Source organism: Pseudomonas sp. P39-UII1 (genome assembly GCF_039672635.1).
Lineage (GTDB): Bacteria > Pseudomonadota > Gammaproteobacteria > Pseudomonadales > Pseudomonadaceae > Aquipseudomonas.
The window spans coordinates 1-48,329 of the sequence record NZ_JBDFPP010000032.1 but is presented as its reverse complement, the minus strand read 5'-3'; the positions used below and the strand labels follow the sequence as shown (position 1 = coordinate 48,329).

39 protein-coding genes are annotated in these 48,329 nt (G+C 62.7%); 27 read left to right on the top strand and 12 right to left on the bottom strand.

What is annotated here, in order from left to right; translation table 11 throughout:
• Window positions 1-158 precede the first annotated feature (158 nt).
• Entirely contained in the window at window positions 159-347 is a 189-nt protein-coding gene (locus ABEH27_RS24185; RefSeq protein ID WP_346615986.1) for a phosphopantetheine-binding protein, read from the bottom strand.
• A 702-nt stretch (window positions 348-1,049) separates the two neighbouring features.
• Between ABEH27_RS24185 and ABEH27_RS24180 the strand changes: the two genes are divergently transcribed.
• Genes ABEH27_RS24180 through ABEH27_RS24160 form a run of 5 tightly spaced genes read left to right on the top strand, consistent with a single transcriptional unit; the run spans window position 1,050 to window position 5,368 of the window.
• Window positions 1,050-1,913: an McbB family protein gene (locus ABEH27_RS24180; RefSeq protein ID WP_346615983.1), complete on the top strand. Its 864-nt coding sequence runs from the start codon at window positions 1,050-1,052 to the stop codon at window positions 1,911-1,913.
• Window positions 1,913-2,704 carry a SagB/ThcOx family dehydrogenase gene (locus tag ABEH27_RS24175; RefSeq protein WP_346615982.1) on the top strand — a complete coding sequence of 264 codons (792 nt, stop codon included), beginning with the start codon at window positions 1,913-1,915 and terminating at the stop codon, window positions 2,702-2,704. The genes ABEH27_RS24180 and ABEH27_RS24175 overlap by 1 nt, the downstream gene beginning before the upstream one ends.
• Before the next feature lie 4 nt (window positions 2,705-2,708).
• Window positions 2,709-3,911: a YcaO-like family protein gene (locus tag ABEH27_RS24170; protein WP_346615981.1), complete on the top strand. Its 1,203-nt coding sequence runs from the start codon at window positions 2,709-2,711 to the stop codon at window positions 3,909-3,911.
• Window positions 3,908-4,666, top strand: a complete 759-nt coding sequence (locus ABEH27_RS24165; RefSeq protein ID WP_346615980.1) for a hypothetical protein — start codon at window positions 3,908-3,910, stop codon at window positions 4,664-4,666. Before ABEH27_RS24170 ends, ABEH27_RS24165 begins: the two co-directional genes overlap by 4 nt.
• A complete protein-coding gene (locus tag ABEH27_RS24160) occupies window positions 4,667-5,368 on the top strand; it encodes an ATP-binding cassette domain-containing protein (protein WP_346615979.1) in 702 nt (233 codons plus the stop codon).
• A 43-nt stretch (window positions 5,369-5,411) separates the two neighbouring features.
• On the opposite strand, the gene ABEH27_RS24155 is transcribed toward ABEH27_RS24160, so the two are convergent.
• Window positions 5,412-18,365 (bottom strand): non-ribosomal peptide synthetase, encoded by a 12,954-nt coding sequence (locus tag ABEH27_RS24155; protein ID WP_346615978.1) that lies wholly within the window; start codon window positions 18,363-18,365, stop codon window positions 5,412-5,414.
• Window positions 18,366-18,670: 305 nt separating this feature from the next.
• Here ABEH27_RS24155 and ABEH27_RS24150 point away from each other — a divergent pair, with 305 nt between their 5' ends.
• Window positions 18,671-19,201, top strand: coding sequence for an RNA polymerase factor sigma-70 (locus ABEH27_RS24150; protein ID WP_346615977.1), 531 nt, complete (start codon window positions 18,671-18,673; stop codon window positions 19,199-19,201).
• Between the two features lie 74 nt (window positions 19,202-19,275).
• On the opposite strand, the gene ABEH27_RS24145 is transcribed toward ABEH27_RS24150, so the two are convergent.
• The gene (locus ABEH27_RS24145) at window positions 19,276-20,289 is read right to left on the bottom strand and encodes a GNAT family N-acetyltransferase (protein WP_346615976.1); all 1,014 of its coding nucleotides are present in this window, start codon (window positions 20,287-20,289) and stop codon (window positions 19,276-19,278) included.
• 64 nt (window positions 20,290-20,353) lie between these two features.
• The gene (locus ABEH27_RS24140; protein ID WP_346615985.1) at window positions 20,354-21,154 is read right to left on the bottom strand and encodes an ABC transporter substrate-binding protein; all 801 of its coding nucleotides are present in this window, start codon (window positions 21,152-21,154) and stop codon (window positions 20,354-20,356) included.
• Window positions 21,155-21,318: 164 nt separating this feature from the next.
• On the opposite strand from ABEH27_RS24140, the gene ABEH27_RS24135 reads away from it, so the two are divergent.
• Both ABEH27_RS24135 and ABEH27_RS24130 read left to right on the top strand, forming a co-directional pair.
• The gene (locus ABEH27_RS24135) at window positions 21,319-21,864 is read left to right on the top strand and encodes an exonuclease domain-containing protein (RefSeq protein WP_346615975.1); all 546 of its coding nucleotides are present in this window, start codon (window positions 21,319-21,321) and stop codon (window positions 21,862-21,864) included.
• Between the two features lie 89 nt (window positions 21,865-21,953).
• A complete protein-coding gene (locus tag ABEH27_RS24130) occupies window positions 21,954-22,238 on the top strand; it encodes a pyrimidine/purine nucleoside phosphorylase (RefSeq protein ID WP_012315400.1) in 285 nt (94 codons plus the stop codon).
• Window positions 22,239-22,350: 112 nt separating this feature from the next.
• Here the strand turns inward: ABEH27_RS24130 and ABEH27_RS24125 are convergent, their stop codons facing one another.
• Window positions 22,351-23,043 carry an alpha/beta family hydrolase gene (locus ABEH27_RS24125; RefSeq protein ID WP_346615974.1) on the bottom strand — a complete coding sequence of 231 codons (693 nt, stop codon included), beginning with the start codon at window positions 23,041-23,043 and terminating at the stop codon, window positions 22,351-22,353.
• A 49-nt stretch (window positions 23,044-23,092) separates the two neighbouring features.
• On the opposite strand from ABEH27_RS24125, the gene ccoN (ABEH27_RS24120) reads away from it, so the two are divergent.
• The 16 genes from ccoN (ABEH27_RS24120) (at window position 23,093) to ABEH27_RS24045 (ending at window position 38,834) form a co-directional block, all read left to right on the top strand.
• On the top strand, window positions 23,093-24,517 hold the full coding sequence (ccoN, locus tag ABEH27_RS24120) for a cytochrome-c oxidase, cbb3-type subunit I (RefSeq protein WP_346615973.1): 1,425 nt from the start codon (window positions 23,093-23,095) through the stop codon (window positions 24,515-24,517).
• A 13-nt stretch (window positions 24,518-24,530) separates the two neighbouring features.
• Window positions 24,531-25,139 carry a cytochrome-c oxidase, cbb3-type subunit II gene (gene ccoO, locus ABEH27_RS24115; RefSeq protein ID WP_346615972.1) on the top strand — a complete coding sequence of 203 codons (609 nt, stop codon included), beginning with the start codon at window positions 24,531-24,533 and terminating at the stop codon, window positions 25,137-25,139.
• A gap of 5 nt (window positions 25,140-25,144) precedes the next feature.
• Window positions 25,145-25,339: a CcoQ/FixQ family Cbb3-type cytochrome c oxidase assembly chaperone gene (locus ABEH27_RS24110; RefSeq protein ID WP_346615984.1), complete on the top strand. Its 195-nt coding sequence runs from the start codon at window positions 25,145-25,147 to the stop codon at window positions 25,337-25,339.
• Window positions 25,336-26,277 (top strand): cytochrome-c oxidase, cbb3-type subunit III, encoded by a 942-nt coding sequence (ccoP, locus tag ABEH27_RS24105; RefSeq protein ID WP_346615971.1) that lies wholly within the window; start codon window positions 25,336-25,338, stop codon window positions 26,275-26,277. The genes ABEH27_RS24110 and ccoP (ABEH27_RS24105) overlap by 4 nt, the downstream gene beginning before the upstream one ends.
• Before the next feature lie 459 nt (window positions 26,278-26,736).
• Entirely contained in the window at window positions 26,737-28,179 is a 1,443-nt protein-coding gene (gene ccoN, locus ABEH27_RS24100; RefSeq protein WP_346615970.1) for a cytochrome-c oxidase, cbb3-type subunit I, read from the top strand.
• On the top strand, window positions 28,179-28,787 hold the full coding sequence (gene ccoO / locus ABEH27_RS24095; protein ID WP_346615969.1) for a cytochrome-c oxidase, cbb3-type subunit II: 609 nt from the start codon (window positions 28,179-28,181) through the stop codon (window positions 28,785-28,787). Before ccoN (ABEH27_RS24100) ends, ccoO (ABEH27_RS24095) begins: the two co-directional genes overlap by 1 nt.
• Window positions 28,788-28,792: 5 nt before the next feature.
• A complete protein-coding gene (locus tag ABEH27_RS24090) occupies window positions 28,793-28,990 on the top strand; it encodes a CcoQ/FixQ family Cbb3-type cytochrome c oxidase assembly chaperone (protein WP_012315408.1) in 198 nt (65 codons plus the stop codon).
• A complete protein-coding gene (gene ccoP / locus ABEH27_RS24085; protein WP_346615968.1) occupies window positions 28,987-29,967 on the top strand; it encodes a cytochrome-c oxidase, cbb3-type subunit III in 981 nt (326 codons plus the stop codon). The genes ABEH27_RS24090 and ccoP (ABEH27_RS24085) overlap by 4 nt, the downstream gene beginning before the upstream one ends.
• A 309-nt stretch (window positions 29,968-30,276) precedes the next feature.
• Window positions 30,277-31,692 carry a cytochrome c oxidase accessory protein CcoG gene (ccoG, locus tag ABEH27_RS24080; protein ID WP_346615967.1) on the top strand — a complete coding sequence of 472 codons (1,416 nt, stop codon included), beginning with the start codon at window positions 30,277-30,279 and terminating at the stop codon, window positions 31,690-31,692.
• A 15-nt stretch (window positions 31,693-31,707) separates the two neighbouring features.
• Window positions 31,708-32,235: a FixH family protein gene (locus tag ABEH27_RS24075; RefSeq protein WP_346615966.1), complete on the top strand. Its 528-nt coding sequence runs from the start codon at window positions 31,708-31,710 to the stop codon at window positions 32,233-32,235.
• A 143-nt stretch (window positions 32,236-32,378) separates the two neighbouring features.
• Window positions 32,379-34,823, top strand: coding sequence for a heavy metal translocating P-type ATPase (locus ABEH27_RS24070; protein ID WP_346615965.1), 2,445 nt, complete (start codon window positions 32,379-32,381; stop codon window positions 34,821-34,823).
• 13 nt (window positions 34,824-34,836) lie between these two features.
• Window positions 34,837-35,049 (top strand): cbb3-type cytochrome oxidase assembly protein CcoS, encoded by a 213-nt coding sequence (gene ccoS / locus ABEH27_RS24065; protein ID WP_346615964.1) that lies wholly within the window; start codon window positions 34,837-34,839, stop codon window positions 35,047-35,049.
• Window positions 35,042-35,725, top strand: a complete 684-nt coding sequence (locus tag ABEH27_RS24060) for a sulfite exporter TauE/SafE family protein (RefSeq protein WP_346615963.1) — start codon at window positions 35,042-35,044, stop codon at window positions 35,723-35,725. Before ccoS ends, ABEH27_RS24060 begins: the two co-directional genes overlap by 8 nt.
• A gap of 200 nt (window positions 35,726-35,925) precedes the next feature.
• Window positions 35,926-37,308, top strand: a complete 1,383-nt coding sequence (gene hemN, locus ABEH27_RS24055; protein ID WP_346615962.1) for an oxygen-independent coproporphyrinogen III oxidase — start codon at window positions 35,926-35,928, stop codon at window positions 37,306-37,308.
• A gap of 186 nt (window positions 37,309-37,494) precedes the next feature.
• On the top strand, window positions 37,495-38,229 hold the full coding sequence (gene fnrA, locus ABEH27_RS24050; protein ID WP_054884113.1) for a Crp/Fnr family transcriptional regulator FnrA: 735 nt from the start codon (window positions 37,495-37,497) through the stop codon (window positions 38,227-38,229).
• Window positions 38,230-38,285: 56 nt separating this feature from the next.
• Window positions 38,286-38,834, top strand: coding sequence for an adenine phosphoribosyltransferase (locus ABEH27_RS24045; RefSeq protein WP_003254303.1), 549 nt, complete (start codon window positions 38,286-38,288; stop codon window positions 38,832-38,834).
• Between the two features lie 121 nt (window positions 38,835-38,955).
• Here ABEH27_RS24045 and recR read toward each other — a convergent pair whose 3' ends face one another.
• Together recR and ABEH27_RS24035 are read right to left on the bottom strand one after the other, a co-directional pair.
• Window positions 38,956-39,558, bottom strand: coding sequence for a recombination mediator RecR (gene recR, locus ABEH27_RS24040; protein ID WP_346615961.1), 603 nt, complete (start codon window positions 39,556-39,558; stop codon window positions 38,956-38,958).
• 193 nt (window positions 39,559-39,751) lie between these two features.
• Window positions 39,752-41,077 (bottom strand): MFS transporter, encoded by a 1,326-nt coding sequence (locus tag ABEH27_RS24035; RefSeq protein WP_346615960.1) that lies wholly within the window; start codon window positions 41,075-41,077, stop codon window positions 39,752-39,754.
• Window positions 41,078-41,424: 347 nt separating this feature from the next.
• On the opposite strand from ABEH27_RS24035, the gene proC reads away from it, so the two are divergent.
• A complete protein-coding gene (proC, locus tag ABEH27_RS24030) occupies window positions 41,425-42,219 on the top strand; it encodes a pyrroline-5-carboxylate reductase (protein WP_346615959.1) in 795 nt (264 codons plus the stop codon).
• Window positions 42,220-42,310: 91 nt separating this feature from the next.
• On the opposite strand, the gene ABEH27_RS24025 is transcribed toward proC, so the two are convergent.
• Window positions 42,311-42,646 carry a YbaB/EbfC family nucleoid-associated protein gene (locus ABEH27_RS24025; protein ID WP_008093501.1) on the bottom strand — a complete coding sequence of 112 codons (336 nt, stop codon included), beginning with the start codon at window positions 42,644-42,646 and terminating at the stop codon, window positions 42,311-42,313.
• Between the two features lie 64 nt (window positions 42,647-42,710).
• Window positions 42,711-44,753: a DNA polymerase III subunit gamma/tau gene (gene dnaX / locus ABEH27_RS24020; protein WP_346615958.1), complete on the bottom strand. Its 2,043-nt coding sequence runs from the start codon at window positions 44,751-44,753 to the stop codon at window positions 42,711-42,713.
• 125 nt (window positions 44,754-44,878) lie between these two features.
• Between dnaX and ABEH27_RS24015 the strand changes: the two genes are divergently transcribed.
• Window positions 44,879-45,646, top strand: a complete 768-nt coding sequence (locus tag ABEH27_RS24015) for a transporter substrate-binding domain-containing protein (RefSeq protein ID WP_346615957.1) — start codon at window positions 44,879-44,881, stop codon at window positions 45,644-45,646.
• A 175-nt stretch (window positions 45,647-45,821) separates the two neighbouring features.
• Here ABEH27_RS24015 and ABEH27_RS24010 read toward each other — a convergent pair whose 3' ends face one another.
• Together ABEH27_RS24010 and ABEH27_RS24005 are read right to left on the bottom strand one after the other, a co-directional pair.
• Window positions 45,822-46,718 (bottom strand): EamA family transporter, encoded by an 897-nt coding sequence (locus ABEH27_RS24010; protein ID WP_346615956.1) that lies wholly within the window; start codon window positions 46,716-46,718, stop codon window positions 45,822-45,824.
• 215 nt (window positions 46,719-46,933) lie between these two features.
• Window positions 46,934-47,422: a DUF2938 domain-containing protein gene (locus ABEH27_RS24005; protein WP_346615955.1), complete on the bottom strand. Its 489-nt coding sequence runs from the start codon at window positions 47,420-47,422 to the stop codon at window positions 46,934-46,936.
• A gap of 82 nt (window positions 47,423-47,504) precedes the next feature.
• On the opposite strand from ABEH27_RS24005, the gene ABEH27_RS24000 reads away from it, so the two are divergent.
• Window positions 47,505-47,927 carry a helix-turn-helix domain-containing protein gene (locus ABEH27_RS24000; RefSeq protein WP_346615954.1) on the top strand — a complete coding sequence of 141 codons (423 nt, stop codon included), beginning with the start codon at window positions 47,505-47,507 and terminating at the stop codon, window positions 47,925-47,927.
• A 75-nt stretch (window positions 47,928-48,002) separates the two neighbouring features.
• Here ABEH27_RS24000 and ABEH27_RS23995 read toward each other — a convergent pair whose 3' ends face one another.
• On the bottom strand, window positions 48,003-48,170 hold the full coding sequence (locus tag ABEH27_RS23995; protein WP_346615953.1) for a hypothetical protein: 168 nt from the start codon (window positions 48,168-48,170) through the stop codon (window positions 48,003-48,005).
• Window positions 48,171-48,329: the final 159 nt, after the last annotated feature.

Below are 48,329 nucleotides of genomic sequence, written 5' to 3'. Positions count from 1 at the left end.
CCATGCTGGCAGCACGTTGCTTGAACTCGCGGGTATAGGTCTTTCGTTCTTGCATGGAACCTCCTGATTGGGCGAATCATATCGCCCTTAAGAGGTGTCCGGGATCATTAAGCCAGTTCAGCTTGCCGGCGAATGGGGCGCAAAGCGCCCCCGCGTTTCTAGAGCCCTTCAAGCTCGGCCATCAGGTCACTCAACCGATCCACCTTGCCCTCATCCAGCGCACTGCCCTGCAGCCCGCGTACGTACTCAGCCAACTCTTCCACCGTGCTGCACTCGAACATCGCCCGCAGCGGCACGTTGAGCTGCAGCTGTTTCTGCTCGCTCAAGGCCATCCGCGTGGTCTGCAGCGGATTGCCCGCCTACGTTAGAAACGCCAGCCTCGCTATAGGCGAATCCAAAAAGTGATTTGCTAAATTACACATCTCGCAACACTCCTCTGACGCCCCCCGCATTTAAACACCACCTCAAGCCCGTGACGATGAAAAAATCACACTCCGCCCATATAAGAAATGCCTTTAAGCAATGAAAGCTCTGCCCGACCTGCAAAACAGAAGATTCTTACATAAATAACGGCATCGACGCACCAGAAAATCAAAGTCAGCCATTAAGCAGGAAAATTCCGAAGAACTCTCCTACAACGAATCTTTCAAATGAACAGCGAAAAACCACAACAACACCAACCCAACCTCAACCATTCATTGACACAATTAATTCACACTTCTACACCTACATATGCCCACACATCGCGGGCAACAACAAAAACAAGGAGACATTATGGAAACTCAGTTTGGTATCAACGTCATGGCACTACCGTCCGATAACAGCTGCGATATGGAGGCGGAATTCTTCGGAGGGTCAGGTGGCGCCGGTGGTTGTGGCGGCAGCGGCGGGTGTGGAGGCGGCGGTGGATGTAGTGGCGGTAGCGGGGGCTCCGGCGGCAGCGGGGGGAACGCTATTGACACCAACGATTCTGCTAGCCTTTAACTAAAACGCGGGCGTCCCAGACGATCTATTAAAAAGGACGCCCGCTCTATTGCACCTGGTGCGAAATGAAAACACTTAGAATTTATAACTACGAAATACTCAATTTCGACGCTGACCCTTTGGTCTTTTCCGCCAAAGGATTCACTAAAATCACAAACCCCCAACTAACACAAGCCCTACGACGCCTTGAAGAAAGACAAGCAAAATACATCACGCAAGACGAACTGACACGAATTCTTACAGAAGAGAATCTGGACCCCCAATCCGTCATGGCGTTTTTGGAAAAAGCGTCAATCATTGGAGACACAGCAGAAGCCCCATATTTTGAAAAAATAATTATTTGCCACGACTTCGACCTCTCAGGTGATTTGAAGAACCACTTAGAAAAAAGATTTCATGGGAAATTGGAGATTAAGAGCCTCTCACGCTATAAACCACAGTACACAGGTGCACCGACTTTGTTCGTGCTTGCCTGCCTGAAGCTTCGCCCTGTATCGATCAGATCGATGTATAACGAGGTGTTAGCACTTAACCCTGAAAGCGGGGCCAGCATAGGATTTATCAGTGCCAACCACTTCCACCTGACAGAGGCCTACCTGCCGTCGATCGGAAACCCGTGTGCCTTTTGCACGCTTGATCGGATTGCTCACTATGAAACCCTTCGAACGAGCCAGCATCACTGGAGCAAGGTATGGGCATTTTGCCGTAACAACAAGATTGACCTGCCCAAGGCAGAGATCGACGAACTCCAATTATCGTTAGTTTTCGGTTCGATTGTTAGCTTCGCAACAAAACTTCTAGGCGCCCCCATACGTAAGAGCACTCAAGACCAGATTCTCCTATCAAAGACAATTAATTTAGACACTGGGGCGATCACTGAAGACATCAGCGTCCACTGGCCGCTTTGCCAATGCCTGGAATTCAAATAATGCTCATAAGTCATGACGAGTACCTTAAATTCACATCCCCTAACGTCATTGATGAGACCTTAGCGTTTCATGCCAAGGGCAATTATACGATTCATAAAGCCACCCAGCACCTGAGCACGCTGCACCATATACCATCTCATGATCTGGAAAAACTGAGCGGAAACGAACTAATTCTCAACACACTCGCCAACGAGAGCGAGCGCTCTGCGATAAATCTGACCCCGCTTCCAGCCTCCCACCCCCTGCAACGGAACAATTCATGCGACCACTTTGGCGGACGCCCCATGCACTTCGACACTGTTCGATTGCTTCTAGCACCCCTCTTGGTGAAAAGCGACTCCACTTACAAGAGAGGCTACCCAAGTGGCGGGGCTCTTTTCCCAATAGAGGTGTTCTGTATAAACCTGGACGACACTATTGAAGCCTGGCCCGCAGAAACAAGTGCATTGCATCTACTTTCTTCATCCAGAACCCTCGAAGCTCACAGCTCCACGATCAACATCCAGACACTCTCCCGTGCAATCACCGCGCAAAACACTGCCATTGGCTCACCCGCTTTGGCATTGATTTTCTGCATCTACTTACCCAAAGCGCTTTTCAAGTACCGATACCGAGGATACCGCCTCAGCTTAATGGAGGCAGGCTCCATGTATATGCTCACGGACCTGCGCTGCAAAGAGCTGGATCTACGCAGCAGACCTTGGTCAGGTTTCACGGACCACCAAATAACAAAGAACCTTAACCTTAACCCAACACTGTTTCTCCCCGCTTGCATCCAATTGATAGGTTGAATCGATGAATACCTATAACGAAATACATCACGCCAGCCAGGCAGACTTTCAGTTAATCAGACCCAATGCGATAACCCAACTGCCCCACAGCGTAGAGTGTGGCAGCCGCTGGCGCACGTACGGCTCGAGCAGCGGGTGGTCATCAGATGTTCAACAATCCGCACTGGGTGAGCACTTTGAGCGCAAACACTTCTATCTTGATATTCCCGTGAATGATAAGAATCGATTGAGTGACAGCCTTACGCCCCAAGAATGTGGAGCATTCGAAGAGGCGCTTTCTCAAACTTCTACAGGGGGCCTCAAGACCCCATTGCATCTGCATCTTTTTGATCGCACGACTGTTTACAGGATTACCGACTTTACTCAATGCAAGGTCCCAACTGCTTGCATTTCGATATCGGAATGCAGGGATCCCATTGATAATGGATTTTACCCAATGAGGGATACTTGCGGGTGTAGCGCACACGTGTCAGTCGAAAAAGCAATGCTGGGCGCGCTCAAGGAGAATTTAGAGCGACAGTTCCTTCTCCGATGCTGGCTCACTAAGACTTGCACTGAACAAATTGGATACAACGCGGCATGTTCCATACTTGCCAATAGCGCCAGCTTGACACTATTCAAAGAGCTCAAGAAAACCGGCGAACTTTGCATTCTTGACTTGACAGATAAACGGCTCCCAGGAAATTGCATACTCCTGTGCTACGGCAATCAAACGGCGGACGCGAAAGTAAAATATTGCGCTGGCATGGCTTATGCCGCGACCGCAGGCTTAGCCTTGGAAAAATCGATTATAGAACTATGGCAGACGTTCCGCTTCATGCTCTCAGTCGATAGCAACCACGAGAGTGAAAGCGATCTGCAAGACCCCTACCTCAAACACTTTCTAGCCTGCAACCGATACGACACCTACCGCAACATCACTACCTGCAGTGAATTAGAAAATCCTAAACACAGGAAGCGCTGCACGACACCTTTAACGACTCAAAGCCTCATTCACACTATCAGAGACCTGGGATTCAATGGCTATCTATATTTATCATCCACACCTTTCAAACAATCCCACCTGCACCTCTGCAAATATTTCTCACCCAACCTATTTCTCCATATGAACAATGCCAAAAATTTCAACACTCACAACATCTACTCGAAGCCTTTCCGCAATGACATTATCCCCTCCCAGTCACTCAGTATGGTGCCTTTCCCATGAGCCCACATTCAGCCACCTTATATTTGAACACCAAAAAAATCATGTCCATCACAAAAATATTGATCACCGAGCACACCCGAGAACCCACTGCACTTTTATGGTCAGCCATCGCACCCTGTCTACTGTTCGTAATAACCACCCTGCAACACCCAACCCCCGACGTGACTACGCAGTCGTATGCCGCATCGGCCGCATGGTTTTATTCGTACATTTCCGCCAGTGTCGCTTTTTTTGGATTCAGCTTTTACTTGATCGGCAGAAGAGAAAGCGGCTTTGTTCGATCCTTCATTTATGAGCACAATTCAATCCTGCGCTTTTTGCTAGCGCACTCTTTCAGCTATTCAATAATAAGCACTGCCTATGCATCACTCTTCTACCTTATAACCAAGCCTTTTTACGGAAATTACTCGGTCGTTGAACTACTGCATTTACTGGCATGCTTTTATACCAGCTACCTGCTATTCACCTGCATCGGACTCGGCATAGCGGCACTGCCTATCAAATTCAGTACGGCCAGCACGCTGTTTTCGCTGATGTCATTTCTTATGCTGATATCGGGATACTCAGGGGCAACGCAAAGCCTCATGACCTCGCACTCGCTGATCCTGCTCAACCCCCTATACTTGAGCACGCGGCTATTTAATAACGAACTCCCCTTGATCAGCAGTTTTGTGGCAACACTGGCCGCTGCACTGAGCGCACTCTACTTCACAGGCCGATATTTCAGAATACAGCCCATTTGGAGCCGCTATTAAATGATCATCCTAGAAACACAAAATTTAAGCTTTGGCCATGACAGTAACACCTTGATTGACAGCCTGGCACTGCACGCCAAACAGGGCGAAGCGATAGGCATACTAGGCTGCAATGGCGCAGGAAAAACAACGCTCTTCGACCTCATTTGCGGAATAAAGAAACCCACGAACGGGACAATCTTCAACGCCTCCCAAAGAACGGCTTATCTCACCCAAATTATCACGCCACCACCCTTACTACGAATGCATGAAATCGGCAGACTGATCAGCAGCCTGAACGCCAACACCCCACCCAGTCACGCTGAAATTCTATCAAGATTAACTCAATGGTCGCCGTCACTGTCCAAGCGATACACTGATATCTCCCAAAAAAAAGCCTCCACTTGCAGTTATGGAGAAATTCGCAGTTTTTTTACTTTAACCCTGCTGCTGCAGGACACTGACTTGATCATCCTCGATGAACCCACGGCTGGCGTGGACCCTGAATTTCGCCATTTCATATGGGTTGGCATCCATAACGCATGCCGAGAAGGTGCTTGCGTGCTCGTTTCTTCGCATTACACAGAGGAGATCACGGCAAATTGCCACCGCTTTTACATGCTTGCTAACAGGCGCCTGGAGGCCTTCAATAGCGGCGAAGAGTTCATGGCCCGCCATCGCGCCAAATCGCTTGATGAAGCGTTCATCAATGCCTCGCTGTGACAATCTCAGCCACAAAAAGGGGCGCAAAGCGCCCCCCGCTTTTCTAGAGCCCTTCAAGCTCGGCCATCAGGTCACTCAACCGATCCACCTTGCCCTCATCCAGCGCACTGCCCTGCAGCCCGCGCACGTACTCAGCCAACTCCTCCACCGTGCTGCACTCGAACATCGCCCGCAGGGGCACGTTGAGCTGCAGCTGTTTCTGCACCCGCGAAGCGATCTGCGTGGCCAGAAGCGAATGCCCGCCCAGCTCGAAGAAGTTGTCGTGCACCCCTACCCGCTCGGCCTTGAGCACGTCGGCCCAGATGCCGGCGAGCACCGTTTCCAGCTCGTCACGCGGGGCCAGGTAGGCCTGGCTGTGCTGGCCGCCGATGTCGATGGCTGGCAGGGCCTTGCGGTCGAGCTTGCCGTTGGCGTTGTGCGGCAGGCTGTCGAACCAGCCCCAGTGCAGCGGCACCATGTACTCCGGCAGCTCGGCGCGCAGGCGTAGCTTTATCTGCTCCAGCAGGGCGGCGTCGGCCGAAATACCCTGGTGGGCCACCAGGTAGCCGACCAGGTGCTTGCCATTGACGCCATCCTGCACGCCTACGGCGGCATCGCGGATCTCGACCTGCTCATGCAGGCGGGCTTCGATCTCGCCCAGCTCGATGCGGTAGCCGCGGATCTTCACCTGGTGGTCGATGCGCCCGACATATTCGAGCACGCCATCCGGGCGCTGCCGCGCCAGGTCACCGGTGCGGTACAGGCGCTCGCCCGGGGAACCCTGCGGGTGCGGAATGAATGCCAGGGCAGTGCGCACCGGGTCACCCACATAACCGCGGCCCACGCCAGTGCCGGCGACGCACAGTTCGCCGACCGCGCCCAGCGGCACCAGGGCCTGATCCTCGCCGTACAGGTACAGGCGGTTATTGTCGGTCGGCGTGCCGATCGGCAGGTAGCTGCCGCGGGTTGAGGCCGGGTCTACGCGGAAGAACGCCACGTCGTCCGAACATTCAGCCGGCCCGTAGGCATTGACCAGGCCGATGCCCGGGTAACGTTGCAGCCATTGCGCGGCCAGCTCCGGCGGCATGGCTTCGCCAGTGGGCAGCATCCAGCGCAAGCCGTCCAGGGCCTGGTGATCGTTGGCCAGCATGCCCTGGATCAGCGACGGCACGCTTTCCAGCACGGTGATGCCAGTGGCCTGCACATGCGCCAGCAGGCCTTGTGGATCATGGGCGATAGCGTTCGGCACGATCTCGACCTTGGCGCCGAACAGCGGCGCGGCGAGGAACTGCCAGACCGAGATGTCGAAGCTCTGCGAAGCCGTCTGGGCGATCACGTCGTGCTCGCTCAGCGCCAGGTACGGCACCTTGCTCAGCTGGTTGTTGAGCATGCCGCGCTGCTCGACCATCACGCCCTTCGGCAAACCGGTGGAGCCGGAGGTGTAGATCACGTAGGCGAGGTTGTCCGGCCCGCTGTGGATGCCTGGGTTGTGGCTGGCGATGCTGCTCGCCTGCACTTCTTCCCATACCAGCAACTGCGGGCGCGCCACCCCCGCCAACTCGTCCAGCAACTGGCGCGCTTGCGCGGCACAGGCCGCGCTGCACACCAGCACCGGCGTACGGCTGAGCTCGACGATGCGCTGCAGGCGCGCCGACGGCAGGCCTGGGTCCAGCGGCAGGTAACCGGCGCCGGCCTTGAAGCTGCCGACGATCATGCCCAACAGCGGCAAGCCGCGCTCGGCCAGCAGCGCCACCGGCTGGTCAAGGGTAACGCCCGCACCCACCAGGGCGTGGCCGAGGCGGTTGGCCGCCAAGTTCAGCCCGGCATAGTCGTAGCTTGCCTCAAGGCAACGGGCCACGGTGCGGTCGGGGTGCGCGGCGACCTGCGCTTCGAACTGCGCCACGTAGCTCTGCTCCAGGGCGTAGGCACGCGCGGTGCGGTTGCAGTCGTCGAGCAGGAAGCGCTGCTCGTCCTCACCCAGCAACGGTAAATCGCTGACCTCCCCTTCGAAGCCCTGCACCAGCGCCAGCAGCAGGCGTTTGAACTCGGCCAGCAGGCGCTCGACGGTGGCATGGTCGAAGTAACGCTGGTCATACGACAGGTGCAGGCCCAGGTCGTCGCCCGGGTAGCACACCGCCGTCAACGGGAAGTTGGTGTGGGTACGGCCCGAGTCGGAGCTGGCGTTCAGGTGCTGGGCATGGTCGAGCACCGCAGTTTCCACCGGGGCGTTCTCGAACACGAACAGGCTGTTGAACAGCGGCTGGCCCTTGGGCAGTTCGCTGCATTCCTGGATCGTCACCAATGGCAGGTACTCGTACTCGCGCAGCTCCATGTTGCGTTCCAGCAGGCCTTGCAGCCACTGGCGCACACTGCGGCGTTGGCCCGGCTCGGGCAGTTGCACACGCAGGGCGACACTGTTGATGAACAGGCCGACGGTGCGCTGCATCTGCGGCATGCTCACCGGGCGCCCGGCCACGGTCACGCCAAAGGCCACGTCGCGCTCACCGCTGTAACGGGCCAGCACCAGGGCCCAAGCCGCCTGTGCGAACGTGTTGATAGTCAGCTGATGGGCTTGGGCCAGTTCCCGCAGACGCACACCATCACTGACCGCCAGGCGGGTGTAGCAGTCGCCGACGACCATGCCGTCGCCGGCGTGATCGTTGCGCAGCGGGCGGTCACTGGGGAGCGCCGTGGCGCGTTCGAAGCCGGCCAGGTTGGCCTGCCACCAGCCACGCGCTTCGTCGAGGTTCTGGCGTTGCAGCCAGCCGATGTAGTCGCGGTAGCGCGGCGGCACCGGCAGCTGGGCCTGACGGCCTTCGCCAAGGGCCTGGTAGAGCTCGAAGAAGTCGTTCATCAGCAGCGAACGGCACCAGGCATCGATGAGGATGTGGTGGTTGCTCATCATGAACCAGTAGCGCGCGTCCGCCACGCGCACCAGGCGCAGGTGGAACGGCGCCTCGTGCAGCAGCTCGAAGCCGGCCTCACGCTCCTGCTTGTGCAGGGCCTGCAGGCGCTGTTCCTGGGCGGCGTCGTCGAGGCCACGCCAATCCTGGTAGTCCACGGGTGTGTTGCCCGGCTTGTGAATGATCTGCAGCATCGCTTCGCCGGCGCTCCAGCTGAACGACGCACGCAGGGCCTCATGGCGCGCCACCACGGCCTGCCAGGCCTGGGTGAAGCGCTGGGGGTCGAGCGCGCTGTTGATGCGGTAGCGGTCCTGCATGTAGTAGATGCCGGTGCCCGGCTCCAGCAGGGTGTGCAGCAGCAGGCCCTCCTGCATCGGGGTCAGTGGGTAGACGTCTTCGATCTGCGCGGCCGGGATCGGCAGCGCGTCGATCTGCTCCTGGCTCAGGTGCGCCAGCGGGAAGTCCGACGGCGTGAAGCTGCCGTTGCCATCGGCCAGGCAGTGGCCGACCAGGGCCAGCAGCTCCTGGCGATAGGCCTCGGCCAGGTGGGCGATGGTCTGTTCGTCGAAGCGCTCGCGGCTGTAGGTCCAGCGCAGTTGCAGGGCACCGCCGTAGACCTGGCCGTCGACACTGAGCCAGTTGGGCAGTGGCGCATCCAGGTCATGGGCCAGGCCTGCCGGGGCATCCAGCGGCTGGAACAACGCTGCAGCATCGAACTGCTGGTCGAACTGGCCCAGGTAGTTGAAGGTGATGCGTGCCTGCGGCAGTGCGGCCATGCTTTCGCGCCCGGCGTCGTCAGCCAGGTAGCGCAGCACCCCGTAGCCTTGGCCTTTGTGCGGCACCTGGCGCAGCTGTTCCTTGATCCGTTTGATCGAGGTGGCGCGGGCACTGTCGCCGTCACCGGCCTGCGGGTTCAGGCGCAGCGGGTAGGCATTGGTGAACCAGCCGACGCTGCGGGTCAGGTCCATGTCTTCGAACAGGCCGTCGCGCCCGTGGCCTTCGAGCTGCACCAGCACTTCGTCGTCACCGGTCCAGCGGCACAGGGTGCGCGCCAGGGCGGTCAGCAGCAGGTCGTTGACCTGCGTGTGATAGGCCGCCGGGGCCTGTTGCAGCAGCTGACGGGTCTGCTCCACGTCCAGGCCGATGGCCAGGGTGTCGGCATGCCGATGCAGGTTGCCGCCCTGCGGGTGATCGCACGGCAGCTCATGGCGTACATCGCCCAACTGGGCTTGCCACCAGCCAAGTTCGTCGCGCAGCGAATCGCTGCCGGCATAGCTGGCCAGGCGCGCGGCCCAGTCGGCCATGGCGTGGGTCTTGGCCGGCAGCGGCTGGCCACGGTATAGCGCCTGCAGGTCTTCGAGCAGCACGCGCCAGGACACACCGTCAACCACCAGGTGATGGACCGCCAGCAGCAGGCGCTGGGCGCCCTGCCCGTCGCTGACCAACAAGGCCCGCAGCAACGGGCCTTGCGCCAGGTCCAGGCTGCGTTGCACGTCGGTGTACAGGGCCTGACAGTCATTGAAGTCGGCCACTGTGGCGGTCCACAGCAGTTGCTCGCCGGTGGCGGCGGCGAATTCGCCCTGCCAGCGGCCACTGCGCTGGGTGAAGCGCAGGCGCAGGCTGTCATGGTGCGCCACCAGCGCGGCCAGGGCCTGTTCAAGGGTGGTGCTGTCCAGCGGCTGCCGGGCCTCCAGCAATACCGCCTGGTTCCAGTGCTGCGGCTGGGCCACGTCGCTGTCGAAGAACCAGTGCTGGATCGGCGTCAGGCCGCTGCGCCCCTGGCGCGGGCCCTGCTCGATGCTGCTCGGTGCCGCGCTGCGGCTGACCACGGCGGCGAGGGTCTGGATGGTCTGGTGCTGGAACAGGTCGCGCGGGGTGAACTGCAGGCCCAGCTGGCGGGCACGGCTGACCACCTGGATGGACAGGATCGAGTCGCCGCCCAGTTCGAAGAAGTTGTCCTGCACGCCCACCCGGGGAACGTTGAGCACATCGCGCCAGATCTGCGCCAGTTGCTCTTCAAGCTCATTGGCTGGCGCCTGATAGTGCTGGCGCGCCAGTTCAAGATCGGGCATCGGCAGGGCACGGCGGTCGAGCTTGCCGTTGCCCATCAGCGGCAGGCTGCCCAGCAGCACCAGGTGCGCCGGCACCATGTAGTCCGGCAGGTGCTGGCGGGCATTGGCCTTGACCGCTTCGCGCAGCAGGGCCTGGGCCTCGCTGTCGGCGCCGGCCTGCTTGCACACCAGGTAGCCCACCAGTTGCTTGCCACCTGGCAAGTCGAGGGCCAGGACCACGGCCTCATCGACGTCGGCATGGTCCTGCAGGCGGCTTTCGATTTCGCCGAGCTCGATGCGGAAACCGCGGATCTTCACCTGCTGGTCGGCACGCCCGACGTACTCCACCAGGCCGTCGGCGCGCAAGCGCACCAGGTCGCCGGTGCGGTACAGGCGGCCACCGTCATGGCTGAACGGGTCGGCGACGAAGCGCTCGGCGCTGAGGCCCGGGCGGTCGTGGTAACCCTGGGCCAAGCCGGCACCGCCGACGTACAGCTCGCCGATGCCACCTTGTGGCAGCAACGCCAGGTCGTCATCGAGGATGTAGGCGCTGCGCGCACCCAGCACCTGGCCGATCGGCACACTGCCGGCGTCGGCGGGCAACGTGTCCGGCGCCAGACAGGCCAGCGGCATGACCACGGTTTCGGTCGGGCCGTAGGCGTTGAAGAACTGTTGCGGGGTGAACGCCTGGCGGATGCGTGTCAGGTGCTCGCCCGTCAGCGCTTCGCCGCCGGTGATGACCAGGCGCACCGGCAGTTGCTCGCCTTGCCCGGCGAGGTACTGGGCCAGCTGGCTGCCATAGCTTGGGGTAAAACCGAGGATACTCACCCGTTGCTCGCGCACCAGCTGGCAGATCTCTTCGGCGCCCCATTGGCCCTGGGCGCGCAGCACCACACGGGCGCCGCACAGCAGCGGCACCAGCAGGCGTTCGCTGGCCGCGTCGAAGTTGATCGAATAGAAGTGCAGCTCGCAATCGTCGCTGCGCATGCCGAAGGCGTCGATCACGGCCTGGCAGTGCATGGCGATTTCCCCGTGGCTGACCACCACCCCCTTGGGCTTGCCGGTGGAGCCGGAGGTGTAGATCAGGTAGGCCTGGTGTTGCGGCAGGTTGAGGTTGTCCAACGCCGCGTCACTGTAAGCGCACAACCTCGGGGCGTCGTCCTCCAGGCTCCAGCGCGCCACGCCTTCGGGCAACTCGCCAAGGGTTTCGAGCAGCGCGCGCTGGCTCAGCAGCAGGCCGATGCGGCTGTCCTCGATCATGTAGCGCAGGCGGTCGAGCGGGTATTCCGGGTCGAGCGGCACGTAGGCGCCGCCCGCCTTGAGAATGGCCAGCAGGCCGACGACCATTTCCAGCGAACGCTCCAGCGCCAGGCCCACGCGCACCTGCGGGCCGACACCGCGTTCGCGCAGGGCACGGGCCAGGCGGTTGGCCTGCTGGTCGAGCTCGGCATAGCTCAGGTGCTGGCCGGCGAAGGTCAGCGCGCCGGCTTGCGGCGTGCGCGCAGCCTGGGCGGCGAACAGGCCATGAAGCGTCTGGTCGAGGGCGTAGTGATGGTGGCCCTGCAACTGGCCGATCATTACCTGCTGCTCGGCCTCGGCCAGCATCGGCAGCTCGCACAGGCGCTGCTGCGGGTCATCCAGCAGGCCGACCAGCAATTGCTGCCAGTGCTCGGCCATGCGCGCGATACGCGGCGCGTCGAACAGGTCGCGGCTGTAGGTCAGGCAGCAGCCCAGGCGGCCATCGAGGTCGGTTACTTCCAGGTACAGGTCGAACTTGGTGGCGCTGGCGTCATTGACCAGGTAATCCACGCGCATGCCGGCCAGGTCGCGGCTTTGCTGGAAGGCCCAGCGCTGCACGTTGCACATGACCTGGAACAGCGGGTTGTATGCACTGCTGCGTGGCGGCTGCAAGGCTTCGACCAGTTGATCGAACGGCAGGTCCTGGTGCGACTGGGCTTCGATGGCGGCCTGGCGCACCTGGTCAAGCAGTGCGGCGGCAGTCATTTGCCCGTCCAGCTCGCAGCGCAGCACCTGGGTGTTGAGGAAGGCGCCGATCAGCCCTTCGCTTTCCGGGCGAATGCGGTTGGCCACCGGCGCGCCGATGCGCAGGTCGCGCTGGCCGCTGTAGCGGTGCAGCAACGCGGCCAGGGTGGCGGTCATGGTCATGAACAGGGTCAGCCCGCGCTGGCTGTTGAACGCATGCACCCGGGCGACCAGCGCCGGGTCGAGGTCGAAGCGGTACAGCTCGCCACGGTGGCTCTGTACCGCCGGGCGTGGGCGGTCGGCGGGCAAAGCCAGCACCGGGTGCTCATCGCCCAGGCGGGCTTTCCAGTAGGCCAGCTGGCGTGCGCCCTCGCCGCCTTCCAGCCACTGGCGCTGCCATACGCTGTAGTCCAGGTACTGCACCGGCAGTGGTTCAAGCGGCGACTCGCGCTCGTCGACGAACGCTTCGTACAGTTCGCCCAATTCGCGGGCAAAGATGTCCATGGCCCAGCCTTCGGTGACGATGTGGTGCAGGGTCAGCACGAAGTAATGCTCACGCTCCTCGGCCTTCACCAGGCAGGCGCGCAGCAGCGGGCCGCGCTCCAGGTCGAACGGCTGGTGCGCCTGCTCGTCGGCCAGTTGCTGCAGGCGTTGCTGGCGGGTGGCGGCAGGCAAGGCGCTGAGGTCTTGCCAGTCCAGCTTCACGGCGCTGTCATCCGCCACGCACTGGTAGGCTACGCCATCGATGGCGGGGAACGTGGTGCGCAGGGTTTCGTGGCGCACGATCAGCGCTTGCAGCGCACGCTCGAAAGCATCTACATGCAGCGTGCCACGCAGCCGCGCCATGCCGCCGACGTTGTACGCCGGGCTGTCCGGCTCCATCTGCCAGAGGAACCACATGCGCTGCTGTGCGTACGACAGCGGCACGGCCTGGCGGCGGTCGACACGGGTGATCTCGCCGTGCAGGTTCCGCTCGCCGGCATCGCGGATGCGCGCGATCTCGCTGCAGAACGCAGCCAGCTCACTGGCCTCGAACAGCACCTTGAGCGGCAGTTCGACGTCGCACGCCTGGCGGGTGCGCGAAACGATCTGGGTCGCCAGCAGCGAGTGGCCGCCGAGGGCGAAGAAGTCGTCGTGCAGGCCGATGCGCGGCAGGTTGAGTACTTCGCGCCAGATCGCGGCGACCTGCTGTTGCAGCGCGGTGTGCGGCTCGACGTGCTCGCGCTGCTGCCAGACCGGTGCCGGCAGCGCCTTGCGATCGACCTTGCCGCTGGGGCCCAGTGGCATGTAGTCGAGCGCAATCAGCTGCGCCGGCACCATGTAGGCCGGCAGGCGCTCTGCCAGGTTGGCCAGCAGCTTATCCGCCGGTGCGGCGCCGCTGTAGTAGCCGACCAACTGGGCGCCGACGGCGTCCTGGTGGATCAACACCAGTGCCTGTTCGACGCCCGGCTGGCCGAGCAGGCAAGCCTGCACTTCTTCAGGTTCGACACGAAAGCCCCGCACCTTCACCTGTTGGTCCAGGCGGCCAAGGTACTCCAGGGCTTCGGCCTGCACCTGCCAGCGGGCACGGTCGCCGCTGCGGTACAAGCGCTCGCCGTCGCCATCGGCCTGGGGCACGAAGCGCTCGGCGGTCAGGCCTGGGCGGCCCAGGTAGCCACGGGCAAGGCCGGCGCCACCCAGGTATAGCTCACCCGGCACGCCTGGAGCGGCCAGTTGCAGGTCGGCATCGAGCACACGGCAGATCACGTTGCCCAGCGGGCGGCCGATGGGCGAGCGCTCGGCATCAGCAGCCTGGCAGTGCCAGTGGGTGACGTTGATGGCGGTTTCGGTCGGCCCATAGCGGTTGTGCAGCTGTACCTGCGGCAGCAGTTGCAGCACGCGGTCACGCAGGCTCGCAGGCAACGCCTCACCGCCCGAGAACAGCCGGCGCAAGCTGCTGCAGCCCGCAGCCAACGGCTCTTGCACGAACACCTGCAACAGCGGCGGCACGAAGTGCAGCGTGGTTACCTGATGCTGCTGCACCAGCGCGGCGATGCGCTGCGGGTCACGGTGTTCGCCGGGGCCGGCCAGCACCAGCTGGCAGCCGGTGATCAGCGGCCAGAAACACTCCCACACCGACACGTCAAAGCTGATCGGTGCCTTCTGCATCAGCACGTCGCTGTCATCCAGCGCATAAGTAGCCTGCATCCACTGCAGGCGCTCGGCCAAGGCGGCATGGGTATTGCCCACGCCTTTGGGCTGGCCGGTGGAGCCGGAGGTGTAGATCACGTAGGCCAGGTTGTCACCGTGCAGGTGCAGGCCTGGCGCCTGGCTTGGCCAGCTGTCCAGGTGCAACTGGTCGAGGGCGATGGCGCTGACGCCGTCGACCTGCGGCAAGCTGGCGAGCGTGCCGCTGTTGCTCAGCAGCAGGCTGGCTTGGCAGTCGCGCAGCATGTAGGCCAGGCGTTCGGCCGGGTAGTCGACGTCCAGCGGCACGTAGGCGCCGCCCGCCTTGAGGATGGCCAGCAGGCCCACCAGCAGCTGCGGCGAGCGCTCGATGGCGATGGCCACGCAGGTGTCGGGGCCCACGCCTTTGTCGCGCAGGTAATGGGCCAGGCGGTTGGCTTGCTGGTGCAGTTCGGCGTAATCCAGGCTGCCACCTTGCCAGGCCAGTGCGGTGCGTTCCGGGGTCTGGCGCGCCTGTTCGTTGAGTTGCTCGACCACCAGACGCTGCGGCGCCGGCGCCGGTGCCTGGCCCCAGGCGAGCAATTGCTGGCGGCTTGGCTCATCCAGCAAGTCGACATCGCCCACGGCCAATTGCGGCTGGGCGCACACCTGCTCGAGCAGTGCCAGCAGGTGCTGGGCCAGGCGCTTGACGGTGCTTTCGGCGAACAGCTCGGCGGCGTAGTCGAAGGCCAGGCTCAGGCGGCCCAGGTGGTCTTCTTCGCTGTGCAGTTGCAGGTCGAACTTGGCTTCGCGGCTGTGCCACGGCAGCTCTTCGGCCAGCAGCCCCGGCAGGCGGCGCAACGCCGAGAGGTCGCGTTGCTGGTGGTTGAACATGACCTGGAACAGGCCTTGCTCACGGGCGTCAGGCAGCGCTTCGAGCAGTTGCTCGAAGGGCAGGTCCTGATGGGCCTGGGCATCGAGGGTGGCCTGGCGCACCTGGGCCAGCAGTTCGCTGAACGGCAGGCGGCCGTCCAGTTGCGCACGCAGCACTTGGGTGTTGATGAAGAAGCCGACCATGCCTTGGGTTTCCTGGCGCGGGCGGTTGGCGTTGGGCACGCCGACGCGGATGTCGCCCTGGCCGGTGTAGCGGTGCAGCAGGCCTTGCCAGGCCGCCAGCAGGACCATGAACAGGCTGGCCTGCTGTTCGCGGGCCAGCCCTTTGAGGGCGTCGGTGAGCCGGGCTGGCACTTTCAGGTTCAGGCGTGCTGCACGGTTGTGCTGCTGGCTGGTGCGTGGCTGGTCAGGGTGCAGGTCGAGCACGGGCGACGTATCGCCGAGCCGGGCCTTCCAGTAGGCCAGTTGACGCGAACTTTCGCCCTCGGCCAGCCACTGGCGCTGCCAGTTGCCGTAGTCGGCATAGCCCAGTGGCAGCGGCGCCAGCGAGGCTTCCAGGCCCTGGCAGCGGGCGGCGTAGAGTTTGCCGAACTCGTCGAGCAGAATGTTCAGCGACCAGCCGTCGGCGACGATGTGGTGCAAGGTCACCCACAGCTGATGGTCTTCATCGTCCAGCTGCGCCAGGGTCACGCGCAGCAGGGGGCCTTGGGTCAGGTCGAACGGTTGCTGCGCTTCTGCTTCGCGGCGCTCGGCTACTTGCGCATCAGCCAGCCCTTGCAGGTCGAGGCGGTGCAAGGTGAATGGCTGCTCGGGCAGGATACGCTGCAGGGCCTGGCCGTCTGCTTCGCTGAACACCGTGCGCAGCGCTTCGTGGCGCGCCACCAGCGCCTGGAACGCGGCTTCCAGCGCGGCAGGGTCCAGCTCGCCGCGCAGGTGCAGGCCGGCAGGAATGTTGTAGGCCGCTGAGTGCGGCTCCAACTGCCACAGCAGCCACAGGCGGTTTTGCGCCAGCGACTGCGGCAGGGCCTTGCCACGGTTCAAGGTGGCGATGGCTGCCGTTTCTCGGCCGCCTCCGGCGAGGGCTGCCGCCACTGCGGCGCAGTAATCGCTCAGCACCGGCGCTTCGAACAACACGCGCAGGCCCAGCTGGATACCGAGCTCATCGGACAGCCGCGCGGTAGCCTGGGTGGCGGCGATGGAGTTGCCGCCCAGCAGCAGGAAGTGGTCATCGGCGGCGACCGACTCGGCCTTCAGAACCTCGCGCCAGATGCCGGCAATGCGTGCCTGCAGGCCATCGCTGGCGGCGGCGGCGGCGGCCGGCTCGGTAGCGGCCGGGAAACGCGCATAGCAATCGAGGCTGCCGTCGTTCATGCGCAAGCGGCATGCAGTACGCTGCAACTTGCCGCTGGACGTCTTGGGCAGCGCACCCGGGTTCAGCAGCAGGACCACGGCAGGCGCCTGGCGGCAGGCATCGGCGATGACCTGGCGCAGCGTCTTGATCAGCGCTTCGGGCGTGACCGTCTTCTGCACGTTGCGGCTGATTTCCACCGCCACGCCAACGCCCTCTTCGCCTTGGTCGTCGACGGCAAACACCGCCACCCGGCCCTTGCGCAGCACATCGACTTCACGCTCCAGGGTTTTTTCCAGGTCCTGCGGGTAGAGGTTCTGGCCCCGCACGATCAGCATGTCCTTCAGGCGCCCGGTGACGAACACTTCGCCCGCGCGCATGAAGCCCAGGTCTCCGGTGCGCAGCCAGGTCTGGCCGTCCATTTCGACGAAGGTGCGCGCACTCGCCTCGGGGTTGCGCCAGTAGCCCAGGGCGATGCTCGGGCCGCCGGCCCAGATCTCGCCGACCCGGTTGTCACCCAGCACCTCCCGGCGCTGCGGCTCGACAATGCGCACCGCATGGCCTGGCTGCGGGTAGCCGCAGCTCATCAGCACACTGCCCTGGCCGGCTTCGGCGCGGTTGGCAGCGAACGCCTCGGCATCCAGTTCCAGCGCGCCGATGCCCTGGCCACGCCGGCTGCCGCTGACGAACAAGGTCGCCTCGGCCAGGCCGTAGCTGGCAAAGAAGCTGTCGGGCGTGAAGCCGCAGGCGGCGAACTTTTCGGCGAAGGTGGCCAGGCTGTCCTGGCGGATGGGCTCGGAGCCGGAGTAGGCCACGCGCCAGCGGCTCAGGTCGAGGCCGGCCAAGGCCGCCTCGCTGACCCGTTCGCTGCACAGGCGGTAGGCGAAGTCCGGGCCACCACTGATGGTGCCGCCGTACTCGCTGATCGCCTGCAGCCAACGCTGCGGCCGGGCGAGGAAGTAACCTGGCGACATCAGCACGCACGGCACGCCGCTGAAAATCGGCTGCAGCAGCCCGCCAATCAGGCCCATGTCATGGTACAGCGGCAGCCAGCTGACGATCACGTCATCGGGGTTGAGGTCGATGCCGAAGCCATGACGGATCAGTTGTTCGTTGGCCACCAGGTTGCCATGGCTGACCTGCACGCCTTTGGGCAACGCGGTGGAACCTGAGGTGTACTGCAGGAAGGCGATGTCGTCGCCGGCCAACGCCGGTTCGCGCCAGACGCTGGCCAGCGCCGGGTCCAGGCCATCCACCGCCAGCAGTTCAGGGGCATTGTCGGCGGCCAGGGCTTCCAGGCCCTGAAGGCTGTCGCGCAGCGCCGTCACGGTCAGCAGCAGGCGCGGCTCGGCGTCGTCAATGATCGACAGCAGGCGCTCCTGGTGATGCTGACGCGACGACTCCGGCGGATAGGCCGGCACGGCAATCACACCCGCATACAGGCAGCCGAAGAACGCCGCCACGTAGTCTGGGCCGCTGGGGAACAGCAGCACGGCACGCTCACCGAACCCGGCGCGCGCCTGCAAGGCGGCGGCGATGGTGCGCGCGCGCAGGTCCAGGTCCCGATAGCTGAGCACGGCCTGCTCGGCGGGGGCATCGGCCAGAAAGCGCAAGGCGATGCGGTCCGGGGTTTGCGCAGCGCGTTGCGCCAGGGCCTGGACCAGCGAGAGCGGGAGTTCGAAGGCGTCCGTCATGGGGTGTTCCTGCCAGTGTCTGGGTAAGTCGGGCCGGTTGCCCCGCACGGGGTGGCGGGCAGCGTTCGGCGGCCGGATGTACAGAGGGGAACGGATGGGCAGCGGAAGAAATTACCGCGAGGACGCAGCCATGAAACCGGCAAAAGGTGAAGCGCGTCACGCTCACCTGCTTAGAACCGAAATCACCGGTTACTAATTACCTTTCGTATTTGACAATCATTATCATTCTGAATAGTTTGTCGCACGTCGTAGGAAGCTTCCCTGTCTTGGGTGCTCCTATTCCCTTCTGAGACAAGGTGATTTCCATGGCGGAACAACTATCCACAAGTAAGTGCGATTCACCATTACTCCAGGCATTCGTCGACAACCGCAGCATCCTGGTCAAGATCGCGGCGCGCATTACCGGCTGCCGATCGCGGGCCGAAGACGTGGTGCAAGATGCCTTCTTCCGGCTCAGCGCCGCCCCGCAGATCACCTCGTCATTCAAGGCGCAGCTCAGCTACCTGTTCCAGATCGTGCGCAACCTGGCCATCGACCATTACCGCAAACAGGCCATGGAGCTGAGGTATTCGGGCAGCGAAGAGGAAGGCATGAACGTGGTCATCCCCAACGCCTCGCCCGAAGCCACGCACATCAACCTGGCGGCACTCGAGCACATCGCCGATGCGCTCAACGAACTGCCGCAACGCACCCGCTATGCGTTCGAGATGTACCGCCTGCACGGTGTGCCGCAGAAGGACATCGCCAAGGAGCTTGGCGTGTCGCCGACGCTGGTCAACTTCATGATTCGCGATGCCCTGGTGCATTGCCGCAAGACGGCCAGTCGGCAGGTTTGACGCAGCTGCAAGCCGCAAGATGGAGCAGCGCCGACGCGCCCTTCTCTTGCAGCTTGGAGCTTGAAGCTGTCGCCCTAGGCGAGCCTGCAACGCTCGAAAAACCGCTCCCGCCCCAGAATCATCAGCGCCGCGCGCTTGTGCGGGAAGTCGAACTCCTTGTCGCAATGGAAGCACTGGTCGTGCATGTAGCCGATCATCTTGCCATTGTCGGCACGCGGCTCAGCCACCACCCGCTGGGTGCGCGGGTCATCCAGGAACAGGTAGTGGACCAGCGCCGACAACCAGCTGGCGACCTTGTGCGGGCCGCGATGCGCCTCCTCCCCCACCAGCATGTGGATGCCGCGATCGTAGTCGTCGGCCTGGTAGAACGGGGCGATGCGGTCTTCCTTGGCCCAGTACGCCTCGAAGTAGGCGAACGGCTGATCGTCAAAACAGCCGATCAGGGTCACGGTATGCGGGTCGGCCTCCAGCTTGGCCAGGTAGTCGCGGTGCTGCTCCAGCGACCCGCCCTCTTGCCAGAACTGCTCCACCCGCGGGTTGTTCTGCCAACGATTGAAGCGCTCCAGGTCCTGGTCGATCTCCAGGGTGCGCAGTGACACCCAGCTACCCAGGCGCGCATCGAAGCGCCGGTAGACCTCACCACGGGGCTTGGGCGCGCGGCGCGGGTGGCGCTTGCCGTTGCTGATCTGCATCTGTTGCGGGTAAGCGTCGCCCACGGGCTGACCGAGCCAAGGCTGTGGCAACTGCCAGAACATCGTGCGCTCGCACAGGTAGACGCCAGGCTGTTCGGTTGCCAGCAACAAGCCGCTGGCGAGTGCCTGCGGTAGCGCCTCTGGCAGGTGCCAGGCCAGGCGCTGGCGGCCCTGGTCACGGGACAGCAGCCAATAGCAGGCAGCCCACAGCGCTTGCTGCGGGCGCTCTGGGCAAAGGCTTTCAAGGTGGATGGCCAACGTATCGCCGGTCTCCAGGCGCACCTTGATCAACGGCCTGCCCTCGAGGGTCAGGCTCAACCAGCAGTCACCTTCGTCGGCACTCAGGCTGCGCCAGCGTGGCGGTGACAGGGGCTGCGAAGCGGCATCGAACGGCATGGGCAGGGCTCACTGAAAATGAAAGAAAGGCTCACCCCTGAAAACGTCGCTGCAACCTGGGAATTTAGTCGCGTGGGGCGTCAACGGCGATTCGATAGGGCTGGAAGATCCGGGCCAGCTCGCCGCTGTCGCGCATTTGGCGCAACAGCGCAGCGAGTTGCTGGTCGCTGATGGGGGCACCCGGGCGCAGCAACGCGTAGTGGTGATACACCTGATCAACGCGCGTGGAGGCCATCAACTGGCTGCCGCTGGCGGGGTTGCGCACCAGGAAATCGCTGAGGTACGAGCGGGTTACCAGCGCAATGTCGGCACGCCCGGCCTGAACCATCAGCAGGTTGCTGTCGTGCGAATAGGTCAGGGTCGCGCTGTAGGTCTTGCGCAGGTAGTTGGGGTCGGAGTTGAAACCGGCGAAAGCATAGTGATAGCCATTGAACAGCGCCAAGCGCTTGCCGGCGAGGTCATCGAAGTAGTGCTGGTCGCGGTTGTCGACCTGCCTGGCGACGAACACCTCGGCGTCTTCCAGGCCCATGTCCACGGCATGATGCGGAATCTGCTGCCAGCCCCACGCCGGGTTTTCGAAGATGGCCATGTCGGTGCGGCCTTGCTGAAAATCGCCGAAACGCCGCTGGATGGACGTGGGCACCAGCACGAAGCGGTAGTCCTGCTGCTGGCGGTTCAACGCTTCGACCAGTTGCGGCAGCAGGCCCGTATCGGCGCCCTGCTCCGGGCGCACTGTGTAAGGCGGGAAATGCGCGGCGCCGATCTTCACATCAATGGCGTCGGCAGCCCAGACCGGCACCGCCAGCCATACCGCGGCCAGCATCAACAGGGTGGACAAAGCCTTCCGGCCGGGCGCTGGGGTCAACACGGACACTCATCACGGTTCATACCTGGATGCGCCTTAAGCTAGGCGTTTTCCCGGCAGCGCACAACCGCTGGTTATGCCAAAGCAACGGCATTTTGCCAGGGGATGCCGTGTGGCCAGACATTGGCTACGCTGCTCTAGCATGTATGGCGAGGGAGCCTGGTATGGGCCACTGGTTGGTGATCGACCTGGAAGCCACCACCGATGAAGGTGGCTGGCCGGTCACAGAGATGGAAATCATAGAAATCGGCGCCAGCCTGGTGACCCGTGACGGCCGGGAAGTAGACCACTTCCAGCGCTTCGTGCGGCCACGGCGGCGGCCGCAATTGACGCCGTTCTGCCGCGAGCTCACCCATATCAGCCAGGCCAACGTCGACAGCGCTGCGGCGCTGCCCGAGGTGTGGGGGTGCTTCGAACGCTGGCTGGGCCACCATCGCGGGCAGTTGCAGGCGTGGGTGAGCTGGGGCGATTACGACCGCCAGCAACTGCTGCAGGAATGGCGGCAGCATCACCTCGACAGCCTGTTGCGCAACCTGCCGCACATCAACCTCAAGCAGCGCTTCGCCAAGGCCCGCCACCTGCAGCGCCCGGCCGGGCTGAACGGCGCGCTGCAACTGGCCGGCATGCACTTTTGCGGGCAGCAACACCGGGCGCTGGAAGATGCGCGCAACACCGCCCGGCTGCTGCCCTTGAGCCTGCCGAGCGTTTGAAGCCAGGGCCCCTGAAAGCAGATGACGGGGCGGATGGGCTTGGGCATACTGGCCAGCCCTTTTTCATCCCCCTTTTCAGGAGTCGCCCCATGTTCAAGGTCAATGAATACTTCGATGGTACCGTCAAGTCGATCGCCTTCGAAGGCACTGAAGGCCCGGCCACCGTCGGCGTCATGGCACCGGGCGAATACGAGTTCGGCACCGCCAAGCGCGAAATCATGCACGTGGTTTCCGGTGCGCTGACCGTGAAGCTGCCGGGTAGCGACAACTGGGAAACCTTCAACGCTGGCGACAAGTTCAACGTGGCCGCTGACAGCAAGTTCCAGCTGAAGGTGGCGGTGGATACCGCTTACCTGTGCGAGTACCGCGACTAAGCGGTAGCCTGCTCCGGCCTCATCGCCGGCAAGCCGGCGCCTACAGGAACCCCGCAGTGCTCGACGCTGTGGTACTCCTGTGGGAGCCGGCTTGCCGGCGATGAAGGCAACACTATTTCACAAGAAACCCCGCCACCTTCTCAGCCGCCGCCTGCAAGTGCTGCTCATGGCTGAACCCCGAAGCCTTCAGCGGCTTCAGGTCATGATCCCCCGCCACCAACCAGCTCACCTCGATCGACGGTGACAGCGCATAGCCCTGCACGGCCTCGCGATTACCCAGCGCATCCCGTTCGCCCTGCACGATCAATGTCGGCGTCTGCAACCCGGCCAGGTGCTCGACCCGTGGTTTTTCCGGCTTGCCCACGGCATAGAACGGATAGCCCAGGCACACCAGCGCGTCCGCGCCCAGTTCGTCAGCCAGCAGGCTGGCCATACGCCCGCCCATCGACTTGCCACCAATCGCCAGCCTGCCCGTGACCAAAGGTCGCACCTGCCGGTACACCTCGCGCCAGCATTCCAGCAATACCTTTTGCGGGTTGGGTGGCCGCTTGCCGCCCCCGACCCTGCGCTCGGCCATGTACGGGAACTCGAAGCGGACCACGCCCACCCCAAGCGCCGCCAGCCTTTGCGCCATCTCGTCCATGAACCCGCTGTCCATCGGCGCACCCGCGCCGTGGGCCAGGATCAGGCACGCGGACGAGCTGCTATCTCCCTGATTTTGCGGAGGATCGCAGCGCAAGCCTGGGACATTTGCGACCTTCGCCCATTGATCCCCGTCAATACCGGCACTTAGCCCATTACTCATGCTTGCCTCGCTGTAAAGCCTGCCAATAACCGTGGATGGGAACCCATACATGAACACAACCAGCAGTACCGCCTATAACTACAAGGTGGTCCGCCAATTCGCCATCATGACGGTGGTGTGGGGAATCGTCGGGATGGGGCTCGGCGTCTTCATCGCCGCCCAGCTCGCCTGGCCTTCCCTCAACTTCGACCTCCCCTGGACCAGCTTCGGCCGCCTGCGCCCACTGCATACCAATGCGGTGATCTTTGCGTTCGGCGGCTGTGCACTGTTCGCCACCTCCTATTATTCGGTGCAACGCACCTGCCAGACCACCCTGTTCGCACCGGGCCTGGCCGCGTTCACCTTCTGGGGCTGGCAACTGGTGATCCTGCTGGCGGCCATCACCCTGCCGCTGGGTTACACCAGCTCCAAGGAATACGCCGAGCTGGAATGGCCGATCGACATCCTGATCACCATCGTCTGGGTCTGCTACGCCATCGTGTTCTTCGGCACGCTGATGAAACGCAATACCAAGCACATCTATGTGGGTAACTGGTTCTTCGGCGCTTTCATCCTGACCGTGGCGCTGCTGCACATCGTCAACAACCTGGAACTGCCGGTCAGCCTGACCAAGTCGTACTCGGTGTATGCCGGCGCCACCGATGCCATGGTGCAGTGGTGGTATGGCCACAACGCCGTGGGCTTCTTCCTCACCGCAGGCTTCCTGGGCATGATGTACTACTACGTGCCCAAGCAGGCCGAGCGCCCGGTGTATTCCTATCGCCTGTCGATCGTCCACTTCTGGGCACTGATCACCCTGTACATCTGGGCCGGCCCGCACCACCTGCACTACACCGCGCTGCCTGACTGGGCGCAGTCGCTGGGCATGGTGATGTCGCTGATCCTGCTGGCACCGAGCTGGGGCGGCATGATCAACGGCATGATGACCTTGTCCGGCGCCTGGCACAAACTGCGCAGCGACCCGATCCTGCGCTTCCTCGTGGTGTCCCTGGCGTTCTACGGCATGTCCACCTTCGAAGGCCCGATGATGGCCATCAAGACCGTCAACGCCCTGTCGCATTACACCGACTGGACCATCGGCCACGTGCACGCCGGTGCTCTCGGCTGGGTGGCGATGATCTCCATCGGCGCGCTGTACCACACCATCCCGAAAGTGTTCGGCAAAGCGCGCATGTACAGCCTTGGGCTGATCAACGCGCACTTCTGGCTGGCGACCATTGGCACCGTGCTGTACATCGCCTCGATGTGGGTCAACGGCATCGCCCAGGGCCTGATGTGGCGCGCGGTCAACAGCGACGGCACGCTCACTTACTCGTTCGTGGAAACCCTGGTGGCCAGCCACCCGGGCTTCGTGGTGCGCTTCGTCGGTGGCGCGATCTTCCTCAGTGGCATGTTCCTGATGGCCTGGAACACCTGGCGCACCGTGCGTGCACCGGCCACCGAAGCCGCCCCTGCCAACGCCCAGCTGGCCTGAGGAGACCTGCCTGATGAAACATGAAGTGATCGAGAAAAACGTCGGCCTGATGGCGCTGCTGATGGTGTTCGCCGTCAGCATCGGTGGCCTGACCCAGATCGTCCCGCTGTTCTTCCAGGACGTCACCAACAAGCCGGTCGAAGGCATGAAGCCCTACACCGCGCTGCAGCTGGAAGGCCGCGATATCTACATCCGCGAAGGCTGCGTAGGCTGCCACTCGCAGATGATCCGCCCGTTCCGCGCCGAAACCGAGCGCTACGGCCACTATTCGGTGGCCGGTGAAAGCGTGTGGGACCACCCGTTCCTGTGGGGCTCCAAGCGCACCGGGCCAGACCTGGCGCGTGTCGGTGGCCGCTACTCCGATGACTGGCACCGTGCGCACCTGTACAACCCGCGCAACGTGGTGCCGGAGTCGAAGATGCCGTCCTACCCGTGGCTGGTCGCAGCGCAAGTGGACAACAGCCATACCGACACCAAGATGCGCACCCTGCGCACCCTGGGCGTGCCGTACAGCGACGAAGACATCGCCGGCGCCCGCGACGCGGTCAAGGGCAAGACCGAGATGGACGCCCTGGTCGCCTACCTGCAGGTGCTCGGCACCGCCATCAAGAACAAGAGGTGAGTGCGATGGAAATGGACATCGGCATGATCCGCGGCCTGGGCACCCTGGTGGTGATGGTCGCCTTCATCGGCCTTTCGCTGTGGGTTTTCAACCGCCGCCGCGACCATGATTTCGCCGAAGCGCGCCTGCTGCCCTTCGTCGACGACCGCCTGCCCCCTGCCGGGCAGGAACCTGCTGCCAAGAGGAGTTCCGGGCAATGACCACCTTCTGGAGTACGTACATCAGCGTACTGACCATCGGCAGTCTGATTGGCCTGACCTGGCTGTTGCTGTCGACCCGCAAGGGCCAGAGCAGCGACACCACCGACCAGACCATGGGCCACAGCTTCGATGGCATCGAGGAGTATGACAACCCGCTGCCCAAGTGGTGGTTCTGGCTGTTCGTCGGCACTTTGGTGTTTGCGGTGGGCTACCTGATCCTCTACCCGGGCCTGGGCAACTGGAAAGGCATCCTGCCCGGCTACGAGAATGGCTGGACAGGCGTTAACGAATGGCAGAAGGAAATGGACAAGGCCGACGCCAGGTTCGGCCCGATCTTCGCCAAGTACGCCGCCATGCCCGTCGAGGAAGTGGCCAAGGACCCACAGGCGCTGAAAATGGGCGGCCGTCTGTTTGCCTCCAACTGTTCGGTGTGCCACGGCTCCGACGCCAAGGGCGCCTATGGCTTCCCCAACCTGACCGACAACGACTGGCGCTGGGGTGGCGAGCCGGAGACCATCAAGGCGTCGATCATGAATGGCCGCCACGGCGTGATGCCGGCCTGGGCTGAAGTGATCGGCGAGCAGGGCGTGGCGGATGTGGCCGCCTACGTGCTGACCAACCTCGATGGCCGCAGCCTGCTGGAAGGCACCAAAGCCGACGTGGCCAAAGGCAAGGAAATCTTCGCCGGCAACTGCGTGGCCTGCCACGGCCCTGAGGGCAACGGTACGCCGGCCATGGGTGCACCTAATCTGAACCACCCGCAGGCGTTCATCTACGGGTCCAGCTTTGCCCAGTTGCAACAGACCATTCGCTATGGCCGCCAGGGGCAGATGCCGGCCCAGGTGGAAATCCAGGGCAATGACAAGGTGCACCTGCTGGCGGCTTATGTGTACAGCCTGTCGCAGGGTGATGTTGCCGAAACCGTAACCGCCAAGTAATACCCCGGGGCCGCTCTGCGGCCCAATCGCCGGCAAGCCGGCTCCCACCGTTATCGCAGCGTTGCAATATCCTGTGGGAGCCGGCTTGCCGGCGATTGGGCTGCAAAGCGGCCCCTGCACTTCCCCGCCTCGCCCCTCCCCTTGCACCCCCTCCGAACAGAACTAAGCTTGTTGCCACAGCGGGCTTCGCTGCCAATCCAGCGGAGCAGGACGCGGCGCAACGCCTGACGCCGCCCTCAAAAAAAGCTTGACCAAACGATCAGAAAAAGGTGAAAAACGGTACACATTACAAATATTTATTTGTGTACAATCGCCCAGACCCTAGTGCCTCGGGACACCGGCAAAAGGGCCCGGACACGGGTCGGCGCAAGTCTCCTTGCGTTGCCATAACCCTGGTGGTTATCGATACTGGCGCCGATTTTTCAACCAACAAGAACACCAAAACCGTGGAACCTTAGAATGAGCACAGCACTCAGTCCGACTGCTTATAACTATAAGGTCGTCCGCCAGTTCGCCATCATGACGGTGGTCTGGGGGATCCTTGGCATGGGCCTCGGCGTCTTCATCGCCTCGCAGCTGGTGTGGCCGCAACTGAACCTGGACCTGCCCTGGACCAGTTTCGGCCGCCTGCGCCCGCTGCACACCAACCTGGTCATCTTCGCCTTCGGCGGCTGTGCGTTGTTCGGCACCAGCTACTACGTGGTGCAGCGAACCTGCCAGACCCGGCTGATCTCCGACAGCATGGCGGCCTTCACCTTCTGGGGCTGGCAGGCGGTCATCGTCGGTGCGCTGATCACCTTGCCGATGGGCTACACCACCACCAAGGAATACGCCGAGCTCGAATGGCCGCTGGCGATCCTGCTGGCCATCGTCTGGGTCACCTACGGGCTGGTGTTCTTCGGCACCATCGTCAAGCGCAAGACCAAGCACATCTACGTCGGCAACTGGTTCTACGGCGCCTTCATCGTGGTCACCGCGATGCTGCACATCGTCAACCACATTTCGCTGCCGGTGAGCCTGTTCAAGTCGTACTCGGCCTATGCCGGCGCCACCGACGCGATGATCCAGTGGTGGTACGGGCACAACGCCGTAGGCTTCTTCCTCACCACCGGCTTCCTGGGGATGATGTACTACTTCGTACCCAAGCAAGCCGAGCGGCCGATCTACTCGTATCGCCTGTCGATCGTCCACTTCTGGGCGCTGATCACCCTTTACATCTGGGCCGGCCCGCACCACCTGCACTACACCGCGCTGCCCGACTGGGCGCAGTCGCTGGGCATGGTGATGTCGATCATCCTGCTGGCGCCAAGCTGGGGCGGCATGATCAACGGCATGATGACGCTGTCCGGTGCCTGGCACAAACTGCGCACCGACCCGATCCTGCGCTTTTTGGTGGTGTCCCTGGCGTTCTACGGCATGTCCACCTTCGAAGGCCCGATGATGGCCATCAAGACGGTCAACTCGCTGTCGCACTACACCGACTGGACCATCGGCCACGTCCACGCCGGCGCGCTCGGCTGGGTGGCGATGATCTCGATCGGCGCGGTGTACCACATGATTCCCCGGTTGTATGGGCGGGCACAGATGCACAGCGTTGGCCTGATCAACGCGCACTTCTGGCTGGCGACCATCGGCACCGTGCTGTACATCGCCTCGATGTGGGTCAACGGCATCACCCAGGGCCTGATGTGGCGCGCCATCAACGATGACGGCACGCTCACCTACTCCTTCGTCGAAGCCCTGCAGGCCAGCCACCCGGGTTACATCGTGCGGGCACTGGGCGGTGCGTTCTTCGCCTCCGGCATGCTGCTGATGGCCTACAACGTGTTGCGTACCGTACGCGCGGCCAACCCGGTAGAAGCGGATGAAGCGGCCAAGATCGTCGTCGTGGGAGCGCACTGATGAAGCATGAAGCTGTCGAGAAGAACATAGGCCTGCTGGCCTTCTTCATGGTCATCGCCGTGAGCGTCGGTGGCCTCACCCAGATCGTCCCGCTGTTTTTCCAGGACGTCACCAACAAGCCCGTCGAAGGCATGAAGCCGCGCACCGCGCTGGAAGTCGAAGGCCGCGACATCTACATCCGCGAAGGCTGCGTAGGCTGCCACTCGCAGATGATCCGCCCGTTCCGCGCCGAAACCGAGCGCTACGGCCACTATTCGGTGGCCGGTGAAAGCGTGTGGGACCATCCGTTCCTGTGGGGCTCCAAGCGCACCGGGCCGGACCTGGCCCGCGTCGGTGGCCGCTACTCCGATGACTGGCACCGTGCGCACCTGTACAACCCGCGCAACGTGGTGCCGGAGTCGAAGATGCCGTCCTACCCGTGGCTGGTAGAGAACAAGCTCGACGGCAAGGACACCGCCAAGAAGCTCGAGGTGCTGCGCACCCTGGGCACGCCGTACACCGATGCGGACATCGCCGGTGCCGCTGACGCGGTCAAGGGCAAGACCGAAATGGACGCCCTGGTGGCGTACCTGCAGGGTCTTGGCACCATCATCAAAAGCAAACGGTGACGCTGATGGATATCGGGATGATTCGCGGCCTGGGCACCGTCGTGGTGATGGTGGCCTTCGTGGGCCTGGCGTTGTGGGTGTTCAACCCACGGCGCAAGCAGGAATTCGACGAGGCCACCCAACTGCCGTTCGCCGATGACCCCGAGGCCAAAACGCACGTCGAGCAAGCGCAAGCAAAAGCTTCTGGGAGCAAACAACAATGACAACCTTCTGGAGTCTGTACGTTACCGTCCTGACCCTGGGCACCATCTTCGCGTTGACCTGGCTGCTGCTGTCCACCCGCAAGGGCCAGCGCGAAGAGGCCACCGACGAAACCGTCGGGCATGCCTTCGATGGCATCGAGGAATATGACAACCCACTGCCCAAGTGGTGGTTCTGGCTGTTCGTCGGCACCATCATCTTCGCCCTCGGCTACCTGGTGCTGTACCCGGGCCTGGGCAACTGGAAAGGTGTGCTACCGGGGTATTCGTACCTGGATAACGACAAGCAGACCGAGTTCACCAATGGCCAGCCAGGCTGGACCGGCGTGCACGAGTGGGAAAAGGAAATGGCCAAGGCCGATGCCCGCTTCGGGCCGATCTTCGCCAAGTACGCGGCCATGCCGATCGAAGAGGTAGCCCAGCAGCCGCAAGCGCTGAAAATGGGCGCGCGGCTGTTCGCCTCCAACTGCTCGGTGTGCCACGGCTCCGACGCCAAGGGCGCCTATGGCTTCCCCAACCTGACCGACAACGACTGGCGCTGGGGCGGCGAGCCGGAAACCATCAAGACCACCATCATGGGCGGTCGTCATGGCGTGATGCCGGCCTGGTCGGAAGTGATCGGTGAACAAGGCGTGGCCGATGTCGCGGCGTTCGTGGTGAGTAAGCTCGATGGCCGTACCCTGCCTGAAGGCGTCAAGGCCGATGCCGAGAACGGGCAGAAGATCTTCGCTGCCAACTGCGTGGCCTGCCACGGGCCGGAAGGCAAGGGTACGCCGGCAATGGGCGCGCCGAACCTGACCCATCCGCAGGCATTCATCTATGGGTCGAGCTTCGCCCAGCTGCAGCAGACCATCCGCTACGGGCGCCAGGGGCAAATGCCAGCGCAGGAGCAGCTGCAGGGTAACGACAAGGTGCATCTGCTGGCGGCTTATGTGTACAGCCTGTCGCATCAGCAGCAGGAGCCTGAAAAGGCTGAGTGATACCTGCACTGGCCCCATCGCCGGCAAGCCGGCTCCCACAGGGACCCCACCGAATTTGAGTCAAGGGATTACCTGTGGGAGCCGGCTTGCCGGCGATAAGGCCGGTAGATTTAGCACAAGATGACCTGGATCAATTGACACCCGCCCTATCACGATTCACACCACGAACCCAATGCGGCTAAAGGTCGCAGCGCGTCCCCGAAGTGCCATCACCGGCGTATCATGGGCCGCAGAGCGCTAGCAGAATGCGCGAGACTGTGGCCGGCACGCACTGGCTGCGGCGTTTTTCCACTGCCGTGGGACTTGATGATGAGCAAGCAAATTCCGGTACATGATGTCACCCCGCCTGCCAGCAAAGGGAAGGACTCCGTCGACCTCTACGCCTCCCGCGAGAAAATCTACACCCGCGCCTTCACCGGCATCTTCCGCAGGCTGCGGATGGTCGGCGGGGCGGTACTGTTTCTGCTCTACTTCGGCACCGTGTGGCTGAACTGGGGCGGCCACCAGGCCGTGTGGTGGAACCTGCCCGAGCGCAAGTTCTATATCTTCGGCGCCACCATCTGGCCACAAGACTTCATCCTGCTCTCGGGCATCCTCATCGTTGCCGCTTTCGGCCTGTTCTTCGTCACGGTGTACGCCGGCCGCGTCTGGTGCGGCTACACCTGCCCGCAAAGCGTGTGGACGTGGATTTTCATGTGGTGCGAAAAAGTCACCGAGGGTGACCGCAACCAACGCATGAAGCTCGACAGAGCCCCCATGAGCGGCAACAAGTTCCTGCGCAAGTTCGTCAAGCACAGCCTGTGGCTGCTGATCGGGTTCGTCACCGGCATGACCTTCGTCGGCTATTTCTCGCCGATCCGTGAGCTGGCCATCGAATTCTTCACCGGCCAAGCCGATGGCTGGGCGTACTTCTGGGTCGGTTTCTTCACCCTCGCCACCTACGGCAACGCCGGCTGGCTGCGCGAGCAGGTGTGTGTGTACATGTGCCCCTATGCGCGCTTCCAGAGCGTGATGTTCGACAAGGACACACTGATCGTTTCCTACGACCCGCGTCGCGGCGAAACCCGCGGCCCGCGTAAAAAGGATACCGACTACAAGGCCCAGGGCCTGGGCGACTGCATCGACTGCACCCTGTGCGTGCAGGTGTGCCCCACCGGTATCGACATCCGCGACGGCCTGCAGATCGAGTGCATCGGCTGCGCCGCGTGCATCGATGCCTGTGACAGCATCATGGAGAAGATGAACTACCCCAAAGGCCTGATCAGCTACACCACCGAGCACAACCTGTCGGGGCAGAAGACCCACATGCTGCGCCCACGGCTGATCGGCTATGCCCTGGTGCTGCTGGTGATGATTGGCGCCCTGGCCACCGCCTTCGCCACCCGCTCGCTGGTCGGTTTCGACGTCAGCAAGGACCGCGTGCTGTACCGCGAAAACGCCCAGGGCCGGATCGAGAACGTGTACAGCCTCAAGGTCATGAACAAGGACCAGCGCGACCACGTGTACGTGCTCGACGCAGCCGGCCTGCCCGACCTGCGCCTGGAAGGCCAGCGCGAAATCCGCGTGGCCGCCGGCGACATCGTCAGCCTGCCGGTGCAGTTGTCGGTCGCCCCCGAGAAACTGCCCTCGACCACCAACGAAATCACCTTCATCCTCAAGAGCGCCGACGACAGCGCCGCCGAGGTCGAAGCCAAGAGCCGCTTCATCGGCCCACAGATCCGCTGAGAGAGAATTCGCCCAATGCCTGCCGCCACCGCCACCAGCCCCTGGTACAAGCACCTCTGGCCCTGGATCATCATCGGCATCCTCACCACTTCGGTGTGCCTGAGCCTGACCATGGTCAGCATCGCCGTGCGCAACCCGGACAACCTGGTCAACGACAATTACTACGAGGCCGGCAAGGGCATCAACCGCTCGCTGGACCGCGAACTGCTGGCGCAGACCCTGAACCTCAAGGCCAGCGTGCACCTGGACGAGCTGACCGGTGAAGTGGACGTGCGCCTGACCGGCAACAGCGACCCACAGAGCCTGGAACTGAACCTGATTTCACCGACCCAGCCGGGCAAGGACCGCAAGGTGTTGCTGAGCCTTGCGGAACCCGGGCGCTATGTCGGCCAGCTGGATGACAAGGTCGATGGCCGGCGCTTCGTCGAGCTGCTGGGCAGCCAGGGTGAGCATGTGTGGCGGTTGTTCGAGGAGGAGAAGGTGGAGCATGGCGTGACGTTGCAGCTAGGCGATGAAGCGCTGCAGGGTGCCGAGCACCAATAGCCGCATCACATTCATTTCCTGTGGGAGCGGGCTGGTCCCGCGAAGGGGCCGGTTCAGGCAATATCATGTGCAGGTCTGGCCCATTCGCGGGCCAAGCCTGCTCCCACAGGATCCGTTCCTTACTGTCGATACGTACTCGCCTTATGACCCAGCCCACCCCCTGCTACCACTGCGCCCTGCCCGTCCCTGCCGGTAGCCGCTTCACTGCCGTGGTGCTCGGTGAGCCACGACAATTCTGCTGCCCTGGCTGCCAGGCGGTGGCCGAAGCCATCGTCGCTGGCGGCCTGGAACACTATTACCAGCACCGCAGCGACAGCAGCGCCAACCCCGAAGCCCTGCCCAGGCAGGTGCAGGATGAGCTGGCACTGTATGACCGCAGTGACGTGCAGCAGGCCTTCGTCCACCACGCCGGTGACCTGGCCGAAGCCACCTTGCTGGTCGAGGGCATCAGTTGCGCCGCCTGCGGCTGGCTGATCGAAAAACACCTGCGTAATGTGCCGGGCGTTGCCGAGGCACGGCTCAATTTGTCCAACCACCGGCTGTTGATCAGCTGGGAGGACCATCAGCTGCCGCTGTCCCGGCTGCTGGCCGAGCTGCGCCAGATCGGCTATGCCGCGCACCCGTACCAGCCCGACCAGGCCGCCGAACAGCTGGCCGGCGAAAACCGCAGCGCCCTGCGCCGGCTCGGCGTGGCCGGGCTGCTGTGGTTCCAGGCGATGATGGCAACCATGGCCACCTGGCCGGAATTCAACATCGACCTGTCGCCCGAGCTGCACACCATCCTGCGCTGGGTGGCGCTGTTTCTGACCATCCCCATCGTCTTCTACAGCTGCGCACCGTTCTTCAAAGGGGCCGCGCGCGACCTGCGAACGCGCCACCTGACCATGGATGTGTCGGTATCGCTGGCTATCGCACTGGCCTTCGGTGCAGGTATCTGGACGGCGATCACCGGCAGCGGCGAGCTGTATTTCGACACCGTGGGCATGTTCGCGCTGTTTCTGCTCACCGGCCGCTACCTCGAACGTCGCGCCCGCGAGCGCACGGCCGCGGCCACCGCACAGCTGGTCAACCTGCTGCCTGCCTCGTGCCTGCGCCTGGACGTCATCGGCGGCACCGAGCGCATCCTGCTCAGCGAACTGCAGCGCGGCGACACCGTGCAAGTGCTGCCCGGGGCAGTGATCCCGGCTGACGGGCGCATCGTCGAGGGCCGCTCCAGTGTCGACGAATCGCTGCTGACCGGCGAGTACCTGCCGCAGCCTCGGCGGGTGGGCGAACGGGTTACCGGCGGCACCCTGAATGTCGAAAGCACCCTGAACATCGAAGTCGAAGCCCTCGGCCAGCAATCACGGCTGTCTGCCATCGTCCGCCTGCTTGAACGCGCGCAAACCGAAAAGCCGCGCCTGGCCGAGATCGCTGACCGGGCCGCGCAGTGGTTTTTGCTGTTCAGCCTGGTGGCCGCCGTGGTGATCGGCTTGTGGTGGTGGCAGCTGGACCCGGCCCGGGCCTTCTGGATCGTCCTGGCCATGCTCGTGGCGACCTGCCCGTGCGCGCTGTCCCTGGCCACGCCAACGGCGCTCACAGCCGCCACCGGCACCCTGCACAAACTCGGCCTGCTGATCACCCGGGGGCATGTGCTGGAAGGCCTCAACCAGATCGACACGGTCATTTTCGACAAGACCGGCACGCTCACCGAAGGCCGCCTGACCCTGCGTAGCATCCGCCCGCTGGGTTCACTCCCCCCCGACCGTTGCCTGGCCCTGGCTGCCGCACTGGAAAACCGCTCCGAACACCCCATCGCCCGGGCCTTTGGGCGCAACGCTGCAGCTGCAGACGATGTACAAACGGTGCCAGGCCTGGGCCTGGAAGGGCGGGTAGACGGCCAGCCGCTGCGTATCGGCCAGGCCACTTTCGTGTGCGCCCTCAGCGGCGCCGAAATACCCCCAGTGCCAGAACCTCGCGGCCAGTGGCTGTTGCTGGGGGACCGCGAAGGCCCGTTGGCCTGGTTCGGCCTGGATGACCGCCTGCGCGATGACGCCCCTGCCCTGCTGGCAGCCTGCAAGGCACGTGGCTGGCGCACGCTGCTGTTGTCGGGCGACAGCTCGCCGATGGTCGCTGAAGTGGCCGCACAACTGGGCATCGACCAGGCCATCGGCGGCCTGCGCCCGGATGACAAGCTGGACCGGCTGAAAGCGCTGCAGACCGCCGGGCGCAAGGTATTGATGCTCGGCGACGGGGTCAACGATGTGCCGGTGCTGGCCGCCGCCGACATCAGCATCGCCATGGGCAGCGCCACCGACCTTGCGAAAACCAGCGCCGATGCAGTGCTGTTGAGCAACCGCCTGCAGGCGCTGGTACAGGCCTTCGACCTGGCCCGCCGTACCCGCCGCAATATCCTCGAGAACCTGCTCTGGGCAACCCTGTATAATGGCCTCATGTTGCCGTTTGCCGCGCTCGGCTGGATCACCCCGGTGTGGGCCGCCGTCGGCATGTCGGTCAGCTCGCTGATCGTCGTCCTCAACGCCCTGCGCCTGACCCGGCTGCCGGGCACGGCGGCCGTCAGCAGCCCCGCACAACCTGCCATTGCCTGATCAGGAGCCGCCCATGCCAGCCCTCTATGTCATGATCCCGGCCGCCCTGCTGCTCGTCGGCGTGGCCGTGTACATCTTCTTCTGGGCGGTGGACAGCGGCCAGTATGACGACCTTGAAGGCCCTGCCCACAGCATCCTGTTCGACGACCAGGACCCGCGTCACCAAGCCGCCGTAAAGCCCGAAGCCGACCAGCCGCCAGACAAGGACCCAACGCCCCGTGCCTGACCTGCTCCCCCTGCTCGGCTCGGCGCTGGTCCTCGGTTTGCTGGGCGGTGGCCACTGCCTGGGCATGTGCGGCGGCCTGATGGGCGCCCTGACCCTGGCCATCCCGCCCGAGCAACGCGGCCGGCGCGCGCGCCTGCTGCTGGCGTACAACCTGGGGCGCATCCTCAGTTACGCCTGCGCTGGCCTGCTGCTCGGCCTGGCCGGCTGGGCCGTGGCCAGTAGCCCGGCGGCCCTGGCGCTACGGGTGGTCGCCGCGCTGCTGCTGATCGCCATGGGGCTGTACCTGGCCGGCTGGTGGAGCGGGCTGACGCGGATCGAAGCGCTGGGCAGAGGGCTGTGGCGGCATATCCAGCCCATGGCCTCACGCTTGCTGCCCGTCTCCAGCCTGCCTCGCGCCCTGCTGCTCGGCGCCCTGTGGGGCTGGCTGCCGTGCGGGCTGGTGTACAGCACCTTGCTGTGGGCGGCCAGCCAGGGCAATGCGGGGTATAGCGCAGCGCTGATGCTGGCGTTCGGGCTGGGGACCTGGCCGGTATTGTTAGCGACCGGGTTGGCGGCAGAGCAGGTGAACAGCCTGTTGCGGCGGCGCAGCGTGCGGATGGCGGGCGGCCTGCTGGTGATCCTGTTCGGCGTGTGGACCTTGCCTGGGCCGCACCAGCACTGGTTGATGGGGCACTGACAGGGGCTGCTGCGCAGCCCAATCCCCGGCAAGCCGGCGCCCACAGAGTCATGTAGCGCGAAAGTAACTGTGAGGCCCGGCTTGCCGTGGCGGCGGACCGCAGTGATTGTGCCCCGTTAGCTCTTGATACAAATCAACACAGATTCCTACAGACGACCATAGACTCCGGGGCACTGCTGCTCTTTCCGGGGACCGCCCACATGCTCGAAGATCTACGCTGGGATGCCGACCTGATCCGCCGCTACGATCTGGCCGGCCCGCGCTACACCTCCTACCCCACCGCCGTGCAACTGCACAGCGAAGTGGGCTCGTTCGACCTGCTTCACGCCCTGCGGGAGAGCCGCCGGGCGGTGCGCCCGTTGTCGCTGTACGTGCACGTGCCGTTCTGCGCCAACATCTGCTACTACTGCGCCTGCAACAAGGTCATCACCAAGGACCGCGGCCGCGCCGCGCCCTATCTTCAGCGCCTGGAGCAGGAGATCCAGTTGATCGCCTGCCACCTGGACCCTAAACAACGTGTTGAACAGCTGCATTTTGGCGGCGGCACACCGACCTTCCTCAGCCATGTGGAACTGCGCCAGCTGATGGCCACCCTGCGCCAGCATTTCAACCTGCTGGACGACGATTCCGGTGACTACGGCATCGAACTCGACCCACGCGAGGCCGACTGGTCGACCATGGGCCTGCTCCGCGAACTGGGCTTCAACCGTGTCAGCCTCGGCGTGCAGGACCTGGACCCAGCGGTGCAGCGCGCGGTCAACCGCCTGCAGAGCCTGGAACAGACCCGCACCCTGATCGAGGCGGCGCGCACCCTGCAGTTCCGCTCAGTGAACCTTGACCTGATCTACGGCCTGCCCAAGCAGACACCCGAAGGCTTCGCGCGCACCGTCGAAGAGGTCATCCGCCTGCAGCCAGACCGCCTGTCGGTGTTCAACTACGCCCACTTGCCGGAACGCTTCATGCCGCAACGGCGCATCGACAACAACGACCTGCCGGCCCCGGCAGCGAAGCTGGAGATGCTCCACACCACCATCGAGCGGCTCACCGCCGCCGGTTACCGCTACATCGGCATGGACCATTTTGCCCTGCCCGACGACGAACTCGCCGTGGCCCAGGAAGAAGGTACGCTGCAACGCAATTTCCAGGGCTACACCACCCACGGTCACTGCGACCTGATCGGCCTCGGGGTTTCGGCGATCAGCCAGATCGGTGACCTGTACTGCCAGAACAGCAGCGACCTCAATACCTACCAGGACACGCTTGCCAATGCCCAACTGCCCACCCAGCGCGGGCTGGTGTGCACCCATGATGATCGCCTGCGCCGGGCCGTCATCCAGCAACTGATCTGCCACTTCGAGCTGGATTTCGAGCCGATGGAAGAAGCCTTCACCATCGATTTTCGCGGCTACTTCAACGAGCTGTGGCCGGAGTTGCTCACCCTGCAACGCGACGGCCTGATCCGCCTGGACGACAAAGGCATTCGCATTCTGCCAGCCGGGCGCCTGCTGGCCCGCTCGGTGTGCATGGTGTTCGATGCCTACCTGGCGATGCACAATCACCAGCGTTTCTCTCGCGTTATCTAGCCTAACGAGTCGATTCACCGCATGGACAAGCCTACTGGCCAGGCACACTATGGGCACCAACGGACCCCCGGCATCATGCAGCTGGGGTTCGGCCACGGCGCACCACAATAGCGCACGCTGGCCTACACCCTATGCCGTAGGTTACCCTTACGACTTATGTGTGCTTTCCCACAAGGATCGATTCAAATGTCCGAGCCAGTCAAACTGCGCGCCCACAACCAGGCCCATTGCAAGGATTGCAGCCTGGCCCCCCTGTGCCTGCCTCTTTCCCTCAACCTGGAAGACATGGATGCACTGGATGAAATCGTCAAACGCGGGCGACCGCTGAAAAAAGGCGAGTTTCTGTTCCGCCAGGGTGACAATTTCGGCTCGGTCTACGCAGTACGTTCCGGCGCGCTCAAGACCTTCAGCCTGAGCGACAGCGGCGAAGAGCAGATCACCGGCTTCCACCTGCCCAGCGAACTGGTCGGCCTGTCCGGCATGGACACCGAGGCCTACCCGGTGTCGGCCCAGGCCCAGGAGACCACCTCGGTGTGCGAAATCCCCTTCGAGCGCCTGGACGAGCTCTCGGTGCAACTGCCGCAGCTGCGCCGCCAACTGATGCGGGTAATGAGCCGCGAAATCCGCGACGACCAGCAAATGATGCTGCTGCTGTCGAAAAAGACCGCCGACGAACGCATTGCCACCTTCCTGGTCAACCTGTCCGCGCGCTTCCGCGCCCGCGGCTATTCGGCCAATCAGTTCCGCCTGAGCATGTCGCGCAACGAAATCGGCAACTACCTTGGCCTGGCGGTGGAAACCGTGTCGCGGGTGTTCACCCGCTTCCAGCAGAACGGCCTGATCCGCGCCGAAGGCAAGGAAGTGCACATTCTCGACCCGATCCAGCTGTGTGCGCTGGCCGGCGGAGCAATGGAGGCCTGAAAGCCTGGCTGAAAAAGGTATACTGGCGCATTCGTTTTCCCAGGATACCCGCAACAATGCACAGCGAAGCCTTCGACCTCAAAGCCCTGATCCGCCCGGTAGTGGACTTCCCCAAACCGGGCGTGATCTTCCGCGACATCACTCCGCTGTTCCAGTCGCCGCGCGGGTTGCGCTATGTCGCCGACCAGTTCATCGAGCGTTACGTCGAGGCTGAGTTCAGCCACATCGGCGCCATGGACGCGCGGGGTTTCCTGATCGGCTCGATCATCGCCCACCAGCTGAACAAGCCGCTGATCCTGTTCCGCAAGCAAGGCAAGCTGCCGGCCGATGTATTGTCGGAGGGTTACCAGACCGAATACGGCGAAGCCTTCCTCGAAGTGCATGCCGACAGCCTGTGCGAAGGGGATTCGGTACTGATCTTCGATGACCTGATCGCCACCGGCGGCACGCTGCTGGCTGCGGCCAACCTGGTGCGCAGAACCGGTGCTCAGGTGTTCGAGGCGGCGGCAATCATCGACCTGCCGGAGCTGGACGGTTCGCGCCGGTTGCAGGCGGCGGGTGTGCCTACCTTCTGCCTGACCGAGTTTTCGCTGAGCGAGTACTGAGTCAGCCCCGTGGGCCGCGTTGCGGCCCCAATCGCCGGCAAGCCGGCTCCTACAGGGAGCGGCCTTGCCGGGGCGCCGGAGCGGTCGGAAAGGGCCGCACAGCGGCCCCCGACAATTCGAATCAAAGGGAAATCGGCCGACGCCCCGCAAAGGCATGCGCCAGGGTGCCGCCATCGACCAGCTCCAGCTCGCCACCCAATGGCACGCCGTGGGCAATCCGCGATGCCACCAAGCCCTTCTCCGCCAGCAACTGCGCGATGTAATGCGCCGTCGCCTCCCCTTCCACGGTCGGGTTGGTCGCCAGGATAACCTCGGTAAAGCTGCCCTGCTCTTCGATCCGCGCCATCAGTTGCGGTACACCAATCGCCTCAGGCCCCAGGCCATCGAGCGGCGACAGGTGCCCCTTGAGCACGAAGTAGCGACCGCGATAACCGGTCTGCTCCACCGCATACACGTCCATCGGCCCTTCCACCACGCACAACTGGGTGTCGTCACGGCGCGTATCGGCGCACTGCGGGCACAACTCCTGCTCTGTCAGGGTGCGGCACTGGCGGCAATGGCCAACCCCTTCCATGGCCTGGCTCAGCGCCTGGGCCAGGCGCACACCACCACTGCGGTCACGCTCGAGCAGCTGCAGCGCCATGCGCTGGGCGGTTTTCTGGCCAACACCGGGCAGGGTGCGCAGGGCGTCGATCAGTTGGCGGATGAGGGGGCTGAAGCTCATGGGGGAAGGCCTGATAAATCAATGAGAGGCGGTTTATACCGGCGCGGGCTGGCAGCGTCAAATCTCCCACGTCACGGGTAAAAACAACTGACCCAGCGTTGCAGTTGACCCCGGCTGCCCAGCACGCGTTCACCCGCGCCTCACTGAATCCGGCTATCGCCGCAGGCCTTCGCTTGCAGCGATAGCCAGCGGCTCAGGACTCGACCGCCCCGCGCAGCGGGGTCTGCTGGTCGTCGCGCCGGCCAGGGCGCACGGCCAGTACTGCGACCAGCGAGATCAGCACCGTGCCCAGCAAGTACAGGGCGACCGGTTGCCAGCTGCCGTTGTAACGGCTGAGCAGGAAAGTCGCGATCAGTGGTGCGGTACCACCAGCCAGGGCGGCGCCCAGCTGATAGCCCAGGGTGATGCCGGTGTAGCGCACACGGGTGGAGAAGATCTCCGAACTCATGGTACCCAGCACGGCAGTCACCGGCGCCCACAATACGCCGAAGGCAATCACCGTTGCCAGCATCAGGCCCCAGGTGGTGCGGGTATCAAGCAACATGAAATACGGCACGATGAACGCGGCGATCAGCAGAATACCGGCAATGTAGACCGCCTTACGCCCGACCTTGTCCGACAGCCAGCCCATCAGCGGAATCATCAGCGAGGCGACCGCCGCACCGATCATCACTGCATTCAGAGTAGTGACCTTGCTGTAACCCAGGGTCGTCACCGCATAGCTGACCACGAACGTGGAGAAAATATAGAAAGGCGCCGTTTCCACCACTTTCAGGCCGGCAGCGATCAGTACTTCGCGCCAGTGGTCGCGCAGGGTCTCGACCAGCGGCATCTTGGCCACGCTGCCGGTTTCCTTGGCTTTCTTGAAGTCCGGGGTTTCGTCCAGGCCATGGCGAATCCACAGGCCAAGGAACACCAGGCCCGCGCTCAGTACGAACGGCACACGCCAGCCCCAGCTCATGAACTGGTCTTCCGGCAACATCGCCATCAAGCTCACGGCCATGGTGGCCAGCAGCATGCCAACCGTCACCCCCACCTGCGGCACGCTGCCGAACAGGCCCTTGCGTTTGGCCGGTGCGTACTCGTAGGCCAGCAGCAGCGCGCCGCCCCATTCGCCACCGATGCCCAGGCCCTGGATCACTCGCAGGCTGATGAGCAGGATGGGTGCCCAGACGCCGATATGCTCATAGGTGGGCAAGCAGCCGATGAGCACCGTAGCGCCGCCCATCAGCGACAGGGTAATGACCAGGGTCTTCTTGCGCCCGATACGGTCGCCAATGTGCGCGAACAGCACACCGCCGATGGGCCGCACGAAAAAAGTCAGGGAAAACGACAGGTACGCCAGCAGCAGGCCGACCACCGGGTCGAAGGTCGGGAAGAACAGCTTGTTGAATACCAGGGCGGCGGCGGTGCCGTAGAGGAAGTAGTCGAACCATTCGATGGAGCTGCCGGTAAGGCTGGCGACCAAGGCTCGGCCACGCCCCTGGGTTGCTGGGGGAGTTGCACTGGACGGCGTCATTCGAGTCTCCGTTTTTTTGATGTTATGTCGGCGAGCACTGTGTGAAGTGTGACAAAGAGCAACCAGGTTGCACCGTTGCGAGCGGATGGTATTCAAACTGTGGAAAAAGGTGCAACCCAGATTAAACGTTTAATCTTTAAATTTTTTTGAATACTTAAGGAAATGCCCTGTTTTGATTCGTTTTCACAGAAAAAAACAGCGCGCTCACCATAATGGTGCCTGGGAAGAAAAAACCACACCGCAAGGTTTTAGTTGAATGAACATTCAAAGTTGCACCGGGTTGCACCCAACAGGGAAATGCTCTTAATCTAAAAATGACACAACAACAACTACACGGAGAGCATCCAATGAATGTGCTGTTTATCGGCTATGGACGTATGGGCGGCGCGCTGGGTAATGCCTGGCTTAAAGCTGGGCTGATAGAGCGCTTGACCATTGTCGATCCGGGCTTTGCCAAGGATGCCGGGGCTGGCTGTTATGCACGGCTTGAAGAGGTCCCTTACGACCAGGCGTTCCAGCTAATCGTCCTGGCCGTGAAACCCGCCTATGTCACGGATGCACTTGTGGGGCTGAGCGACCACCAGTGCAGCCAGGCCATTGTGATATCGGTTGCCGCTGGTGTTACCGAGGCCACATTGAGCTGCGCGCTGAAGCAGCGCTGCCCGGTGGTCAGGGCCATGCCTAATACTCCGGTACTCGTGGCGGCGGGTTGCACCGGGCTATATGCGAGCGGGGAGCTGGATATGGCGCGCAAGGCTGCCATCAGTCAGCTATTCGAAGCAGTCGGCACGGCACATTGGGTTGCAGAAGAAGAGCAACTTGACGCAGTCACAGCCATCAGTGGAAGCGGGCCGGCGTACTATCACCTGTTTAGCGAAGCGCTGGCACAGGCCGGTGTGAAGTTAGGCCTGGAAGCGGAACTGGCGCGCAAGCTGGCAGCGCAAACTGCGTGGGGTGCTGCCACTTTGCAACATCAGCCACATGCCGATTTCGCCGAACTTCGAGCAGCGGTAACTTCACCGAACGGCACGACGGCGGCTGCCATTGAAGTATTTGAAGGGGACGGCAAACTTCGCGAACTGGTGGGTGCGGCTGCCGTTGCTGCACATCGGCGATCAGTGGAGTTGTCCAAAGGCGAGTGAGGGCTGAGGTTGATTGTTCGAAGCATTCAATCAGCAAACCCAATAAAAAAACCGCCACGGTTTCCCAGTGGCGGTTTTCGGTGCAAATGCCTTAGAACGGCATCTTGAAGCCCGGCGGCAGTTGCATGCCGGCGGTCATGCCACCCATTTTTTCCTGGCTGCTCTGCTCGACCTTGCGCACGGCGTCGTTCAGCGCGGCAGCGATCAGGTCTTCGAGCACTTCCTTGTCGTCTTCGTCGGTCGACATCAGGCTCTGGTCGATGCTGACGCGCTTGACGTCATGGCGACCGGTCATCACCACGCTGACCAGGCCGCCACCGGATTGGCCAGTCACTTCGGCGTTGGCCAGCTCTTCCTGCATCTTGGCCATTTTTTCCTGCATCTGCTGGGCCTGCTTCATCAGGCCGGCCATGCCACCTTTCATCATGGGGGTATACCTCGATTGGTTCGTGTGATGCGGCCCGGCGCAGGCCCGGCCGCATGGTTATCGATTACTGGCCCTGGCTGGCCAGGGCTTCTACAGGCTCAATAGTATCCTGCCGCACGGTGGCACCGAACTGCTTGATCATCTGCTGGATCAACGGATCCTGCTCGATCGACGTCACCGCATCCTGCTGGCGCTCGGCGCGCTTGCGCGACCCTGCCTGGGCCGGGGTTTCCTGCTCCGGGAGGATCAGCTCGATCCGCAGGTTCAGGGTGCGCCCCAGGTGCTGGTTGAGCGCTTCGTTCAGGCGGCGTTGCTGGGTGGCGTTGAACAGCGCGCCCTGGCCCGGGTCCAGGTGCAGCAGCCAATCGTCACCGTCTGCAGCGATCAACGTACAGTTTGCGGCGATGTTGCCTGTCATACCGGAGACAGGCAACTGCGGGAATAATTCCAGCCATTGCAGGGCCAGGCCAGTGGCAGGCTTGGCGGCCGGCAGCGGCTCGGGCGCAGCGATGGGGGCCTCTTCCTGGACGTGTTCGACCAGTTCGTCCAGGTAGCTGAAGCCAACCGGGTCACTTTCGCCGCCGTAGTAATCCTCATCCATCGGCGGCTCGTCATCACGGTCCATGCCCGCCGGGGCGTAGGCAGAAGGGTCGAATGGCGGCTCGTCATGGATGGGCTGAGCAACGGGCGGTTCGGCTACCGAAGGCTTGGGCTCGGTAACCGGGGCCGGCCTTGGTTCGACGGCCGCGGGAACAGGCTCAGGCTCAGGCTTGGCTGCCGGCTCTTCCCAGGGCAGGTCGATGACCTCCTCCACCGGGGCCGGATCTGGCTCTGGCTCTGGGTCAGCGACGCTGGCCTCAGGCTCGGCTTGTGGCTGTGGCGCAGGCGCTGCCTCGACGACGGCAGCCACCTCGGCTGGCGGGGGCGCAACCACCGCAGGCGCTGCCACCGGTGTTGCAGGATCAGCTGTGGCCTGGCTGATCCCCACCGGCTTTAGTACCGGCTTCGGCGCATCGTCGTTATCGGCTGGGCGGAACGCCAGCATGCGCAACAGGACCATTTCGAAACCGCCTCGCGGGTCCGGCGCCAATGGCAGGTCGCGACGGCCGATCAAGCCCATCTGGTAGTAGAACTGCACATCTTCGGCCGGCAAGGCCGACGCCAGCGCCAGCACCCGGTCGCGGTCGCCCTGGCCGTTGTCCACGGCTTCCGGCAGGGCCTGGGCGATGGCCACCCGGTGCAGCACGTTGAGCATTTCGGCCAGCACGCCACTCCAGTCCGGCCCCTGCTCGGCGAGGTTGCGCACCGCCTCCAGCAGCGCCCGCGCATCCCCTTCCAGCAGCGCCTGCAGCACACCGTAGACCTGACCGTGATCGAGGCTGCCGAGCATGGCACGCACATCGGCGGCCAGCACCTTGCCTTCGCCAAAGGCGATGGCCTGGTCGGTGAGGCTCATGGCATCGCGCATGGAACCATCGGCAGCGCGGCCGAGCAGCCACAGGGCATCCGGCTCGAACGGCACGTTTTCGGCGGCCAGCACGTGGCTCAAATGTTCAACCACCCGCTCCGGGCTCATGTTCTTCAGCGAGAACTGCAGGCAGCGCGACAGGATGGTGGCAGGCAGCTTCTGCGGGTCGGTGGTGGCGAGGATGAACTTGACGTAGGGCGGTGGCTCTTCCAACGTCTTGAGCAAGGCGTTGAACGAGTGGGTGGAGAGCATGTGCACTTCGTCGATCAGGTAGACCTTGAAGCGCCCACGGCTGGGCGCGTACTGCACGTTATCGAGCAGTTCGCGGGTGTCCTCGACCTTGGTGCGGCTGGCGGCGTCGATCTCGATCAGGTCGACGAAGCGGCCTTCGTCGATCTCCCGGCACACCGAGCAGGTGCCGCACGGTGTAGAGGTGATACCGGTCTCGCAGTTGAGACATTTGGCGATGATCCGCGCAATGGTGGTCTTGCCCACGCCACGCGTACCGGTGAACAGGTAGGCATGGTGCAGGCGCTGGTTGTCCAAGGCATTGATCAAGGCCTTGAGCACATGGGTCTGGCCGACCATTTCGCGGAACGAGCGCGGACGCCATTTACGTGCAAGAACCTGATAACTCATCGAAAAACCATCGCAGCCTGATCGAGCGGAAGATCGCTAATGCTAGCGGAGCGGGGCCGAAATTGCACCCTGCATGGTTCGTCTACGCTAAGTAACTGGCGCACGTTGTTCATGGAGGATGTGCTTTGCGAAGACTGCTGGCCCTGTTATTGCTCTGGACCACTTGCAGCCTGGCCGATCCACCGGTGCTGCGCTTTTCCGTCGCCGAAAGCTGGAGCATGCCGCTGATGCGCGTCGAGGGCGAGCAGCCGGTCGAAGGGCTGCTGTTCGACCTGATGCAATGGATTGCCCGCGAAGTCGGCGCCCGCCCCGAATACCACGTGCTGGCCCGCCTGCGCCTGCAACAGGCGATGGATGATGGCGACATCGACGTGCGCTGCTATGTGAGCACGCAGTGGTTCAATGACCGGCCAGGGCATTTTGTCTGGAGCATACCGTTGTTCCATCAGCGCGATGTGCTGGTCGGGCAGCCAGGTGACAACGCCCCGACCCGGCCGGAGCAACTGCCGCGGCAGCCCATTGGCACGGTGCTGGGGTACACCTACCCGACGCTGGAGCCTTTATTCGAGCAGGGGCAGTTGCGCCGCGAGGACAGCCGTAGCCAGGAGTTGGCGCTGCAGAAGCTGCAAATAGGGCGTTATCGGCATGCGGTCAGCAATGAACTGTCATTGCAGTGGTTCAACCACCGGTTACCGGCCGAGCAGCGCCTCCAGATACTGGCGGTGCTGGAAGAACAGGCGCTAGGGTGCATGGTGCGCAACGACCCGGCGCTGCCGACGCAGGGGGTGTTGAGGGCACTGGTGCGGATGAAGGAGTCGGGGGAAATCGAGCGGATTACGCGGCGGTATGGGATTACTGGGTATAGGGAGGGGGGTTCCGCGGCCCGTCCCTGAACAGGCGGCTGCGGGTCCGCCTAGATTAATGTGGCTCATTTGAGATCGAGCGCCGCCCGCGCTGCGCTCGATTTCGACGGTTACACATTGTTCAAGGCACACGAGAAGTCACAGGATTCGGATACGCCGAACCTCTGACAAAGGGCATCCATGCGCTTTATATCCACGTTGTAAATTAGCAATTTCGGCGGCCTGTACGCAGGAAACCCGCCAGGCTCTGGGCGTTGACAAAAATCAAAAGACCCAGGAGAACAAAAACAATGGCTATTGTCTTGGATGCATTCATTTGCTCACCAAAGAAGACATACGAGGCAACCACCCCCGACACTGGGACAAGTAGCGACAAAGGCGCAACCTGGGCAGCGGGATACTTCTTCATGAGGTTGTTCCACACCCAATACCCCAGGATGGTCGTGATATAGCTCTGGAAGAGAATCGAGAACGCCGCCTCCGGTGCCACCCCCTCAGTCAGGGCCCTGAATGGTGCCCAACCCTTGACTGCCAAGGTCAGAACGAAGATGGCCGGCACCGAGAACAGGCTCGACCATATGATGAAAGCCATCATTTCGGATGGACGCTTCAGCTTTACCAGCAGGTTGCATAACGCCCAGGCCAAGGCCGCGACCAATACCAGAATCACGCCCATCAATGTCGATGACTCAGCGTTCGACAGCAAGATCATCAAACCGCAGGCTGCGAAGGCCATGCCGCAAAGATGAGCCACGTTGATACGCTCGCCCAGCACCGCACTGCTCAGCAAAATTGTGAAGAAGGCACTGAATTGCAAGAATACGGAAGACATGCCTGGAGACAAACCCTGGTACATCGAGAAGTTGACCAACCACCACAACCCGGCGCCGAAAAGCACGCCGTAAAGTGCCAGTACGCCGAACGATATGCCGGATGGACGGCGAATAAAGAAAACCAGAGGAATCACGCAGAAAGAGAAGCGCAACAGCGTCATTAGATAGGGGTCGAGGCTTCTCAAACCCAGCTCGATGACCGAGAAGTTACAACCCCACAGCACGGTCACCAACACACCGGCGACCAGATCCCGCTTGCTCATTTTCATACCTGCGCTCCTTTTATTGCGGCTTGCATCACTGTAATGATGCTTGCTGCGCAAAGATGCAGGACGCGACCTCCACGCCCCGTGGGCTCGGTCCGATAAAATCCGCTCGATGTAAACATCAGTGTTTAAAGCATGAAGCCGGCGTAAGCACAGTCCCCCCCTGCCCCAGTAGCTTCTAGATCGCCACATCCCGCAGCACGAGGAGTGACCCATAGCTAAAAGAGCGTGATCAGCGCCGAACTCAAGAACAAACCCACCCCGAACACCAAATGCGTAAGCAGGCTCTTCAAACAGTTACGCGCAGGCGCCGGCGTTTTCAACGCAAAGAACCCTGCCCCCATCACCGGCTGCATGAAACATAACGGCGCCACCACTGTGCCCATACCGACACCAAGCGCAGGCCACAACATAGGTGCCTGCAACCAGCCTTCCCCTACAATCACGACCAGCAGCATGGCGAACAGCACACCGATGCCGTAATGAATCACCCAACCCCACGCCAGCTCGTGCCGCACCGGTTCGGCCTTGGCAATCGCCTGGTGCCACATGCGCCCCTCAAGCGCGTGCCCTGCCCAACGCCCGACCAGGGCGAAGTTCAACGTGCCCACCCCCAACCTCCTCAGCAGCAGGCCCGACAAGTCCATGACCATCGTGGCACCTATGCCTATTGGCAACGCAGCAAGAAACATCGCCGAAAACGTCATTGAACAAGCCCTCGAAGATTGACGGTCATCGTCATGCCGCGCAGCATAGAAGTTGAAGTCAACTTCAAGTCAAGGGCCTGAAATGGACATTGCCGATGTCACCAAATGCACAGGTGTACCTGCATCAACGCTGCGTTATTACGAGAAGATAGGCTTGCTCGAATCACTCGCCAGGCAGGGGCAACGCCGACAGTTTGCAGCTGACGTTGAAGACCGGCTTGCGCTGATCGCATTGGGCCAGGCGGCTGGGTTTTCTCTGGATGAAGTGGGAGCGATGCTGGTCAACCTGCAGGTTGACCGGCAGATGCTGATAGCCAAGGCGGATGAACTAGATGCGCGGATCAGGCAGCTGCAGGCGATGAGCAAGGGGCTGCGACATGCGGCGCAGTGCCCTGAGGAGGATCATCTGGCCTGCCCGAAATTCCAGCGGCTGATGAAGCTTTCGGCGGCGGGGCATGGGAAAAAACAGAACAAATCAGCGCATACGTTGAAGCGCTCTGCATAAACCAGCGAACACCGGAGAGAAGTTGGGACGTAGTTGGAGCGCCCGACAGATATCTCTCCGGTATTTCTTCAGCATCTACCGATGCCGCTCAACCGCCAGGGCCAAAGCATCCGCCTGCCCCCAGGCAATCTGCATCGCCCGCAATCCATGCTCCAGCTGCTGCCGCGCCTCTTCATCCTCGATCCGCTCCAGCGCCCGCCGGCTGTCGCTGTAGGCGAACATGAGGTAATGGGTGACATTCATCGGTGCCCGCCCTGGATGTGATGTCGCCTATCAGATCGAGCGCCGCCCGCGCGGCGCATCGCGGCTAAAGCCGCTCCTTGTATCTCGACTTTCGCCTCCCAAGAGGCGAAAGTTCTCGACTGATCATCGAGGGAAGGTCTTGAAGCGGAGCCGCTCCTA

Excerpts from the sequence above, each read along its gene's own strand:
- ABEH27_RS24180 (WP_346615983.1), top strand. The coding sequence starts at position 1,050 with ATGAAAACACTTAGAATTTATAACTACGAAATACTCAATTTCGACGCT.
- ABEH27_RS24175 (WP_346615982.1), top strand. The coding sequence starts at position 1,913 with ATGCTCATAAGTCATGACGAGTACCTTAAATTCACATCCCCTAACGTC.
- ABEH27_RS24170 (WP_346615981.1), top strand. The coding sequence starts at position 2,709 with ATGAATACCTATAACGAAATACATCACGCCAGCCAGGCAGACTTTCAG.
- ABEH27_RS24165 (WP_346615980.1), top strand. The coding sequence starts at position 3,908 with ATGAGCCCACATTCAGCCACCTTATATTTGAACACCAAAAAAATCATG.
- ABEH27_RS24160 (WP_346615979.1), top strand. The coding sequence starts at position 4,667 with ATGATCATCCTAGAAACACAAAATTTAAGCTTTGGCCATGACAGTAAC.
- ABEH27_RS24155 (WP_346615978.1), bottom strand. The coding sequence starts at position 18,365 with ATGACGGACGCCTTCGAACTCCCGCTCTCGCTGGTCCAGGCCCTGGCG.
- ABEH27_RS24150 (WP_346615977.1), top strand. The coding sequence starts at position 18,671 with ATGGCGGAACAACTATCCACAAGTAAGTGCGATTCACCATTACTCCAG.
- ABEH27_RS24145 (WP_346615976.1), bottom strand. The coding sequence starts at position 20,289 with ATGCCGTTCGATGCCGCTTCGCAGCCCCTGTCACCGCCACGCTGGCGC.
- ABEH27_RS24135 (WP_346615975.1), top strand. The coding sequence starts at position 21,319 with ATGGGCCACTGGTTGGTGATCGACCTGGAAGCCACCACCGATGAAGGT.
- ABEH27_RS24130 (WP_012315400.1), top strand. The coding sequence starts at position 21,954 with ATGTTCAAGGTCAATGAATACTTCGATGGTACCGTCAAGTCGATCGCC.
- ABEH27_RS24125 (WP_346615974.1), bottom strand. The coding sequence starts at position 23,043 with ATGAGTAATGGGCTAAGTGCCGGTATTGACGGGGATCAATGGGCGAAG.
- ccoN (WP_346615973.1), top strand. The coding sequence starts at position 23,093 with ATGAACACAACCAGCAGTACCGCCTATAACTACAAGGTGGTCCGCCAA.
- ccoO (WP_346615972.1), top strand. The coding sequence starts at position 24,531 with ATGAAACATGAAGTGATCGAGAAAAACGTCGGCCTGATGGCGCTGCTG.
- ABEH27_RS24110 (WP_346615984.1), top strand. The coding sequence starts at position 25,145 with ATGGAAATGGACATCGGCATGATCCGCGGCCTGGGCACCCTGGTGGTG.
- ccoP (WP_346615971.1), top strand. The coding sequence starts at position 25,336 with ATGACCACCTTCTGGAGTACGTACATCAGCGTACTGACCATCGGCAGT.
- ccoN (WP_346615970.1), top strand. The coding sequence starts at position 26,737 with ATGAGCACAGCACTCAGTCCGACTGCTTATAACTATAAGGTCGTCCGC.
- ccoO (WP_346615969.1), top strand. The coding sequence starts at position 28,179 with ATGAAGCATGAAGCTGTCGAGAAGAACATAGGCCTGCTGGCCTTCTTC.
- ABEH27_RS24090 (WP_012315408.1), top strand. The coding sequence starts at position 28,793 with ATGGATATCGGGATGATTCGCGGCCTGGGCACCGTCGTGGTGATGGTG.
- ccoP (WP_346615968.1), top strand. The coding sequence starts at position 28,987 with ATGACAACCTTCTGGAGTCTGTACGTTACCGTCCTGACCCTGGGCACC.
- ccoG (WP_346615967.1), top strand. The coding sequence starts at position 30,277 with ATGAGCAAGCAAATTCCGGTACATGATGTCACCCCGCCTGCCAGCAAA.
- ABEH27_RS24075 (WP_346615966.1), top strand. The coding sequence starts at position 31,708 with ATGCCTGCCGCCACCGCCACCAGCCCCTGGTACAAGCACCTCTGGCCC.
- ABEH27_RS24070 (WP_346615965.1), top strand. The coding sequence starts at position 32,379 with ATGACCCAGCCCACCCCCTGCTACCACTGCGCCCTGCCCGTCCCTGCC.
- ccoS (WP_346615964.1), top strand. The coding sequence starts at position 34,837 with ATGCCAGCCCTCTATGTCATGATCCCGGCCGCCCTGCTGCTCGTCGGC.
- hemN (WP_346615962.1), top strand. The coding sequence starts at position 35,926 with ATGCTCGAAGATCTACGCTGGGATGCCGACCTGATCCGCCGCTACGAT.
- fnrA (WP_054884113.1), top strand. The coding sequence starts at position 37,495 with ATGTCCGAGCCAGTCAAACTGCGCGCCCACAACCAGGCCCATTGCAAG.
- ABEH27_RS24045 (WP_003254303.1), top strand. The coding sequence starts at position 38,286 with ATGCACAGCGAAGCCTTCGACCTCAAAGCCCTGATCCGCCCGGTAGTG.
- recR (WP_346615961.1), bottom strand. The coding sequence starts at position 39,558 with ATGAGCTTCAGCCCCCTCATCCGCCAACTGATCGACGCCCTGCGCACC.
- ABEH27_RS24035 (WP_346615960.1), bottom strand. The coding sequence starts at position 41,077 with ATGACGCCGTCCAGTGCAACTCCCCCAGCAACCCAGGGGCGTGGCCGA.
- proC (WP_346615959.1), top strand. The coding sequence starts at position 41,425 with ATGAATGTGCTGTTTATCGGCTATGGACGTATGGGCGGCGCGCTGGGT.
- ABEH27_RS24025 (WP_008093501.1), bottom strand. The coding sequence starts at position 42,646 with ATGATGAAAGGTGGCATGGCCGGCCTGATGAAGCAGGCCCAGCAGATG.
- dnaX (WP_346615958.1), bottom strand. The coding sequence starts at position 44,753 with ATGAGTTATCAGGTTCTTGCACGTAAATGGCGTCCGCGCTCGTTCCGC.
- ABEH27_RS24010 (WP_346615956.1), bottom strand. The coding sequence starts at position 46,718 with ATGAAAATGAGCAAGCGGGATCTGGTCGCCGGTGTGTTGGTGACCGTG.
- ABEH27_RS24005 (WP_346615955.1), bottom strand. The coding sequence starts at position 47,422 with ATGACGTTTTCGGCGATGTTTCTTGCTGCGTTGCCAATAGGCATAGGT.
- ABEH27_RS24000 (WP_346615954.1), top strand. The coding sequence starts at position 47,505 with ATGGACATTGCCGATGTCACCAAATGCACAGGTGTACCTGCATCAACG.
- ABEH27_RS23995 (WP_346615953.1), bottom strand. The coding sequence starts at position 48,170 with ATGAATGTCACCCATTACCTCATGTTCGCCTACAGCGACAGCCGGCGG.